The organism is Microcoleus sp. K4-B3 (assembly GCF_036704615.1).
Classification (GTDB): domain Bacteria; phylum Cyanobacteriota; class Cyanobacteriia; order Cyanobacteriales; family Microcoleaceae; genus Microcoleus.
The window spans coordinates 1-52,046 of the sequence record NZ_JAUBSF010000017.1 but is presented as its reverse complement, the minus strand read 5'-3'; the positions used below and the strand labels follow the sequence as shown (position 1 = coordinate 52,046).

Here is a 52,046-nt window from a genome sequence, read left to right as displayed (position 1 = left end):
TTTTCGGAAATTCTGCCAAAGTGTCCTGAAAGAGGTGCTCTCAGGCGGGAGATTAAATTAGTAGATGCACCCTGATTAATTAACTCCCGACCACTTTTGGTTTGGGTTTTTTTTTGTCGATCGCACGCCCTCACCACAAGTTTTCGGAAATTCTGCCAAAGTGTCCTGAAAGAGGTGCTCTCAGGCGGGAGATTAAATTAGTAGATGCACCCTGATTAATAAACCCCAGCCAATTTTGGCCGGGGTTTTTTTTGCTCGAAAGCTGGATTAGTCGATCGACCTACAACACCTCAAAAGACTGCACCTCAAGCACCGGGCCGATCATAGCAAAAGTCATCACATCCTTGCGGACTTCACCTTTAACACTGACTTTCAAACCAGCTTTTTTCAACTCAGAAGGAGCATCCTTAAGTTCGTAAGTTTCCCCATCTTGGCCAACCAAAGCCCAAGTGCCCGGGCCTAATCCTTTGCGTTCAATTTCACCTTTGACAGTAATACTCATGCCGATCGCACCTCTGTTTTAATTGCTAAACGCGCCAGTCCGAAACACAGAAAAGCATTGACAATCAAAAATGTTTGTGATACCAAACCTGTGCCCAATCCCCAGACTGCGGGAGACACAAAAGCATTCACCGCTAAACTGCTGGCAAAACCGATCGAAATTGCGATCGCGATCCACTTCCACTGTTGATGTCCCAACAGCAAAGCAATCAAAATCCCAGGAATCAAAACGCTAGCAAAAAAGGGATTCAGCATACTGCTGCCATTAATTGCACCGCCGAGTTCGGGAATAGAACTGCCCATCACCCGCATCGGCCACTGCGGCAAGTCAAATACAAACAAGTTGCGGAGGAAAAAGAACCCAGAACTCCCAGCCATCAAGCCGCCAGAAAAGCCCCAAGTCCACTGGAACGGAAAATAATTCCGCATAAAGAAAGCCAGCAGGTAAGAACCGAGCACCATTGCAATTTTAGGCAACAGGGCGACTGCACCGCCGTCAATCCAAAAGCGGGGGTTGAGATAGCCGTTATCGCGCAGCCAGCGGAAGAAATCGCGGAAGTTGATTTGTCCGCGCTGGGCTAGTTGAACTGCTGCGGCTGCGTCTAGGTGTCCCGAACCAAAATGGTTTAACGGATCTTCAGTGACAGTTCGCGAGGACTGCAAGAGTACGCTGCGAATTGCGTCTGGTTCTGTGATTCCGGAGGCCTTGACCAGGGCTGCAACGGCTGCAACGTGGGGAGAAGCCATGCTAGTGCCTTGGTAGCCTTCAAAGACTTCGGCGCCGGTTTCCGGGTCGATCGTACTTTGCAGGATCTTGCCCATTTCAGAACCGCCGGGGGCTGCAATGTCAACCCCTGCGCCAAAATTCGAGTAAGAGGCTTTTTCGTCGTCGGGGCCGAGGGCGGAAACGCCGATGACGTGGGGATAGCGGGCGGGATAGGAAGCGGAACTTTCGCCGGAGTTGCCGGCTGCTGCGACGATCACAACGCCTTTAGAGTGGGCGTAGTCGATCGCCTGTTCCATTAACTGACTTTCGCCACCGCCGCCGAGACTCATGTTGATGACATCTGCGCCGTTGTCAGCAGCAAATTTAATTGCTTCGGCGATGTCGGAAACCGTGCCGCCACCGCTGCCGCTTAACACTTTTAGCGGCATTAAAGCTGCTTCGTAAGCGATGCCTGCGACGCCGTAATTGTTGTTAGTTGATTGGGCGACAGTACCTGCGACGTGAGTGCCGTGGCCGTTGTCATCGTAGGCTTCGGCGCGATCGTTTACAAAGTCGTAGCCCGGTACAAATTTGGTTTCTTTTAAGTCAGCGACTGGAGTAATACCCGTGTCAATTATCGCTACTGTTGTGCCGCTGCCTTTGGTTTCGTTCCAGGCAGATTCTACGTTGATGCTGCGGAGATTCCACTGCTTGGTATACATGGGGTCGTTGGGAATCTCGAAAGCGCTGTAGACGTAGTTGGGTTCAATGTATTCGGTATCTTTAGCCAAATTTGATTTTCTCAGGGCCTTTAGCAACGTGCGATCGCCCTTAACTACATATACATTGTCGCCCGCTGAGAATTCGCTGTTGAGTTGCGGTGCGACTTGGTACTGTTGGGCGATCGCATTTACTTCTTTTGCAATCTCAGCAGCACCCAAATCTTCGCGAAAATCCAGCACAATCGAGTCGTAAGTGCCTTGAGTAGAAAGTCCTGGGAAATTAGAAATCGCCCAGCCGAGCCCGATTAAAAATAAGCACAGAAGGAAAAACTTTTTCATGGCCGATCGTCCGTTTAGGGAAGGCTTGTTCACCACAATAACCCAATTTTCACCGCCAGCGCCAGTTTTCCTTGCTGTGGCTTGTGGATATCTCGCACGCGGGCGTTTGGTATTTTTCGGCGGTGGCTGTTGCTCGATCAAAAATTGCTCTAATTTCTAGTTTAAATTGCAGAGCAAGTTTTAGGAGTTCAATTAATTGTATCATTAGAATATATGACAAACAGAACCTGGAGTATTTTCAACAAGGGTATTGCATGGAAAGAGGTTTAATGTGGCTGCCGCTGCTGGCAATGTTTATCGGGCTGGCTTGGGCTGGATGGAACGAGTATCAAAAGCTGGAAGCGTATCGCGTCTGGGCCGAACAATTCGCTAAAGCCAAGTACGATATTTATGCTGTACTCGGTCAGCAAGAAGACAGTTTAACTTGGGGAAAACCTACTCGCAGCGGGCCTGTGAATTTGCAAACTTTTTCTTTAAAAGACGTGCAGTCGCTGCGGTTGTTAGTCAACTCTCAGGCAGTTGATTTAGAGTCGCCGCCGAATTCTGGAAGTCCCATCGCCCTCGAATTTTTGTTGAAAGATGCTGCTGCGGTGCAGGTTCCTTTTACAGAAATTCCTCTAGCGACTAAATGGGGAAAACACTTGCAGCAAGAATTGCAGCGCTTTAGGTAAAAGCAGTCTCCGGCGGGGCAGCGTATCAGATATGAACTCGGCTAGTTGAAGTTACAAAAGTCTGTAAAACTGGTAGTAAAAATAGAACTTACGCAACAAATCCTTTGAACTGCCATCTATAGGGGTAAAGTACACACGGATCACCCGGAGGACATGAGTTCTTGCAGTAAGTAGTAGGAGTAGTGTCCCCGTGCCTAGCCCGCTCGTGTTCCGTGCGTACCTTACAGTTAAAGTTATTGACCAGCGCGTCCTAAAACAGCTAAATTGCCAGCCCCCCAATCTGCGGAATGCAAACACAAGAATTTTTACAGCGCTATCAACAGGGAGAGCGCAACTTTGGTCACATAGACCTCAGCGGCGCTAGTTTAAGCGGTGTTAACCTGCGAGAAATAGACCTCACTGGTGCTAACTTGACCGGTGCTAATTTGAGCTGGTCTTTTTTGAGCAATGCCAAGCTGATAGGGGCTTGTTTGCGCCGCGCGGATCTCCGCAGTGCGGGGCTAGCTGGGGCGAATCTGAGCGGGGCAAATTTGAGCGGGGCAAATCTTGCTAAAGCGGATTTGCGCCTTGCTTGTTTGGCAGCAGCAGAGCTCAATTGGGCCGCGTTCCCCGAAGCGGATTTGGGCGGTGCTAATCTTCAAGGAGTTAAATCTGACCAGATTAATTTTGCCGGGGCTAAACTCGACGGCGCGAAGTTGATGGCTGCGGAATTGATGGAGGCGAATCTCAACCGCGCCAGTCTTGTTGGTGCTAATTTAACTGGTGCTAATTTGCGGGAAGCGCATTTGGTGGAAGCGAATTTGCGATCGGCAATTTTACTCGGTGTAAATTTGATTGAAGCTGACTTGAATGGCGCTCAAATGCGATCGGCAAATCTGACTGGCGCTGACTTGCACCGAGCAGTGCTGGCGGGGGCGGATTTGACTGAGGCGGTGCTGGATAACGCTGATTTGAGTCGAGCGAATCTGGCGGGTTCTTATTTATTGAAAGCTAGTTTTAAGAAGGCGCTTTTGCTGCGAGCTAACCTGCAAGGAGTGTATTTGTTGCGGGCGGATTTGAGCGAAGCTAATTTGCGTAATGCTGATTTGCAAAAAGCTGATTTGAGCGGCGCTTATTTGATGGATGCGATGTTGGGTGAGGCGGATTTAAGAGAAGCTTGTTTGATTGAGTGCCGTTTAATTCGGACGAATTTGGAGGGGGCGCAGCTTACGGGCTGCTGCATTCAAAATTGGCAAGTTCAAGATGTCGATCTGTCGAAAGTTGACTGTCGCTATGTTTTTACTCAGTTTGATTATACTGCGAAAGTTGCGGCAAATCGCTTGCCAGTCGATCGCGATTTTGAGTCTGGGGAATTGGGGCGGCAGCATCAAGAGGAAAGTTCGATTGTGGAGGTGTGTTTTGCTGAACCTCCTAATTGGGAGGCTTTGGTTTTTACGGTGCGTCGGGTGGAGTTGGAAAGTCGCGATCTCAAGTTGAACGTTCAATTTTTTGAGTCTGCTGGAGAACAACATTTACTGCGGCTGAGCGCGAACCGTTTGGTGAATGGCAAGATTTTGGGCGATCGTATATTGGCGCTTTATCCAGATATGTTGGAAAAGGTTTTAGCCAAGGGCGCTGAAATTTTAGGTTTGCTTGGCTTGGTTGTTCCTAGTAACAGTGCAGAGTCGGCGGAGCCGGGTCAAAAGGAAGTATTGCTCAGAAGACAGGAAATCTACCAGCGAATGGTGCGCCAAATTTCGTTTATTTTGATGTCTCAGACGCCGGATAAATTCTCCGAAAGTGTGCAGCGGCTGTTGGATTATTTGAAGCAGCAAGGTATCCCGACAGAGCAGATTCAAAAGAAAGTCATCAGTCAGGCGATCGTGCAGCGGGCGAAGCAAGACCCGGGTTTTCGGGAACAGTTGCTCGTGTGGGAGAAAACGGCGTCCGATCGCGTTCGCTGTTCGATGATGGGGGAAGCGGTGCGGTATGCGATCGCCCTTTTGATCGATTATTAACAGTTAATTTTTAACACTTGAAGCCGGAGAGCGGCTAATACCCGCACTTGCTCTTCTGCGTGGGAAACTGCAAGCATCGTGCAGCGGGCAAAGCAAGAGCGGGTGGTTCGGGAACAGTTGCTCAGGTGGGAGAAAACGGCTTCGGATTGCGATCGATCGCTGTTCGGTAATGGGGGGAAGCGGTGCGGTTTGCGATCGCCCTGTTGTGGGAATGAATAGACATAGGAGTGAAAAGCCGCTCTAGGGAGGGCTGGATGCCTGTCCCACAAGAATTGTTGGAGATGTCTTAATGTATAGGATATACTAGACTGAACAGCAAAAAAAATTAAAATTAAAAAAAATGTTAGAAAACATTTCTTTAGAGAACTTCAAAGGGTTTAAAAATTTACAGGACTTGAATGTTAAACCAATCACAATTTTATGTGGAACCAATAGCTGTGGCAAAAGCTCCATCCTCCAAAGCATACTTCTGCTCAAACAAACTCTGGAAAGCCAAGATCCCAACCAAATTCTTTTACTAAATGGAAGGTTCGTAAATTTAGGCTCATTTGAAAACATAATTTTCGAGAAAAACTTGGACAATCGCCTAGTATTTGAATTTACTTTTAAACTGCATAACGAAGACGAAGAATCACCTAACTATATAAATACTATTCAACTAAGAAGGTTGCTTATAGATTTCGCACCAAAAATAGGATTACTCCAGACTGAAGATATTTTGATTTATATCAAACTTGTGGTGAAAACGCCTAAACTTAAAATTAAAAACAGAATTAAAAGTAAAAATCATATAAAAAGAATTACTGTTGAGCAGCTCCAATTTAGGATTGAGACAATAGACTCAGATAAACAAAAAATTCCAGGTTCTTCTATTGATATACAACTTGTTGTCGATAAGGATTTATATACAGTTAGCTGGCAGAATATAAAAAATAGAATCAGACGAGATGAGGAAAGTAGTCAAGACGGAAGACTGACTGCAAAAGTTGAATTTACAAATTTATTTTCATTTTTATCATTCTCAGTGAGTGAAACTGACTCTACAAGCCTAACAGGTTTATCAGATATTGCATTTTCATTTGACAGGATAAATAATTTATTTAAAAGACTTTTTTCATCCTATAGCTATATAGGTCCATTAAAAAAAGGACCTTCTAGAAGATACATAAACGAACAAGAAAAGACAGAAATTGGTGTAGAAGGTGAAAATGCTGCATATATTTATTCAACAGACAAAGATCAAACTATTTCCAATCATTATTTTTATGATACTAAAAGTAATTCTTTTAAGCAAAAAAAGGAAATGACCTTATCTAATGCTGTCGAAGAATGGCTAGATTTGATGAATATAAAAGGATTCAAGTCTGAGCTTAGTAATGAAATTGTTTATCTAAACCTTAACTCAAACTCTGCATCCAAAACTCGTGTTAGCATCGCTGATGTAGGTTTTGGAGTAAGTCAAATTTTTCCGATTCTTTTAGAAGGATTAAGGATGCCACAACGGCATACGCTCTTACTTGAGCAACCAGAGATCCATCTACACCCCAATCTTCAAATGCAATTATCTGATTATTTTATTGCACTAGCTCTTTCTGGGAAGAAAGTCATGGTTGAAACTCACAGCGATCACATTATCAATAGGTTAGTTAGAAGAATTGTTGAAGATGACACAGGTGCGTTAAAAGATTTAATTGGAATCTATTTTATTAGTGCAACCGATTCTGGATCTGTCTACGAAGAAGTTTGCATTGATGAAAATTTTGGAGTTACTAATTGGCCTGTAGACTTTTTTGATCAAACGGCATTGGAACAAGAAAAGATTTTAAAGGCCGGCCTAAAAAAAAGACAACTTGCCAGAAGCAGTGCTAGTAAGAATCAACAGGAGAAGCAATGAAAGCTGTTTTCGAGCCTGAAATTCTTTTTATCTCTGAATCTGATTGGCAAGATTCTGAAAAAAGAGATACTTTTTTAAACCATTTGTTAGATAATTTGGAAAATATTAATAACTATCAGATTACAAGGGTATATTGGACAGATGACCTAGAGTCATTACTTTGGGATCATCCTCAATTGCCACCTTGGCGTCAAGATAGGGATTTGTATTTACCACTTGTTCAGATTTTATATAAAAAGTTTTTAAATTTTGAAAGAAGAGAATTTATAAAAAGCCAGGAAAATTTATCTTCATGTCAAATGCAGCCAGTTCTGAATTGTAGCTGCTTTGAAGGTTTAGCTTTGTGTGCTTTTTTGGAGTTGATGCACATAGTTATAGAGCGAGAAGAAAATGTGTATTTGTGTTTGGGCTTTAATAGGATAAGGGAAGAATTTACCTTTCTTTGTGACTGCCATTCTTTTCAAGTTAATCCTGTGGTGATTGCTAAACCAATTGAATGGCTTGACCATATTGACTTAACAGAAAGCTACTGGCCTAGTAATATTGATGAGGAGGGAAAATTTAATACAGCTTTAGAGATTGCATTTAAGAAGCTGGATAAAAAACCGATCTATGAGTACGAATTTTCAAAATCTTTCTTAAAGGATATTATTAAAGTTCAAAATCACAGAACTTCTATTATTGAGTGGACTGCAAAAAGACTAACATTAACTAAGCAAGAAGCAGCTAGAGACCCACATTTACAAGATGAGTATCTGACGAAGAAAAAAGAGTATCGTTTTAGGATTACCCAACGACCATCCTCAACCAGGATTCATTACAAGTATGTTAATAACAAAATGAAATTTTTAAGGTACTACGATGAAGGTGAACACGATGACGGCTTGTAGAACTTTATTACACAATACCCGCCGCAGCTACCAAAAAACGGGCAGATATCGCCAATTTTTACTCCTATGTCTAATAGATTGTTTCTGTTTACCAGTTTTGGCTGCGTAGCCGGCGACCCGCTAAGGCCCGGATTTGCTCGTCGGCGTCGGAAACTGCAAGCGATCGCAACAAAGGCACAACTCCCGGATTTTCGGGATAATGTTCGATAATCGCTTCGAGCGCTGTAAATCGCGGATTGTAAGGAAAAGAACCGTTTTGATTATCAACATCGCTCAAAGCTCGATCGCGCAAAAACTCAAACATTCCCGGCTCGTCTTTCCATCCCCGCATTAACTCTACCAGGGCGATCGCCCGCACCTGCGAATCTTCATCCTTTTGAGCTCTAATTTTGAGCCACTCAAAAATTGGCGACTGATTTGTTCGCCCCCGGGCTAACTTTTGCAAAGCGATTTGCCTGACAGCGGGACTCTCATCGCCCTCTGCTTTAGCCTCCAGCAGCATCCAAGTTTCAGGATTGTCCGGCCAGTTGTAAGCTAGTTCAAGCACCGTCGCTTGCCGCACCAGCGCTTCCCCAGAATAGATCTCAATTTTCAGCCAAGGCAAGGTTTCCGGGTCGTCTGGCCACCCCCGCACGATCGATCGCACCAGCACGCTCAGCAGGTGAGAATCATGCTCCAACTCGACCCGGCTTTTGAGGAAAGGCAGCGTCTCGCCCCGGTGAGACCAGCGTTTTGCGATCTCTTCCACCGCAGTTTCTCGGACGTTCAGGTGTCTGTCTGACTCGGCGAGATTTTGCAACCAGCCAAAGACTTCGAGACTGCCTGACGCCAGTGCGGCGACAGCCTCCACTACTACTTGCCGCACAGTCCAGTAATCCTCGGAATCAGCTATTTTTTGCAGCAGGGGCAGGGTTTCTGGGTGGTCGGGCCAACCTGCGGCTATCTGTTGTAGGGCTATTTCTCGCAGGTCGGCGTCGCGATCGCCCAATGCTATATTTTTCAAAAAAGTCAGAGTTTCGGGGTTCCCGGGCCAGCCAGAGGCAATTGCTTGCACTGCTGCCCGCCGGACGCTCGAACTCGCGTCGGACTCGGCTTTAGTTTTCAGCAGCGGGTAAATGTCGGGCTCGCCTGGCCAGTGCGAAGCCAATTCTTCTAAGGCTGCTGTCCGCACTTCTTTGCTGCTGTCGGATTCGGCTAGGGTTTTCAGCAGCAGGCAAACGTCGGCTGCGGCAGGCCAGCCCGCTGCCAACTCCCGCACCGCTACGGTTCGCAGGATAGAACTTCCTGTCTGGGCAAGGTTTTTGAGCAGGGAGGCCGTGCCTAAAAGGCTGTGCCAACCTCTGGCTATTTCTTGCCACGCTGCGACTCGCACTCCCAAATTTTCGTCTGATTCGGCGGCGTTTCTCAGCAGCAGCAAGGTATCTGTGCGATCGGGCCAATTAGAGGCCAATTGTTCGAGTGCTGCGGTGCGAACTGCGGGACTTTGATCGAACTGAGCCAAAGCAGTCAGCAGCGGCAAGGTATCGCTGGTGTCTGGCCAACCACAAGCCATTTCTCGGAGACAGGTCGATCGCACTGCCCAGCTTCCATCGGATTGGGCGAGGTTTTTGAGCATCAGGTAAATTTCTGGCTGGTCTGGCCAACCACGGGCTATTGCTGTGACTGCTGTGGCCCGGACTTCGCCGCAGTCACTGGAGTGAGCGAGTATTTTCAGCCAGGGTAGGGTTTGCGGGTCGTTTTTCCAAGTTTGGGCGATCGCGGCGATCGATCGATCGCGAATTTGATAAGTTTCCTGCAATTCTTGAGCGCTTTGATAAAGAATCAGGAAACCCGTGCCGTATTGCGATAACTTTTTTAAGGCCTTTAACAGTTTTTTTTCTGTTGTTTTTTTAACGCCATTTTTAACTTTTAACAGGCATTGCGCTGCTAAAAACAAATTAATAAATTTTTCTTCTTGACCGTTTTGAGCTGTCAAATATTCTATAATTTCGCTGGCTGTTTCTTTGTCGAGCTTGGCTGCAATTTCTCTCAGAACTTCGTGCAAAGATTCGTCCCGCCAGTGCTGGCAGAAAACTTGTGTGTTGAGTTCGCTCCAAGTCAGTAGACCGATTTTGAGTTGTGCGTGGATTAACTCTGCCACTGTCTGGGGATTATTTTCGGAAACAAGTTTTTTTAAGAACATACCGATATCCTGCCCATCGAGTTTGTTTGCATTAAAAATCCGAAACCCGATCCAGTATTAGTTTAGAGTTTTTTGAGTTTTTCTGGAGTAGGTCGCCGATCGACTCCATTTTATACCAAAACTACTTCCTCGGTCGCATCCTAATGCAAAATCCGCCCTTACCCACAGGAATGTTAGGTATTGGCGGATGGCGATCGAACAATTGAGCAGCGCAATCTAGCTAACAGCTACTTGGACGCGATCGGCTGCCACCCGAACCGTAAAAGTCGGAATTTTTACCGTTTCATCGTCCAAACACTGACCCGTAGCCAAGCTAAAATTCTGCTTGTAAATCGGAGAAGCAACTTTCAAAGTGCCGCTGCGATCCCCCACAAGTCCCCGCGACAACACAAAAGCTTTGCTAAACGGGTCGTAATTGCTAAGCGCATAAACTTCATCCCCGTTTCCCACTCGGAAAACTGCCACTTGTTCCCCTGCAACTAAAGCGCAAACTCCCGTATTCGGGGCGATCGCATCCAGATAACACACATCTACCCAAGTAGTCACAGTATCCGAAACTTGTAATGATTGAACCATCTTCTTTTCCTGTTAATTTACTTTAATCTCGTTCCCAGCCGGAGACTGGGAACGTAGGTTTAGAGGCTTTGCCTGACGGATCGAGGCTCTGCCTCCGGGAATTGATTCCCAGGCTTTGCCTGGGAACGAGATTCTTGCTCCCTCCCCTTAGCAAGGGGAGGACTGGCGAGGGGTTATCTTACTCCCTCTCCTTAGCAAAGGGAGGGCTGGCGAGGGGTTATTCCGAAACTCCAGCCAGAGCCTTTTCATATTCGTAAGGAGGCCGCGTTTGTCCCCGTTCCGCAACACGAACAATACTCGGATCGGGCAAATCGGAATTCACAAAATGCTGGAACCGCTGCACCTTGTGTGGGTCTTCAATCGTCGTTTTCCACTCGCATTGATAAGTATTCACTAAATGTTCCATCTGCGCTTCCAGCTCAGCACAAATGCCCAGAGAATCCTCAATAATCACCTGTTTTAAGTATTCAATTCCGCCCTCAAGCTTGTTAAACCAAGTAGCAGTGCGTTCCAATCTGTCGGCCGTGCGGATGTAGAAAACCAAGAAGCGATCGATATACTTAATCAAAGTTTCCTTATCGATATCCGTCGCCAGCAAAACCGCGTGCTGCGGCTTAATGCCGCCGTTGCCGCACACGTACAAATTCCAGCCGTTTTCCGTAGCAATGATCCCAAAATCTTTGCTTTGAGCTTCCGCGCATTCGCGAGTGCAGCCAGAGACAGCAGATTTGAGCTTGTGGGGCGATCGCAAACCGCGATACCGCAATTCAACTTCGATCGCCAAACTCGTAGAATCCTGCACCCCAAAGCGGCACCAAGTGCTACCAACACAAGATTTTACAGTACGCAAAGCCTTACCGTAAGCGTGTCCAGACTCAAATCCCGCATCAATCAAGCGGCGCCAAATATGCGGCAACTGATCCACCCGAGCTCCAAACAAATCGATCCGCTGCGCCCCAGTAATCTTAGTATAAAGCCCAAAATCCTTGGCAACTTCCCCCAAAACAATCAACTTATCCGGCGTGATTTCTCCCCCCGGTATGCGCGGCACCACCGAATAAGTACCGTCGCGCTGAATGTTTGCCAAAAAGTAATCGTTCGTATCTTGCAAACCGACGTGAGACTTCTCTAAAATATGGTCATTCCAAGTAGAAGCCAGCATCGAACCAACAGCAGGCTTGCAAATTTCGCAACCCTTACCTTTGCCGTGTCTTTCAATCAACTCCTCAAATGTTTTAATCTCTTGAGAACGCACTAAATGGTACAATTCTTGACGGGAATATTCAAAATGTTCGCAGAGATAATTTTTGACGGCAAACCCAGCTTTCTTCATCTCCGACTTGAAGATATCCGTCACCAAAGGCACGCAGCCGCCGCAGCCCGTACCAGCTTGGGTGCATTTCTTGACGCTGGCAACATCGGTTAAATTGCGATCGCGAATCGCTGCACAAATCTGCCCTTTGGTAACATTATTGCAAGAACAAATTTGAGCCGAATCCGGCAAACTGTCTACTCCAAAACCCGCAGGTGATCCCCCTTCTCGCGGTGGCATTAACAAATCTTCTGGATGCGGCGGCAGAGCAATTTCATTTTGCATGAATTGCAGCAAAGTGCCGTAAGCCGAAGCATCTCCCACGAGAATTCCGCCTAAAATCCGGCTACCGTCTTGATTTAAAACTAATTTTTTGTAAATACCTTGGAAGGTGTCAGCGACAACAATTTCTTTAGCATCGCCCGACTTGGGAAAAGGATTTCCAAAACTAGCGACATCCACCCCCAATAATTTGAGTTTAGTGGACATATCCGCACCTGTAAAAGTGCTAGTGGGACGGGCATCTTGCCCGTCATCCGCTGCACTGCTCAAAATATCTGCCGCTACGCTTGCCATTGTATACCCAGGCGCAACTAACCCGTAGATGCGACTTTGATAAAGCGCGCATTCTCCGATCGCATAAATGTCTGGATCGGAGGTTTGGCAGCTATCATTTATGATTATGCCACCGCGTTCTCCTACTTCTATACCGCAACTTCTGGCAATTTCGTCGCGGGGGCGAATGCCAGCAGAAAACACTATCAGATCTGTTGCCAATTCCGAACCGTCAGCAAACAGCATTTTAGTAACTTTGCCATCTTCGCTAACAATTTCTGTTGTAGATTTGCTGGTGTGAACCGAAACCCCCAACTCTTCTATTTTGCTGCGGAGAATTGCACCGCCAATTTCGTCAACTTGCACGGGCATCAGCCGCGATGCAAACTCAACAACGTGAGTTTTTAAGCCCATATTTTGCAGAGCGTTAGCACATTCTAGACCTAACAAACCGCCACCAATTACTACGCCAATTTTGCAATTTTTAGCGTAATCTGACATCGCCTCCAGGTCGTCAATTGTCCGGTAAACAAAAGTCCCTGTAGCGTCTTTGCCTTTAATTGATGGCACAAATGGATAGGAACCGGTTGCAAGAACAATTTTGTCGTAGGGAACTTCTAAACCGTTGGCTGAAGAGACTATTTTTTGTTCGCGATTGATGGCGACTGCTTTGTCGCCGATGTAAATTTGGATGCCGTTTTCGTGATAAAATCCAGGTGCAACTAGAGATAAATCTCCCGCTGTTTTGCCAGAGAAAAATCCGCTGAGGTTTACGCGATCGTAAGCAACGCGCGGTTCTTCACAAAAAGTAATTAAATTCCAGTTTTTGGCAGCATCCGAGCTGACCATTAACTCTAGGAACTTGTGACCTACCATGCCATTGCCGATTACAATGAGGTTTTTTTTGGCTGTCATTAGAATCTCTTTTATCCCGTTTATCAGTCGTTGGGTTTATTAATATAAGACTTTATGGTAAACTTTTGTACTTATAGATACAAAAAATCGATGTTTATGCAATTGTCGAATACTCCCGATTGCATTTTTGCATGATGTCTGCGATCGACTTAAGTAGGTGCGTCAGTGGATTTTAGATTTTAGATTTTAGATTTTAGATTTTTTTCACAGTTAAGAATGGTGCGTCAGCTAAGTATTTTTGACAAAAAGATTAACATTTTTACTGTGACGCACCTTACAGTTTTCTAATTTTTAATTATTATTTAAGCTCCCATGCTCGAATACTGCTTCAAGCCCTGTCGCCAAAGCCAGCGATTCCACACAAAAAACACCATACTCCAACCCAACATTACCAACAAACTGCGGCCTACATCTACGGGCAATCCGATCAAGATTGAAGCGGGAAAATGAATCAAATAAGGAAAAGGGGTCCACAAAACTACTTCGCGCACGGGTGCGGGAAATACTTCTAGCGGCGCAGTAATTCCCGATAAAAACAGGTAAATTAAAGACCAGAATTGCTCGATCGCACTTGCCCTTTCCAGCCAAAAAGCAAACAGCGCAAAAGTATACTGTATCAGAAACCGCAAACAAAAAGTCAAGACGATAACCAACAAAAATAGTAAAAACCTGCCCAAACTCGGCAGCCAAAAAGACTGCGGGTAAAGTGCAAAAAATAGCAGCACTAATCCGAATACAAAGGGCAGCCTTGCAAACCTTTCGGAAACATGAGATACGAAATGGTGCCATACGGGATCGAGAGGCTGCAACAATCTATTAGATAGCTTGCCTTGCACTACTTCCTTTTCAAACTCCCAAATTACCCAAACTACATTTACTTGTCTGACAATGAAAGTTGCTAAAAAATAACGGGCAAAGTCGAGGGAATTCAGCCCAAATTGACCAGTCTCGGCCGCCTGCATCCAAACACCCATCAAGATAAATGGCAAAGCTCCCGACAGGGCCCACAAAAACAATTCTGCCCGGTATTCGAGCATATAAGCGTAGTAGGTAAATAACAAAGTTTTAGCAATTCTGATTGATTTTGTCATATCATTGTTAGATTTAATTTTTCAGTGTTAGCAACGGGCAAGATGCCCGTTCCACACAACATTGAAACTCTAGTGGAACAGGCATCTTGCCTGTTCAAGTTTTCGGTGTTAGCAACGGGCAAGATGCCCGTTCCACACAACATTGAAACTTTACTAAAACAGATATCTTGCCTTTTATGCAGAATGAACCCAGCCCAAAACATTACACTTTTCCCGTGCGGAAAACGCGACCGATTACCTCTTCAATGGGCGGGTCAGTAACTGTCAAATCTATCACTTCCAACTCCGCCAAAATCTTCGCCACGCTCACCGTCAGTTCTTCCCTTTTCACTAAAAAACGCACCGATTGTCCCTCAATAGATTCTACCTCCCCGTAAGCAAAAGCACTATCTTTTGCCAGCGGCTTAGCTAATTTTACCTGGACTTCCCGATAAGGTGCAAACCTATCGAGCAATCCGTCTAAACGGCCATCATAAACTAATTGCCCTTCATGGATTAACAAAACGCGCTTGCACAAAGCAGTAATGTCAGCCATGTAATGGCTGGTCAACAGCACCGTTGCTTGATAGCGCTCGTTATATTCTCGTAGAAATTGCCTGACGCTAAACTGTGCGTTTATATCCAAACCTAAAGTCGGTTCATCTAAAAATAATACCTCCGGCTGGTGCAGCAGCGCCGCCATTAATTCAGCTTTCATGCGTTCGCCTAAAGAAAGCTTTCGTACTGCCTGATTTAACTTGCCTTCTAAGGACAGCATTTCTGTCAATTCTCCGACTCGCCGCCGATAATCTTTATCGGGAATGCCGTAGACAGCGGCATTGATTCGCAGAGAGTCAAGCACGGGTAAATCCCAAATTAACTGCTGTTTCTGCCCCATCACTAACGTAATTCTTTGCAGAAAATCTGCTTCGCGACGGGAAGGAGTACGATCGCACACTCTCACAGTACCAGCCGATGGATAAATCAAACCAGTCAGCATTTTCAGCGTCGTAGTTTTGCCCGCACCGTTGGCACCGAGAAACCCCACCACTTCCCCCGGTTCAATACTGAAAGACACGCCCTCAACTGCTTTGATATTGCGGTAAGTGCGACTAAAAAAGTGCCGCACTGTTCCTTTAAGTCCCGGTTCTTTAATCGCTACCGGATAAACTTTGCTCAAGTCTTCAACTAAGATAATTGGCATCAGCTCAAATTTTAACTTTTATTTTAATCTAGGGTATTTCCATCAGGCTTGTGCCAAGATGAATCCATAGAGCTGTCTAGTAGGGTGCGCCAGCGATTGCTCGATCGCTCAGATAAAGTAACTGTGTTCTGGCGCACCCTACTAAGCTCTAGAATATTGCAAAATATCCACGCTCGCATCGCATAAACTTTACAACTATACAACTATGGTACTCACCCCAGATAATTCAGACATCTCTCGTTTGGTAGGAGACAATTCTTCGGAAAATATTACACTTGCACCAGGACAACTTGCTAGTTTTCCTGGGGGAGTTTGGATGCTGGGCGGCAATGATACTGTCAGGGGATCGTCAGATGCAGAACGGATTTTCGGCAACGATGGTAAAGACAGTCTGTTAGGCGGTGTCGGCAGTGATTCTATTTATGGTGGCAAAGATGATGACGATGTGTTAGGAGAAACGGGCGAAGATTTCTTGACAGGAGATAGAAATAGCGATTTTCTTGATGGGGGTGCGGGAAATGATTTGCTGCGCGGAGGACAAGGTGTTGATTTCTTAGTTGGCGGTGACGGTAATGATACTTTAATTGGCGACAGAGAGGTGGATATTTACCAAGGTGGTGGGGGGAGCGATGTCTTTGTTTTTCGAGTCGATCTAGCGGGAAGCAGAGTAGCTGGAATTGAAGTTCCTGACGCGGTAATTGTGGATTTTGATAAGTCTAGCGATTCGATTGGAATTAGCGTGGCATTTACCAGCAGCAATATCTCCTTAGAACAGGTAAGTTATAGCTTGAACGATCCGAGACTGCTGCTAATAGATCCTGCAAATATATCGGGAGGAACGAGTTTGTTAGCCAAGGGCGGGATCTCGCAGCGAAGTCTCGATCCCGATGGCAACGGCCGTGTGGAAGCTACTAATATTAGATTCGGTTTTACGAATGCTTTGTTGGGTACTGTTTTGAATGTGACCCCAGCCGATTTAAACGGCCGTTTTATTAATGCTAATTCTTTGCTTTAATTCGTTGCTTATATATCTCTAGTAGGGTGCGACCGGGCGCACCTTACCCATTACCCATTATCTAACTCACCGTCAAAACTGCGCGATAGCGCACTTTATTGTCGCGGACTTTCTGAATTGCTTCATTCGCTTGTGCGATCGCAAAAACTTCTACAATCGGCTCAATCCCAAACTTCTCTGCAATTGCCAGCATTTCATTAATCATAGCGCGACCGCCGATGAGAGAACTCACAATTCGGCGTTGCTTCACCAGCAGCGAAAATAACGGAATGCTCAAAGGTTCGTCGGGAACTCCCACAAAAGCAAGCGCACCGTCAGAATCGAGAAAATTAATGTACTGAACCCAATCTAAAGCAGCAGGAACAGTGCTCAACAAAATATCTAATTTGCTGCTAGGGGCTTGAGGAATTTCGCCTTTTCCTACTACAATAGCTTCGTCCGCCCCCATTTTATGTGCAAATTCTGCCTTATCTTGGGAAGTAGTAAAAACTGTAACGCGGTTGCCTAATTTTTTCGCAAATTGCACCGCCATATGTCCCAAACCGCCGATGCCGAGAATTCCAATTTCTTGACCGGAACTCATCCCCGCATTCCGCAAACCGGCGTAAACCGTAATTCCGCCGCACAACAGCGGCCCCGCTATTGTGGAATCGATGCCTTTGGGAATAGGAAAAGCAAAGCGGGAATCTACCATCAAATAATCGGCAAAACCGCCGGGGCCTGTAACAATTAATCCCTGGTTTTCATCGCAGAGATTTTCGTTACCGCGCAAGCAGTCGCGGCACTGCAAACAAGACGACCTTTGCCAGCCGACACCCACGCGATCGCCCACTTTTAAATGAGTCACTTGCGGCCCTACTTCTGCCACTTCTCCGATAACTTCGTGGCCCGGAACGAGGGGATATTTTGATTGACCCCAGTCGTTGTCAATCATGTGCAAGTCAGAGTGACAAATGCCGCAGGTTAACACTTTGATAATACATTCATGTACTTTTGGAGGTTCGACATCGAATTTGTATTCTTCAAGCAATCCGCCTGTTTTTTTTACTGCCAGTGCTTTGATTTGCATGGTGGTGTTTCCTGGTTTGTTTGCCATTATAGTGTTCGGGCGGCTTTCACAGTCTCTTTCTGTAGTTGTATATATTCAGGTGAACCGACCCCTAGGACTGATGCGCGTTACTAATAATTTGTCTGGTGCTTATGGCGCACCTTACCAATTACCAATTACCCATTAGCAATTACCAATAAGTCTCACAACTTGCCCTTTTCCATTGCCCACTGCATCAAACCGGGGAACAAACGATAAGCTTCCGATGCCAAAAAAGCAGGGCCGACGGTAACTTCTCCACGCTGATTTTTCACAGCATCCCAGATAGCTTGAGCAATATCTTCCGGCTGATTTGCCCAGTCAGATTTTAGCATTTGGCTCATTTGCTGGCGGCGCAATTCGACTGCGGGTTCGTCTCGATCGCGAAATTGAGCTCTTTCTAAAAAATCACTGTTAATCAGGCCCGGATGGACGGCGCAAACGTGAATGCCTTTAGGGGCTAATTCCAATCGCAAAGTTTCTGTTAAACCGGTTACTGCATATTTGCTGGCGCAATAAGCAGTCATTTGAGGCAAAGGTATTTTGCCGCCAATGGAACCAACATTGACTATTGTGCCAGTTTTTCGTTGCAAAAAATGTGGCAATATTTCTTGAATTGTGTTAACGCATCCCCAAAAATTGGTATTCATTAATTGCTGCCAGTCTTCGGAGGTAGTGTGCTCGATCGCCCCCGCGAGACAAATGCCAGCATTGTTAACTAAAACATCGATGTTGCCGCAGGCATCTAGGGCTTTTTGGACGATCGCCCGCACTTGTTGAATGTCGGCAACATCCCCCGCAATAGCGACAGCGGAAGTGCCTTCTCGCTGCACTTGAGCCGCTGCTGCTGCCAATCTCTCTGGCTGGCGGGCCACCATCACTACATCGTAACCTTTACTTGCAAATAAAATTGCTGTGGCTTTGCCACTTCCTTGAGAAGCGCCTGTAATCAAAACTGTAGGAGCCATAGATAGTTATAAATTGTAAGTGGGGAAATCGTTTCCTGCGCTATTTAAACTTTAACAGAGGTAAGGTGCTTTTTGGCTGACTCTATATAGATAGTTTTTCTTAATTATACCAATTTTTAATAATTCGCGCTCGGGCTTTTTTAACGAACCGCGAAGGCGCGAAGGACGCGAAGGAAGAGAGAAGAGGAGAGGAGAAGAATAGAATATAAATTATTCATAATTTGTGCGAAAATTGCTTTGTAAATTTTCCCAATGCCCAATGCCCAATGCCCAATGCCCAATGCCCAATACCCAATACCTAAAAAATGAATCTTCCGAAACAACCGCCGAATTGGTCGATCGCCCTAGTGTTAATTATCGGCGTTTTAGCCGTCTCAACTTCCTCAATCTTAATTCGGCTGGCGAACATTTCAGCAGGCGCGGGCGGCTTCGGTTTCAGTCTGGTACTCGCCGCCTCTCGCCTGACTTTATCTGCTTTAATTCTGCTTCCGGCTTGGCGGAAAATTCCGTGGAACGCCCTGGAACCGGGAGCTCGGCGCTATGCTGCTGCTGCGGGTTTGTGTCTCGCCCTGCACTTTGCCCTTTGGATAACCTCACTTTCTTATACTTCGATCGCCGCCTCGACTGCCCTCGTCACCACTAATCCTGTCTGGGTAGCGCTTTTGTCGCGCTTCTGGTTCGGGGAAAAGCTCAGCAAAATGTCGATCGCTGGCATTACTATAGCCCTGACTGGGGGAATGGCGATCGCCGTTGGAAGCGCGGGCGCAGCCAATGCCGGCAGCAGCCAACTGCTGGGCGATTTCCTGGCTCTGGCTGGTTCCTGGGCCGTCAGCTTGTATTTGCTGCTGGGCCGGGAAGCTCAGCGGCGGGGACTGGGAATTAGTGGCTATATCGCGATCGCCTATACTGTTGCTGCGATCGTCCTGCTGCCTCTCCCCCTCGCCTTCGGCACCAGTTATACTAATTGTCCGCACAATGTATATTTTTATATTTTGTTAACGGCCGCTTTGCCTCAATTAGTCGGCCACACCATTTTGAACTGGGCCGTAGTGCAAATTTCCCCAACTCTGGTAACTCTTGCGATCTTGTTTGAACCGGTTGGGGCGAGTTGTTTGGGTTATTTGCTGTTTGGGGAAGTGCCCGGGCCGACGGTACTTGCAGGTGCTGCGGTGCTGCTGTTGGGGGTAGCAACCGCTACCGTCGGAGCCAAAAAAATCACAGTCAACAGTTAAGAGTTAACATTTTTCAACATTGCCACTACAGTTGCCGTGAGTCAGAATAAAACTGATTAGGCCTTAAAAACAAAAGTAACTCATCAATTAAATATCGCTTCCAAACTATCAAATGTCTGAGTAATGACTAATGACTAATGACTAATGATACTCGGGGGTCTTTGGGAGAATAAAATTATGCTGCCAGAACAACTACAGCGCATCATCGGCTACTTTCTCGATGAAGCCACAGAATACATCCAAATCATCGAACAAGGCTTGCAGGGCCTGCAAAACACCGTGGCAGCTCCCCAAAGGATACACCACCTGATCCGAGCCTCGCAGTCGATTAAAGAGGGAGCCGCTATGCTGGGATTTAGCAGCATTCAGCGAATTGCCCATCGCTTGGAGGATTATTTAAAACTGCTCCGAGAATGTCCGATCACCGTTGATAGCAGGCTGCAATCGCTGTTAATCGAAGTTTTTGATATTTTAGCAGCGCTCGTGTCCAAGGTTTCTAAGGGTTTTGGGATCAACCACGAAGACGCAAACCAAATGCTCTCCCTCGCGGAACCGGTTTTTGACGAACTCGACGCTTACCTGAGAGTGCTCATTCCCACTCGTGTGACTGTCAGAGCTAGTACGGACGAACACATTCACCTTTTCTCCGGTTACTGCACTTCAGTGGGCGAATTTTCCTCGGCTATTGCCTCGCGCGTGGGTTTGCTCGGAGGCATTATTACCCGCCACGAGCAGGAAGACTTGGGCATACGCCTTTATATTGACATTTACCTGCCGCTTTACAGCAGGATCGAAAACATCCGCCAAGCTGTCGAACTCTCAGGCGCTATTATCGGGACTGTTCAGACGCAGCGCGACTTTTCGCTGCTGGCGACTCGAGATTATCCGGTTTACCAAAGGGCGATCGAACCTCCCGCAATTTGCACCGGATGCCGCTATTATTACGGCAGAAGCGACGGTGGCTACCTGCTCAACTGCACGATCCATCCCCGCGGCCCGGAAACAGAAGATTGTCGCGATCGCGAACCGGAATAAGTAGTAGAAAATCTGGACTATGAGCCCAGATTTGGAACCAGGGAAAACTTTCTTCTCAAACCAATATTCTCCCTGACATCTTTCACATTACCCCCGGCCAAATTCTTTTTGAGTTCCTACATAACTAAATCCTTCTCTCCCAAATAACTAAATCCTTTTTCCTTCTGAAAGCTCCCCTAACAACTGATACCGCTAGTCGAATTAATTGCATCATGCTTGCAGGATGAGCGATCGCCCAGATATTAATAGCCAGACAAGTAATTGCCATAACTAGCAAGATATATGTCGGAGGCATTACTACCCCGATGGCGAACCAGGTAAAAACGTGAAGTATCATTGCTGTAGCCCAAAGGCTTGCCACAATCACAGACGCCCAAACTTGCATTCGAGGTCGCTTTAGCCCTGTGAAAATCGCTGTCTGCAAAGTAGTCAGCAAGTTTGCCGGAACTAAAAAGGCACAGATAGCTATGCAGTAGGTATGAGAAAACTCAGTAACTGTATTGAAGTCGAGCATTAGTCTAATTGTCGGGCCTGTTGGATATACTTAAAGAGCTTAACGTGACTTGACTTTCAGATCGTGTCACCCTTACTTTAACTTAATTTTTTCGTCAGTAGGCCGCTCTGGAGACTCATTTCTCTCCCCCTTTTCCTGCTGGCAAAATTTTACGACAAATATTAACTTTGTGAAAAATCATTAAAACTTCTTGAAGAATGGCAACAATTGCTGCGATAATTAACATCGGGGATCGATAGTATAGAAGAGCCAACTCCCTAAAATATATAGAAGACCCGCACCGATAGAACACTAATACAACGGTAGACTGATTTTCGACTCAATCATTTTCGACTCGCTGATTCTCGGATGATTGATTGCTAGCCTCCCTCCAGGTTTCGAGCCGTTATGCGATCGAACAATATGAGATTATTATGGAAAAGCCAATTTGCTCTCAAATCTCTAATCAATAGAACCATCTCAAAATTTTACAGCGGAAAATAAAGAAAATGGATCGACAAATTACAATTCCCGCACTCGAAGAAGTTGACTTGACAAATTGCGACAGAGAACCCATTCACCTATCGGGACACATTCAGCCGCACGGGGTGCTACTTGTTGTACGAGAACCTCAACTAGAAATACTCCAAGCCAGCGAAAATACGCAAGATTTGTTAGGAGTAGATGCAGAAAGTGCGATCGGTCGAAATTTGAGCTTATTATTCAATCGAGTTCAACTAAAAAAACTCAAGCTTTGTTTGTGTAATGAAAACTTAAAAACCGTTAATCCCATTAAACTTTCTGTCACAAACAAAGGTAAATATTTAGAATTTGACTGCATCCTCCACCGAGTAGAAGAAGTATTGATGGTCGAGTTGGAATTAGCCACCAGCCCAGAAAATCTTTCTGTTTTTAGGTTTTATCATTCAGTGAGAGCCACTGTAAGCAAAATTCAAAGCGCCAAAAATCTCAACGATTTATGTCAACTGACTGTCGAAGAAGTCAGAAAAATATCCGGGTTTGATAGAGTAATGGTCTATCAATTTGATCGTGAAGGTAACGGCGCTGTGATCGCTGAAGATAAAGCAGAAAAACTAAGTCCTTTCTTAGGATTAAACTACCCCAGCTCTGATATTCCCAAACAAGCCAGACAACTGTATACGTTAAATTGGCTGAGGTTAATCCCAGATATTAATTATCAACCCGTCCCCCTTGTTTCAGGAAACAATGCTGTTACCACCGAGCCCCGAAACCTCAGTTTCAGCGTGTTGAGAAGCGTTTCTCCCATTCACATAGAATACCTGCAAAATATGGGCGTTGCAGCTTCGATGTCAATCTCGTTAATCAAAGACAAAAAACTGTGGGGATTGATTGCTTGCCACAACTATACACCAAAATACCTCAACTATGAATTGCGCGCAGCCTGCGAATTTATCGGGCAAGTAATGTCCTTAGAACTGCAATCAAAAGAAGGAAACGAAGACTACGACTACAAACTACACTTGAAATCCATTCAAACCAAGATTTTTGAAGACATATCCACCTCCGAAAACTTGTCAGAAGTGTTAGTTAAATGTCAGCATAATTTGCTGGAAGCAGTCAACGCCCAGGGAGCAGCAATAATATTTGGAGACAATTGCTATCCAGTCGGGAAAACACCTCAGGAAGAATCGCTCAAATACTTAACTAAGTGGGTGCAAGAGCATTTAAAGAAAGAAATATTTTATACAGACTCGCTGACCAAATGCTATCCAGAAGCTGAGGAATTTAAAGACACGGCCAGCGGGTGTTTGGCTATAGCAATATCGCCGACTCAGAAAATATATGTTTTGTGGTTTCGCCCGGAAGTAATTAAGACAGTAAATTGGGCGGGCAACCCCAACAAACCAGTTCAAATAGAGGAAGATGGCAGCCATCGACTGTCTCCTCGGAAATCCTTCGATCTGTGGAAAGAAAACGTGAGGTACAAATCCTTGCCTTGGAAACAATGCGAAATAGACGCTGCATTGGAACTGAAAAAAGCAATGATTAATATAGTGCTACGCCAAGTAGCCAAACTCGAAAAATTAAATAGAGCATTAGAAGAATCAGTCGCCAGAGAACGCGAAAAAACTGCTCATTTAAAAACAGCGATGTCCGAGCTTAAGCGGGCGCAAACTCAATTGGTGCAAAGCGAAAGAATGTCAAGTTTGGGACAGTTGGTGTCGGCGGTAGCTTATGAAGTCACTAACCCGATTAACTTCATCTACGGAAATCTTAGCTATGCCAACGAATACAGTCAAAAAATGATCTATTTATTGGAGCTTTACGACCAGCACTATCCCTCGCCTTCGCCAGAAATTAAAGCACAAATAGAAATAGTTGAATTAGAGTTCATAGTTGAAGACTTACCGAAGTTGCTGGGTTCAATGAAAGTAGGAGCTAACCGCATCCGCGAGATAGTTCAGTCGCTGCGAAACTTCTCTAGAATTGACGAAGCAGAGATTAAACCCGTTGACATTCACGACGGATTGGACAGCGCTTTGCTGATTTTGAGCAATCGACTCAAACCGAAGCCCGATCGACCCTCAATTCATCTCATCAAAGAATACGGCTGTCTGCCTTTGGTTGAGTGTTACGCAGTTCAGATCAACCAAGTATTTATGAATATACTGGCAAATGCAATTGATGCTCTAGAAGATGCCTTTGTCAACAAGAATTTATCGCCGCACTACGGGGGCGAACAAGAGCCCGTCAAGTGGGGACAAATTCGGATCGTAACTGAAATTTCTCCGGGAGAAAAAGCCGTAGCAGTTCGGATCGAGGACAACGGTTGGGGCATGACTCAAACAGTTCGCCAGAAAATTTTTGAGCCGTTTTTTACCACAAAACCTGTGGGCAAAGGTGCTGGGATAGGTTTGGCGATTAGCCGCGAAATTGTGGTAGAACAACACGGCGGCAAATTGACTTGCATTTCAGCCCCCGGAGAGGGAACGAAGTTGATTATTGAGATTCCATTGAACCAAACTCATCCAAAACCCATTGTGAAGTGAAAAAAAGTCCGCGCTAGCGAAGCTATCCCGAATGGTAGGGAATCGACCAAATTCAAAAATCGAAAATTCGATTAAAATACAAAAGCAGCTAAGTAGATTTGAGCCAATTCTGAGGAAGCGACTATGACTGAAAAAAAAACCGCCCAATGGGATGCCGGCAGGTTTGTCAAAACCTTGGCTTATTTCGGCGTCATTCCCTTCATTGGCAGCATTAGCTGGCTGCAACAACTGTTTGGAAGCAGCAGCAACAGTAAAAAAGACCAACCCAAACTGATACTGGTAGCGGGTGCCACCGGCGGCGTTGGGAAGCGAGTTGTCAAGCGGCTGCAACAGCGGGGATATAAAGTACGCTGCCTCGTCAGAGATGCTAAAAGAGCAACAGAAATTCTCGGCAAAAATGTCGAATTAGTCGAAGGAGATATCACTCTGCCAGAGACGCTAACACCGCTAGTAACCGAGGGCGTAGAAGCAGTTATCTGCTGTACCGGCACCAAAGTTCAACCGATAGAAGGAGACACCCCAACTCGGGAAAAATACTATCAAGGCATCAAATTTTATATGCCGGAAGTTGTGGATGTTCCCGAAATCGTGGAATACAAAGGCCTCAATAATTTAGTGCAAGCTGTTCGCCGACAGCTAATTCAAGCAGGCGAAAAAACTGTTTTTGACTTCACAAAACCCAGCCAAGATTTAAAAGAAACTTGGGGTGCCCTCGACGACATCGTGATGGGCGGCACTAGCGAAAGTTCGATCGTACTTACAGACAATACAGCTATCTTCACAGGCAATGTTTCGACTGCCAACTCGGGCGGCTTTGCTTCGGTGCGTACCCGCAACTTCGATCCTCCGCTTAATCTCGCAGGATTTAGCGGCCTCCAACTGCGCGTCAAAGGGGACGGCAAGCGCTACAAATTGATTGTTCGCAGCGAAGCTAAATGGGATGGAATTGGGTATTGCTATTCGTTTGATACTGTTTACAATATCTGGATTACTGTCACCGTTCCTTTTGATGAGTTAATTCCAGTATTCCGCGCCAAAACTGTCAAAGATGGCTCTAAATTTGATGCCAGCAGTATTTTTTCTTTTCAGTTAATGTTGAGCAAGTTTGAATATGACGGCGCGCTCAACCCGAAATTTACACCTGGTATTTTTCAACTGGAGTTAGAATCTATTAAAGCTGATGGGGGACAGACTTTGCCGCGATTTGTGATGGTGAGTTCGGCAGGAGTTACCCGCCCGGGCCGCCCGGGAATTAACTTGGAAGAAGAACCGCCTGCCGTCAGGATGAATGATATGTTGGGGGGGATTTTGACTTGGAAGTTGAAAGGGGAAGAGTGTGTGCGATCGAGCGGCATACCTTATACTGTTGTCAGACCTTGCGCTTTGACGGAAGAACCGGGAGGCAAAGCTTTAATCTTCGAGCAAGGAGACAATATTAGGGGCAAAGTCAGTCGGGAAGATATTGCAGAATTGTGCGTGGAGGCTTTGGAACAACCTCAAGCTTGCAACGTTACTTTTGAGGTGAAAGAGGGGGAAAATGGCAGTCCTCCCGGAGATTGGCAGGGTTTGTTTTCGGGAGTTAAATAACAATTGTTTGTAGGGGCTGATTAGTTTGTTACCCCTTATTACTCGGCGGTTGAAACCGCGTCTACACAAACGAAGTCTGCCTCCGCAGACTAAGAAATTACTGGTTCCCAGGCTGAGCCTGGGAATCAATGTCCAGAGGCTCTGCCTCGCTTGTTAGTAGGAAAATTGGAGGCAGAGCCTCCGGATCTGCGTTACCAGGCAGAGCCTGTTAACGAGTAATAACTAATAACCAATAACTAATAACTAATAACTAATTTATGTCTGTGACTTTTTCCCGACGCTACTTGACGCCTTATTTGTTTTTGCTACCTGCTTTATTTATTTTGAGCTTGACTGTTTTGTGGCCGGCGGTGCAAGCTTTTTATTTGAGTTTTACCAACTACGAATATGATTTGACTCAAATGCCGCAGTGGGTGGGGTTGAAGAATTTTTACAGGTTGTGGGGCGATCGCACATTCTGGCAAACTTTGACGAATACGCTGCTGTATCTCACCTTCGTTGTGCCTGTATTGGTTGTTGTGCCGTTGGGAATGGCGATTTTGTGCAACCAAAAACTTAAGGGGATGAACTGGTTTCGAGCAGCATACTACACGCCGGCGGTGATTTCAATGGTTGTCGCCGGGATTGCTTGGAAGTGGCTGTTTGCTGAGACTGGACTGCTGAATCAGTTGGGGGAATTGTTGGGTTTGCCTCCTGTTTCTTGGCTGGCTAATCCGAAGCTAGCAATCTTTAGCGTGATGGCCGTTACTATCTGGAAAGGATTGGGCTATTACATGGTGATTTATTTGGCAGGGCTGCAAGCTATTCCGGCAGAACTTTATGAGGCGGCTGCTATTGATGGTTCTGATGGTTTGGAAAAGCACTGGGATATTACTGTGCCGCTGATGAAGCCTTATTTAGTTTTAGTTGCGGTAATTTCGGCGATTTCTGCTACTAAGGTTTTTGAAGAAGTTTATATTATGACTCAGGGCGGGCCTCGCAATAGTTCTAAGACTGTTGTTTATTATCTGTACGAACGGGCTTTTAAGGATTTGGAAATTGGGTATGCTTGTACTATCGGGCTGGTTTTGTTTTTGCTAATTTTGGGTTTGTCGATTTTGCAAGTTAGCCTTCAGGGTTTGACTCGCAATGATTAAGATTTATGAGTGATTAGGACTGACGCACTCCGGGCCTCATAAACTCGGTTTCTTGTTCTCACTCCTGTTGCTCCCAGGACTTCATTACATTCAGAAACCGGGTTTATTGGTCTAATTTCTACTAATTTTAGACTTGAATCTCGAAGTAATGCGATCGCTCACGGCTTTGGGCAGGTCTTATTGGCGAAATCACAGCTATAAATATAGGGTTTCTGCCAGTTCAGAGGAATTTGTAATAAATCCCTGGTTCCGGTCATTCCCTGTCCCAGAAAGAGCAGCACAGCGATCGAGTTCAAGATCACATGGATAGTGCGCCAGCGATTTGAGCGGTCTTTGTAAATGTCTTGAATGATGGCAAGGGAGAAAACCATAATTAGCGCAGCGGTGATGCCAATGTAGTAGTGAGACCAATACCATTCATTGGTTAGCCGATAAACGCCATCTTGAGTGCCAAGAATCACCAGACCAGTACCTGTTAGGGTCGCAAATATGCCGCGCCATAAAGCGGGTGTCGCTCGATATAGCATGACCAAAGAGGCGATAGTTGCAACAAACATCAGCACAATGAAAATGACCTGAAAGGAGTTTTTGCTCCAAACATCCTTGCTCAAAATATGCTCAAAAATCGGGTAGGCTAGACCCAACAACGTCACTCCTACCACAGAACCTGACAGAATTCGACCTGCTTTGACGTGTTCTTGACCGACTACAGGTGGAATTTTGCTCTTGGTGTCGATCGCAATTTGCTTCCGACGCTGCATAGTTTGCCACGCCATATTGAGAACAACACCAAGCATAGGAAAAACAATCGCTACAGCGAAAATAGGATGCAGCAAAGCCAGAAAATCTTTAAATTCCATACAGCACCTTTTCGTTTTTAAAGTTGATAAAACTAAACTTTTGAGACCTTCAGGAAATCGATCGCCCGATCGCGATCGAACAAAATCCGAGGCTTCAACAAAATCCCAAATAGTAGGAACAGAGACTTTAACTCACCAGGAGCGCAAGGACGTTTCCATTGACCTGGACGGCAAAACAACATCTCCACCAGACACCGATGTTGAGCAAGATCCAATTTGTCAAAGTGGATCTGTACAGAGGGAAATTCACCACTCAAGTCAATCTGAGCGATTTGCCCTTGTAAGCTCAAATTATCTTCCAGAATTTTTAGTGTCACCGGGAGTGTTTCTCCTGTAATAATAACAGGCAATTGGGCTTGAGTCATCTCTACGTGAACCCCCACTTCAGAAATGAAAGTAGTCACGCCCCAAAAAATCTGTCCATTCACCGCAAGCCGTACCAATCGACGCAGATCGAACCATTCATAGCGATCTGATTTAGGAGCGTCTAACAAAATTAACAGCGTGATGCTCATAATTAAAAGGTTGTAGGCGCTCCAAATCCAACCAATCCCCAACCCTTTGAAATGCTGGATGATTTCCGGCTCTGATGCGTGCATTTGAACTTGAATCAAACAGGTTCCCAGAACGTGCCACAGGCCGATCGCATTGGGAATAAATAATAGCAGCAACGGTAGCGCTAACTTCCAGTTGAAGGAAAAGCGATCGCTCACAGTGCCTTTGGCTGTGACGTTAAATCCTTTGGAGAAGGGAGACAGCATCACCTGAACGATGGTCAGAACCAGCGGGAACGCTAGTACCAGTGAGTAAATATCAGACAGTAATGCCGATCGCGATCGGTGATTCAACCAAGAAAAAACCGTTAACTGCACTAAATAATAGGGCAGAAAAAAGTACAGCATTTCCAGAAAAGTGGCTCGGATTGGAATCACGCCCAAGAAGGAATAAGCTAAAGGCATCAACAGAAAACCCACGCGGGGAATGGAGGTAAACCAATGCAAAAGTCCTTCAAAATGAGCCAGTCGCTGAATCGGTTTAAGTCCGCGAATAGTCAGAGGATTGGAATCAATAAAAAACGCCTGTAAAGTTCCTCGGGCCCAGCGCAGGCGTTGAGTTGCATAAGCTGCAATATTTTCCGCCGCCAAGCCAGCGCTGAGTTTTTCATTGAGATATACCAAGCGATAGCCTTTAGCAGAGAGTTTAATGCCTGTGAAATAATCCTCACTAAGAGATTCGGTGACAAATCCTCCGGCGTGTTCTAAGGCGCTGCGTCTCACCACAAAGGAAGTTCCAGAACAAACTACACTGCCGGCACCATCTTTGATCGGTTCAATTTGGCGATAAAAAACCTCTTCTTCAGGTGTGATAACGTTATCTAAGCCTAGATTACGGGCGATCGGGTCAGCATTGTAATAACTTTGAGGCGTTTGAACCAGGGCCACTGTGGGATCTTGGCAGAAACCAACGGTGCGAATCAGAAAGTTTTTGGTAGGGATAAAGTCGGCATCAAATACAACGATGAACTCTCCTTGAGTATAAGCTAAGGCATGATTCAAATTCCCTGCTTTCGCATGAAAATTATTAGGTCTAGTGATGTATTCACACCCTAATTCCTCTGCAAGTTGCCGGATTTCTTCACGCCGCGTGTCATCTAGCAGATATATCTTTTTATGGGCATAGTCGAGGGCTTGACAACCAATTACCGTGCGTTTGAGAATATAGGCAGGCTCATTATAAGTGGGAATCAAAACGTCAACCGATGGCGTGAATCGACCCTCAACCACATCAATTGCCAACCGATTCGCTTCTGGACGGCGATCCTTTACCCACAACATCAAAAATAACTGAAGGATATTGGTAAGCAAGAGGAAAATTTCTAGAAGAAACAACCCAATGCTAAAGACTCCATCTAATGGATCGGATACATTTAAGGTTGTGAGCGATCGCCACAGCAGATAACGCATCACCAACATCAACAAAATTCCCACAACTACCGCCCGCGACCAGGTTCGGGGTATGGGCGAAACCCGCATAATCACCCAAGAAATCGCCAGCAGAGCGACCGTAGGTGTTAGCAAATACTCCCCCATTACCATCGGCACTTGCAGCCACATGGGAGGATGATTCTGCATTGCTTGGAGTTGAGCAAATAGACGATCGAGAGTGCCGTTACCGGAAAACCAAGCAGCGACCAGTCCACCCGCTAAAATAACCGAACCTAACATGACGAGGGTGGCGATCGGTATCCGGTTTCTGGGGGTACTATCTCGACGATGAAAGCCCAAATAATTCAGCCATGAAGTCATTATTTTGTTTAAGAAAATTATATGAATTGGCGATCGTATCAATTACTCCCTTCCCACTCAATACTTCTTTAACAAACCGCGTTAGCGAAGTGGCGGGAAGCCATAGAAAGAAGAAAATCGGTAATGCTAGTAGTCGGAAGGGAGTAATTGCCTGCATCAATTTGAGCTTAGCGGAACAGTTCTTTGTTATTCAGAATAGCAGGCCAATTTTTGTTTGCTGAAGCAATGTGACCAGGGATATCCCCCATCCACTGTGCTTGTACTTTCTTGTCGTAGTTGAGATAAAGCTTCCCATTAACGATTTTCCAGGCGTCAGGCTGAGTGACAACAAGATTCCCTTCACTGGTAGCCTGGGCGCAATATCCACCGTATTGAGGAGCATACTTTTCAGGATTTTTAGCAAACATATCACGGTTTGCTGCACTAGCAAACATCCAAGTTGTTCCACCCCAATTATGTTTAAATTGGCTAACTCCCATAACTAATTTGCTTTGGGTGAAATAGGCTACGACATCTTGACCATCAAGAGCCACACCTTTTTCGGTGTAGAACTGAGGATGAAGGGTTGTTGTGCTGCTTTTACCAGCGCAAGGATTGGCTTTACCAGCACAAGGATTGGCTTTACCCGCGCAAGGATTGGCTTTACCCGCGCAAGGATTGGCTTTACCCGCGCAAGGATTTTCTTTACCAGCACAAGGATTGGCTTTACCAGCACAAGGATTGGCTTTACCCGCACAAGGATTGGCTTTACCCGCACAAGGATTGGCTTTACCCGCACAAGGATTGGCTTTACCCGCACAAGGATTGGATTGTGCAACCTTGGATGAAACGGTTGTAGAGTTTAAGCTTGTGGCAGCCTTGAAGTTGGCGTAGCTAACATTAGCTGTTGCCAAACCGAGAATGGTGGCAATGGCGATCGTGGTAATGTATTTTACTTTCATGTGTCTAATTCCCAGATAAATTGTTAATAGTTCCATCCCAGATATTTGCTTGAGACTTCTTGCTCTCTGGCAATTTTTCTGGCTTTTTGTTGTCCTCAAGACTTGAGGTTGTTTACATTAACACTCAATAAAATGAGTGCTAGATGAGGAAGAGATGGATGGGAGATAAAACTCTGAATACTTTATACGCCACTTTCTTCAGCAAAAATTCATCTGGGAATTAGGAACGCATCATCTAGTTGCCAGGAATGTCTTATAGAGTGGAGATTAACCCTGATTATCTTTTAGTAGTGCAGTAATTTAACCGCGAGTTGAGAAATTATGACAGGAAAAGACTGGTTAGTGACTGATGATGGACAGTGTAATATTTTTGAGGCTACAAGTCAAATTGAAGATTTGACCCATCCCTACCGACTTTACCGCTTTTTAACTGACTTGGAAGATGTATTAGACCAAATTAGTGATGATTATTTACGACTCCAGGCAATTTGTCCCCTTGTCCGCAGGTTGTTAGATAGTTCTTCCTGGTTTCAAATTGCTCTCCTTGAGCCTGACTCTGAGACAGGGTGGGCCGTACAAACACTTTATGATGAACCATTTTTTCCTCTGACGGTGCAGTTGGTGGCTTGGGCACCGGGTGCTGTTTCTCCGATTCACAATCATGCCAGTTGGGGATTGGTGGCGCTACTTGATGGACAGGAGAAAAATACTTTTTGGCAGCGATCGCCAACTCGCAAGTTTCCCGATAAAATCACAACAGTGGGCGATATTTTGCTTGCCCCTGGTGACGTTTTGTGCTTAATGCCAGATGCGATTCATCATGTGGAAGCACTCGGAGATAAACCAACCATTAGTTTTAATCTTTATGGTGTAACAGATTACGATCGACGATTTGAGTTTAACCAGATTAAAGGCACTGCGGAAAACTTTTAAGATAGCAGTCTGATGAAAGCAAATATCAACAAACCTCAAATATAACGGGCGATTATCGCGGCTGCACCAACTTTCGTCGGTTCCACGCGATACTAATTTTATCTAGTTGAATTTTGACTCATTTTAATGCTTAATTCTCCTCACTCCCTGACGATAAAATGAAGCTAATTCGCCAAGTCATAGCCGCTATCAACCCTCTCACGGGCAAGCGAATTTCCACCTCTTCGCTTCAGTTTCGCCTGACGCTGGAATTGCTGGTACTCTCGATTTTAGGACTTAGCAGTGTGGCATTTTGGGCCGGCTGGCAAAGGTCGCAAAATCTAGTGGGTGCTCATAAACAAACCCTGGAATACATTGGAATACGCTTTCCAGAACAAGTTGAGCTTTATAGTGAAATGGGTTCACTAGAAATTGGCTTAACCCGAAGCGTGCATAAAGCTTCCACAGGAGGAATCATGGTGTGGGTGAAGCGAAATGATGGGATGCTTTTGGTAAATTCACCTGATATGGATCTGCAATCTTCTAAGATTACGAAGATGATCTCGTTGACGGAAGTACCTGCAGAGCCGACTTTTGTTCAGGTGGGCGATCGCTACTTGGTGATCTGTAGCAGAACTCTGAGGATTAAAAATGAGTTACTGGGTACGGTATATTTCTCTCAAGATATCACTGATGAGCAACGTCAATTAAATGATGGGATTCGCAGTCTAATTGTTGTCAGTATTGTGGTAATCTTAGTGTTAATGTTGGCGATCGCCAGTCGCATTCGTCATGCTCTCCATCCTTTGGAACATATGAGTCAGGTAGCTAGCACTTTGTCTGCTGATAATTTGCAGGCGGCAAAACTCCAACTGCATCAGGCTCCTGATGAGATTTTAGGACTAGCACAAACCTTTAATGAGATGTTGTTTCGATTATCGGGTTCCTGGGAGCAACAACGCCAATTTGTCGGTAATGTTTCCCACGAATTACGCACTCCTCTGACGGTTGTAGTTGGTTATTTACAAAGTTTGCTGCGACGCAGCACTAACTTAAGTGACTATCAGCAACAAGCACTGGAAACAGCGGTTGGCGAAACTGAACGCACGATTCGGATGTTAGAAGATTTGCTCGATTTAGCACGAGCAGATAGTGGTAACTTGCACTTTCGTTTGAATCCGGTGATCCTGAATACTCTGGTGGCTGAGGTGGCCGAAATGAGTCAAAAAGTTAGCAATCGGAAAATTATTTTGGTGTCAACTGATGAGGATGTTGTAGCCTGTGCGGATCAGGATCGTTTACAACAGGTGTTAATTAACTTAGTCGATAATGCAATCAAGTATTCTGCTCCCGAACAACCAGTTGAGTTAGTCTTAGAAAAGAGGGAACAGCAGGTGATGATTCATGTGGGCGATCGCGGAATTGGTATTTCTCTGCCCCATCAAAACCGGATTTTTGAGCGATTTTACCGGGTGGATGAGTCAATGACGCGCTCTAGAGACGGTACGGGGTTGGGATTGGCGATCGCCAAAAGCCTGATCGAAGGCATGGAAGGACGTATTACGCTCCGATCTAAACCGGGAGAAGGTAGTATTTTTACTATCACCTTACCTGTCTGGAATCCGCAGCTATGAGCGATCGCATTCTCCTTGTTGAAGATGACCCTAAACTGGCAAAGTTCATCGAATCTGAACTTAGTCTTGAAGGATATCACGTCACTGTCGCCCCCAATGGATTGGATGGATTAATGATGGCTCGTGATGCTCAACCGGATTTATTAATTTTAGATTGGATGCTTCCCGGCATCTCTGGATTAGACATCTGTTTAAGGTTGCGATCGACTGGTGTTCAAGTACCAATAATTATGTTGACAGCAAAAGATGAAGTACCCGATCGCGTGACGGGATTAAATGCTGGAGCCGATGATTATGTTACTAAGCCTTTCAGTATGGAAGAACTCCTGGCGAGAGTCAAAGCCCGTCTGCGCCGAACTCAACAAACTGACGCCGATAACTTACAATTTGAAGACCTAATCTTGAACGGTTTAACCCGTGAAGTTTATCGAGGCAGTCAACTAATTGAACTCACTGCCAAAGAGTTTGATTTGTTAGAATTGATGCTACGAAATCCCCGCCAAGTGATTACCCGCGACCGAATTTTAGAAAAAGTCTGGGGTTACGATTTTATGGGCGAGTCAAACATTATTGAAGTCTATATTCGTGCGTTACGGATTAAATTAGAAGCAAGTAACTCAAAACGCCTGCTGCATACGGTTAGGGGAGTCGGATACGTGTTGCGAGAGCAAAAGTGAGGATGGGCGGATTTACAAATACTTGGAAGCTGAAGTATGGATACTGGTGAACCCGCTCCTATTATAGTACCTATTTTTTTGTAAAAAATAGACCTAGAAATCCGGTCGTTCCTGATAATCTTCCGCAGAACTCGGGTCTAATTCCCACCGACTTTCATCTCGACGTTCAAGCATATCTGTTGTGTGCAAAATAGCCCCATCGGCTATTTCTATGCCCGCAGCGGCTCCGAGTTCGTCAACCATATCCATGTCGGGAGTAGGCGCACTTCCGCCCACCGATTGCTCGCCAGTGGCACTTTCTTGTTCCGCAGCCGGATCGCCATCCTCGCCGCCGATTTGGGAACTGGAAGAGTATTCCGAACTGCTGTCCTGCAAGGTGGTTATGTCGTCTTGGCTCAATCCCGGTCGATCGATGACGCCGGTACCGTAAGATTCGGTAATTTCTTGAGGCAATTCGCCCAAATTATCGCGTTCTGTTGTTGTTTTTGCGTTGCCTTTTTTTTGCTGTGCCACGATACGTGCTCCTGTTTGTTTTTGAACTCAATTAAATTAAAAATGTCCGAATTTGGCTTTAACTGAATTGTTTTTAGTAATTGCCATTGGCTATAATTAAGTGGTATAATAATTGCTATTTAAGCTTTTAGCTTCTATCCCAGGAAATATATTGATTCGGCTCAGCTATTTCATTAGGAATACAAAAAGCGATCGCCCTTTTGAAACGGGCGATCGCTTTTTAATGAAGAGGCTAATTCTATTCGGGAAAATCAGGAATTACCCATTTGGGGGGTTCCATCCGTTTCCTTCTCACCGCTTCCTCTGCTATTTCTAGCATTTTATCCAGAGAAGTATTTTCAATAAAGTTGGACGTTGCTTCTGCGTATTCCCGCTTCGGGCACTTGTCGCCCAGAACGCAGCCATTGACGCAAGCTACAGCACAATCGACAGTGTTCTCCACCATAACTTTTTTCCTTTCACGGTTCCAACAACTAATAGGCAGATACTCTGGGTTAATTTGTCAAGAGACTGCTCTATATCTTTATTTTACTTCACAAATTGTCATCAAAGGTCGATCGCCAGCGCAAAACTGTTATAAAATCAAAGCAACCTACCTAATCTGCCGATCGTGAGTAATTTTCTGCGGCGCTTAAAACTTTTACCTTGGCGAGAAATGCTGCAAATTGCCGCCCTCGTCAACTCAATCGTGATTGGACTAGAGCTATTTTTAGCCTGGGGTTTCACGCAATCGCGGGCAATCCGCAACGGGGTGACGCTTCTCTACGGTTCCTCCCTCGGGATATTGATACCTTTTGCAGCAGCAGTGGGAATGGGAGCTTTAGCCGTCTACTTTTTAGAGTATTGGCAACAACAATTTTTGCTCAACCGAATTAATTTGTGGGTTTTAGTTTTGTGCGTGCTCTTGGGTTTGGTTTTAAAATCATTCCTACCCATACCTGCTTCTTTAGCAAGTTTATCAGAAACTGCACTAATAGGAATTTCGGTGGGAGTTTTTTGGAAGGGCCGGCCTTATTGGCGATAATTATGCCATATTAGATTTGAGATTTTAGATTTGCCACGACTTATGAAGCTCGTGGTTTTGAGATTGTCTACAGTTGCATTCTTTTTTGAAGATAGTATCATTACTAATTGGTCATTGGTTATTAGTCTATATGTAGGGTGCGCGTTGCGCACCTTACCGCTTAAAACAAGAAATTCCCTCTTCTTTTTCCTTCTTCCTTACATCCGTTAAATCCGTTACAGAATCCGTTGCCGAACTTCTTCCTTCTTATGGCAGCCAAAAATCTGGAAGGAAAGTTTTAGTCAAACTGCGAGTAAACTGATTAATCTTTCTCCCAATTTGAATGTGCGGTTCGTCAGCTTCCACGGGAATAATGACAGCTTTGTTTCCGATTCCGAAACGCGAAATTACCAAATTTGCCGCCTCCAAACCAGTAACATAAGCCTTTTCTTGCGACCAAGAACCGTGGCGGGTCACAACCCAATCACCGCTCATCAATACATTATCATAACTTGTTACTGCCGGCAACAAATACTGATAGCTGCCAGGGGCAAAATGCGTCACCGCCCGCGACAGCCTAATCGCGCTGCTGTCAATTACTTTTGCCTCCCCAAAAGCCGGAATGCAAGTCGCTAAATCCCGCTGAACCAAGGAAACAATTTCCTCATCTTTCAGGGGAATTAATTGATTTGCGTGATAAAAGTCAGCTTCGACAACTGTTCCCGGTTCGTCTCGAAATTCGTCGTGCAAAGCATTCAAATCAAAAAACGTCCAACCTGTAGTTGAACTAAATCCAAAACAGGCATTAGAAGGCAGCGGAATGTCAATTTTTCGTTCAAACCACAGGCGAACAGCTAATACGTCCACTGCACCCAAATTCATCGCGTCCCGAAACTCTTGGCGGCTTTGCAAAGCTGGACTGCTGCTGATAATTTTTTGCATTCCTGTAACGCCAACTGCAAAAATAACTGCATCTGCCTCAAAGTTTTTTTCGCCGCAAACAACGGCTGTTGCTCGGTTGTTACTGTCAACTATTAAATCAGTAACTCGCTGCTTTGTCAATACTTTGGCACCGAGTTTTTCAATGCGATCGACCCAGGGACGAAAGATTTTTTCTCCGACTGTGCCGCGACACCAAACTACATCAAAATCCGGTTGATGTGCTAAGATAAAATAATACAGCATCCCCAAAGCTGCGGCAGCAGAACACTGTTCTCCTGGTGCAAATAAACCTACTAATAACATCGGTTCAAAAGCATCGCGGTACAGTCTTGCAGAAACGCCAAACTGTTTGAATAGTTCGCGGGCTGTGACGCGATCGTACCGGCGCCAAGCTTCGTCGGAATTGTCGAAATCTAGGACTGCGTAGAGTAAGGGCAACGCTGAAAGCCGATCGACTAATGGCAGCCTTTTAAATCTGGTGTAAAGAAAGGTTCCTAACGGTGTGGGAAGTCGCGGTTCGTCCTGAAAAATTGGCGATTCTACTTCCAATCCGGCGGGTGAATACTGACAAGAACGAGTCCAAGGCGTGAAGGGATCTAGTTCTAATTCCTTGACTAAGGAAAAGATGTTTTTGTAGGGATACCAGAAGCCATGAATCCCAGCTTCTACGGAACGCCCGCCGGCGGTTTTCCACCCTGCAACTAAGCCTCCCGGATAAGGGCCTGCTTCTAGCAGGGTGACATCATAGCCTTGCTGGGCTAGGTGATAGGTAGCGCCTAAACCGGCCCATCCTGCACCGACGACGACTATTTTTGGGGTTGATGATTCTGCTGACATTGCGTACCTCTTGATAATTTATTAATGATGACATAATTCATAAAATGCGGATTTGATATAAAATGTGTTGAATTATGTGCTAAATTTCGCTTGAGTGAATAATGAGTGTCAAAAACCGCCAGCAGACTAACTTGTTGCTGCTATTATTTCCCGCCACCGTATGGCTGATGGTTTTCTTCATTTTGCCAGTGCTAATTGTACTGTTGTACAGTTTCTTAGAACGCGGTACTTACGGCGGTGTTACTTGGATATTTACTCTCAGCAACTACCAGCGTTTGTTCAGCGGACTGTTTTTAGGAGTAATTGGGCGATCGCTCTGGCTGGCTTTTTTGACAACTGCCGCTTGCTTGTTAGTTGGCTATCCCCTAGCATTCTTCATCGCCACCCGTTCTCCCCGCTGGCGAAATGCTTTGCTTTTGCTGGTAATTATTCCATTTTGGACTAATTTTTTAGTGAGAACCTACGCCTGGATTATACTGCTGCGTAGCGAAGGAGTAATTAACACAGCCCTGCAAAGCCTGCAAATTATTAGCGAACCGTTAAACTTGCTTTTTACGCCTTTCGCGGTGGCGATCGGTCTTATTTACGGCTATTTACCTTTCATGGTTCTGCCTTTATATTCTAGCATAGAACGCTTCAATTTTTCATTGGTAGAAGCCGCTCAAGATTTAGGTGCAAATGATGTTCGCACTTTTTGGCGCGTGTTTTTACCATTAACAAGTCGCGGCATTGTTGCAGGCTCTATTTTAGTTTTTGTTCCCGCAGTCGGCGCTTTCATCACACCGGATATATTGGGGGGTTCTAAAACCGTTATGGTGGGAAATTTAATTCAAAATCAGTTTATGAAAGCCCGCGACTGGCCTTTTGGATCGGCGCTTTCTATGCTGTTGACAGTAATCATATTGATTCCTGTGTTAATTTACTTCCGCGTGTCTGACGAAACTCAATAAGGTAAGGTATACACGAATCGTTGCACCCTGCGTTTAGGTTAAGATGCGCTAATGACTAATGACTAATGACTACTGACTACTGACTAATGACTACTGACTACTGACTACTGACTACTGACTACTGACTACTGACTACTGACTACTGACTAATGACTAAAACAAAACTAGATTTACTCGTGCGGGCGATCGGCAAAAAGTGGCTTTTGGTACAAGCTGCACTAGCATTTGCCTTTCTTTACTTGCCAATTCTCATCTTAATTATTTACTCCTTTAACGCCTCCAGATTCAATGCCGTTTGGCGCGGCTTTACCCTCGATTGGTACCGCAGTTTGTTTAGCAATGCAGGCGCGACGATTGCTACGAGCAGCAGCGCCGGGATCTGGACAGCCCTCAACAACAGCTTGCTAATTGCAGCTATTTCGACTTTGCTGGCAACCGTTTTTGGTACAACGATCGCGCTAGCATTGGAACGATTTCATTTCCCCGGGCGCAAAGCAGTAGAAGCTTTACTGTTTTTGCCGATTATTATGCCCGAAATTACGATCGGCATTTCGCTGCTAGTTTTCTTTACCCTAGTATTTCGGATCGTAGAAAATCTCACGGGAATTCGCATCAATCTCGGCTTACCTACCGTAATAATCGGTCACATTGTCTTTAATATTTCCTTTGTGACTATTACTGTCAGGGCGCGTTTGGCGGAACTAGATCCGATATTAGAACAAGCAGCTTTTGACTTAGGCGCTAACGAATGGCGGACTTTTTGGCGCATAACTCTGCCTCTAATTGGGCCCGCTATTTTCAGCGCGGCACTGCTGGCTTTTACTCTGTCGCTAGACGATTTTGTCGTCACATTCTTTACCACCGGCGTCGGTTCGGTGACGCTGCCACTATTTGTTTACGGCATGATAAAATTTGCAGTAACGCCAGCGATTAATGCCATTTCAACTTTGATGTTGTTCGCTTCCTTATTGCTGGTTTTATCATCGTTAAAAGTTCAGAAAAGTTAAAAAAATTGTTTTTTGTGTCATAATTATTGTCGTCTGCAACTAACACAACCTATGAAACGCCTGCTGACTTTCCTAATTTTGTTTGCGATGAGTGCAACCGTGGCTTTCGGCTGTAGCCCCACAGGTGGCAACCAGCAGCAAGTGCTCAGCATTTACAATTATGCAAGTTATATCGCCCCAGAAGCGATCGCCCAATTCGAGAAAGAGAACAATGTTAAAATTCAATACGACACTTTCGAGAACAGCGACGCACTCTATGCCAAACTCAAACAGGGAAACCCCGGTTACGACTTAATATTTCCCGCCGATTACATGGTGAAAATCATGATCGCAGAAAATATAATTGAGCCGCTGAATTTAAACAATATTCCCAACCAAAAAAACCTAGAACCTAAATTTATCAATCAAGCTTTTGACCCGGGAAATAAATATTCCCTGCCCTACCAGTGGGGAACGATGGGAATTGGCTACAACGTGAAAACCACCAAGGGCGATATCAACAGTTGGGCGGCGATGTTCGACCCGAAATATACCGGAAAAGTGGCGTGGCAAGATGATGCCAGATACACATTTGCAGGAGTTTTAATGTATTTAGGATTTGACCCCAATACAACCAATCCCGAAGAGATTAACAAAGCCCGCGATTTGCTGATTAAAAGTAAAAATATCATTGCCGCTTTTGTCCCCGACACTGGTCAAAATCTCCTGGATCAAGGAGAAGTAAATCTGACAATGGAATGGAGCGGCGATATTTTCCAAGTGATGACAGAAAATCCTAATATCCGCTACGCTATTCCCAAAGAAGGAACAATTATCTTTTCTGACAACATGGCAATTCCCAAAGGTGCGCCCCAAAAGGAGTTAGCAGAGAAATTTATTAACTTTATTTTGCAGCCAGAAGTAGGCGCCCAAATTTCCAATTTTACCCACTTCGGATCGCCCAACAAAGCAGCAATTGATAAAGGTTTAATCGACCCGAAAGATTTGAAAAATCCTCAAATTTACCCGCCGGCTGAGGTGTTTGGCAAAATGAAATTATTGCAGGATGTCGGGAAAGCAACTGCATTGTACGATCGAGCTTGGACGGAAGTTAAAGCAGGGGCTGGAAAGTAAGCTATTCCACATTTAACTTGCATATTTGGGGTGTTGCTCAAAGCCCACCCCACGGGTTTACTTAAATTTTTAGTTTGTATTGGAGTTGCACCATCGTCAAGAACGGGCAAGATGCCCGTGAAGCGAGAAAATTAAGTTTTGTGGAACGGGCCGAAGAGCCCGTTCCTAAACAAGTAATTGAGAATGGTGCAAGATATCAGTTTAACCGGACTCGAACTCAGATTTTTATTACTCACACATACTAAGACAATGCACGCTGTAGAAGTTTTAGAAGTTTCCAAAATATTTAAAAGTGTCCGCAGTCAAGATTTCTTAGCTGTAGACAACATCAACCTGCAAATTTACGATCGAGAATTCTTTTCTTTACTCGGCCCTTCCGGCTGCGGCAAAACTACTACTTTGCGAATGATAGCGGGTTTTGAAATTCCCACAGCGGGCGAAATTTACATTCACGGTCAACCGATGCAAAATCGCCCGCCATTTCACCGCCCAGTGAATACGGTATTTCAAAACTATGCTTTATTTCCGCACATGACAGTAGCACAAAATGCCGCTTTTGGGTTGGAAATGGAGAATTTGCCTCAGAAAACAATTCGCGATCGCGTTGCTGAAGCCTTAGCATTAGTACAGTTAACCGATGTAGAAAAACGCTATCCCCGCCAACTGTCAGGGGGACAGCAGCAGCGAGTAGCGCTAGCAAGAGCATTAGTCAAACAGCCGTCTGTTTTGCTGTTGGATGAACCCCTAGGAGCGCTGGATTTAAAATTGCGCAAAGAGATGCAGTTAGAATTAAAAAAAATGCAGCGAAAATTGGGAATTACGTTTATTTATGTGACTCACGATCAGGAAGAAGCGCTAACAATGTCGGACAGAATTGCAGTGATGGAGGGAGGAAAACTGCAACAAGTCGGGACGCCTGTTGATATTTATGAATATCCTAAAACGCGGTTTGTTGCTGATTTTATTGGCGATAGCAATTTTTTAAGCGGGCAAGTAGTAGAAAAGCAACACGGTCAAATAATCGTGTTGGTTGACCAGCAGTTGCCCGTGTTAGTTGCAACTGCAGAAGATATTCCCGCTGGAAAAGTTGTTACCCTGGTGTTGCGGCCAGAAAAAGCTGCTATTTATCCGGCTAATTATGATGCTGAAAATAGCTGGCCGGGAATAGTAGAAGAGGCTATTTATATTGGCACTGACACGCGCTATACGGTGCGGTTGACTGCTAAAAGTTCGATCGCCCTTCGCCGACAAAACTTGCACAGAGATGACTTGCAGCGATACCAAGTCGGCGACAGCGTTCGAGTTGCCGTGCCGCCGGAAAGTATCTGCATTTTATAAAAAATTCTGCTTAATTCAATCTCGCTTACTCCGGTGATGGCGAAGGAGTTTCCGCCTCGGGCAAGGGAATTTCCGCAGGAGTCGATTCTGGCGACGGCGAAAGACTCTCAGCCCCGGGCGAGGGAATTTCCGCAGGAGTCGATTCTGGCGACGGCGAGGGACTCTCGGCCCCGGGCGAGGGAATCTCCGAAGGACTCGGGGCGGGAGTTTCCGGCGGTGGCGGAAGTTGTGCGGGCTCTGGCTGGGGGCTTTGGAGGCTTTGCACCCACAAACCTAAAGCGCCGCAGGCTAACATCAGCCCCAACAGCCCCAGCAGGGGCAGCCAAAGCTTGAACTTCGGTTTTTGAACGGGTTCCGGGGCGGGGGAAGTTTCGGGATACAGCAACTGTTTGGACGATTCAGAAAGCTGAGATTCTGGAATCCTCCCCGACTTCTGGAGGGACCGCGGCAGGGACATCGGCAGCGACACCGAGGCTGACACCGGCGCTGATGCCGGCGCTGATGCCGGCGCTGACGCCACGGCCGGATCGAACAGTACCAATCTCTCCGGCGACATCCGACAGTGAGTCGCCACCACAGAGGTGTTGTCATAACCGTTTTTCTCGTTGGCGAGGCGAATCCAAGACTGAACTGCGGCTTCCAAAGACATTTTGCCCTCAAGCACCTCTGGGCCGTAATTCTCCCAATAGTGCTCTACCAAGTCGTTGTCGCTCAAACCGTCGGAACACAGCAGCAGTAAGCCTTCCTCTTCGACAATAAATCGCTGAATCGTCGGGCGCAGGAAATCGCCGTCCCGCGTGCCCAAAGCTTGAGTCAAGGCTCCTGCATCCGATCGCAGTTGAGTTTCCCAGTATAAACTGTGTCCTAGCTGGACTTCCCTTGAGGCTACGTCGTCGTCCACAGTCAGGCGGTGACAGTAATTTTTGCCAATCCAATAAGCGCGGCTGTCTCCAACATTGACTAAATAAAGTTCGTGACTGTTATTCGAGGGCAAATCCTCGGAAATTTTCAGTTTTTGAGGTAACTGGAGGGCCATCACCAAAGTCGTCCCCATCCGCTGCCGCAACTCTTTTCCCTGCTCGTTATTTTGAGCGGAAATCACATTATTCACAACTCTCACTATTTCTTCGAGTTGCTTAATTACCATTGGTGGCGTCATCAACTCTTCTTGTTGAGCGATTTCTGCGAGCAAATTTTGGATTAAAGCTTTCAAGGACTGCACGGCTAATTGACTGGCAACTTCTCCTCCTTCGTGGCCTCCAACCCCGTCGCAAACCATTGTCAAGTAAGGAATTAATTTGTCATTCCCTGAAGTTTTGCTCGATTGAAAATCCGCAGCAGTCGGATAGCAACTGTCTTCATTTTGGGAGCGCTGCGGCCCGGTATCGGTCATCCCGACTACTTCTAAGTGCAGAGGCAATTTAGCGGCTTGTTCTAACAGTAAATCGTTGAGTTCCAGGGCCAGCGCCTCGAAATTCATGCTGCTGCGGCGCATAAACTGACAAATCTCTCCGAGTCTAGACTGCACCTCGGGTTGCGCTGATTCCACCAAACCTGACCACACATCTCCCAAATCCCGCAGCGTCGGTACAAAATTGCCGGGGTGCAGTTCCAGCAGGCGTACTCGCCAACCTTCCACCCGCAAATTTTCCGGTACCAGCAAACTCGAAGCGACTCCCTGTTCCGATAGCGGCGCCCACAGTTGGAGCATTTGCCACAGCCAGTAAACTTGGCGCGCGGCGCTTGTCCCAGACCAAGATTCTAAAATAGAAGGATACAGGCGACCGAAATTATTGATGGGCACATTTTCCAACAACAGCACCTCTGCCGCTTCCGGTGCTTCCCCTAGCGAACAAAAACCGTATACTTCCGGCGTATGCAGCCGTTGGGGATACAAATGCAGGTAAGGCATAATCGTATCCGGCAGTTGTTCCGGGACGCTCGGAGGCAGAGCTGGACGGCTGTCGAGCCAGATTTGGGGTGCAATGACAAAGTATCGATCGGCTATTACCTTACCCGCCGGCACTTCCTCGGCTGCTTGCCCTACCGCCCACACGTAGCGATAAATTAAATCGGTTTCGCAAGCTGCACAGTGCTGGCGGCCAAAGGTATTGCGGGGCTCGGCACAGCTAAGATTCGGGCAATAAATGGGTTCGGAGAAACTGCTGATCATATCGAAATAGTTTGTGTAAAAAGATTCTGAAGATATATGATTCGCCAGCCCAAATTCATGAGCTTGAGAATAAACTGATTTTAGCCCCTATCAATTTCTTAACTGCCTTTGGGCCCCTAGAAATTGTAGTTTCTGCCAGTCTGCACCGACTAAAATTGTAATTTAAGTTACTAAACTCTGACTTGGAGTAGGATGGAAGCCTCAACCTAGTACGGCTGCGCGACAAATCGCTCTGAGGGCCCGCAAGTGGCAAACCCTTGCATAGTCAGTTGTTTGCAATTCTTAAATTTTAAATTTCCAATCTAAGATCTAAATAGTATCACCTATTCTTTTTATGATCTGGACTCCCACGCTCCTTTGGCTGCTAGCTGGGTCTTTGCTCTGTTTGGCAGAGCTATTTCTCCCGACTGCTTTTGTCGCTTTTATGATGGGACTGAGCGCCTTCGCCGTAGCTGGATGCTCTCTAGTTCTACCTTACGTTAATTTACAAATATTTCTGTGGATGGTATTTTCGACAGTTTTTGTGCTGCTGTCCCGGCGGTTGATACCAAAAGGCAAGGCAAGGGCGATCGCAGATTCTCAGGAAGCAAAAACTTTAACAGAAATTCCCCCCGGAGAAGCCGGCCGAGTCATTTATGAGGGGAATTCTTGGCAAGCTCGCTGCGAAGACACTAACGCCGCCATCCCCCCCAACCAAAACGTAATTGTCGTGGGACGAAAAGGCACTACTCTGATAGTTTTGCCAGAACATTTATTGCATTCTTAAACAAAATGCGTAATTAATCGCAGACAATTAGTAGTTAGTTATTAGTCATTAGTCATTAGTCATTAGTCATTAGTCATTAGTCATTAGTCCACAAACAGTCAAAAGTCAAAAGTCAACATTTATAGGAGGCGACCGTGGAACAAATTTTTTTACTTGTATTTTTAGCTTTAGGCGGCTCAGCCCTCGCAGGTTCGGTCAAGATTATCAATCAGGGAAATGAAGCGTTGGTGGAAACTTTAGGTAAATACAACGGCAAGAAACTGGAACCAGGTTTGAATTTTGTCACGCCGTTTCTGGATCGTGTAGTTTACGAGCAAACAATTCGGGAAAAAGTCTTAGATATTCCTCCGCAAGCTTGTATTACCCGCGACAACGTTTCTTTCACCGTTGATGCTGTGGTTTACTGGCGCATTGTAGACTTGGAAAAAGCCTGTTACAAAGTAGAAAATCTCCAGTCAGCAATGGTAAATATGGTGCTGACTCAAATTCGCGCCGAAATGGGTCAACTGGATCTCGAACAAACCTTTACTGCTCGTTCTCAAATTAATGAAATCTTGCTCAGAGATTTAGACATTGTTACCGATCCTTGGGGAGTGAAAGTGACGCGGGTAGAATTGCGCGATATTATCCCTTCTAAAACTGTACAGGAATCGATGGAATTGCAGATGGCAGCCGATCGGCGGAAGCGGGCGGCAATTCTGACATCCGAGGGCGAACGCGAGTCAGCAGTTAACAGCGCCAAAGGTAAAGCTGAAGCGCAAGTTTTAGATGCGGAAGCGCGCCAAAAAGCGACTATTTTGGAGGCGGAAGCTCAACAAAAGGCGATCGTCCTGAAAGCTCAAGCAGAACGCCAAAGTCAGGTTTTGAAAGCTCAAGCTACTTCCGAGGCTTTGCAAATAATCGGCAAAACTCTGCAAAATGACCCCAATGCTCGGGAAGCTTTACAATTTTTGTTAGCTCAAAACTATCTGGATATGGGCTTGAAAATTGGCAGCAGCGACAGCAGCAAGGTGATGTTTATGGACCCGCGCAGCATTCCCGCTGCGCTGGAAGGAATGCGATCGATTGTTGGGGAAAGTAATAAGGCTGATTAGGCAGTTGGCAGTTGGCAGTTAGCAGTTAACTGTTGACTGTTAACTGTTGACTGTTGGTTATTTGTTATTTGTTATTTGTGAGTGCCAATGCCCAATGCCCAATGCCCAATGCCCAATGCCCAATGCCCAATGCTCAATGCCCAATTACCTATTACCAAATTTAAGATTCTTGAGCCAAAGTACACCGATCGCACAATCCGAAAAACTCCAAAGTGTGATAATAAATCTTGAAAGAATGAGATTGTTGCAGTTGGCTTTCTAAGTGGTGAACCGGGCATTCGTCGATCGTAATTGACGCGCCGCATTCGAGACAAGTTAGGTGGTGTTGATCTTGGTGGGCGGCACCGTAGAGAGACTCGCCACTAGCGAGGGTTCTGACGTGAACGAACCCCTCTCGCTTTAAACCGTCGAGGGAGCGGTAAACGGTTGCTAAGCCCATGCTTTGGTCGCTGTTACGCAGTTCTAAGTAGATATCTTGCGCTGAGAGCGATCGATTCAGGACTTTGAGCAAGTTTAAAATACGCTCCTGACTGCGGGTGTGGTTGGTTCTCATAATTTTTTTCTCGAATCTGCTGGAATCAAATTTGTCCCTATTTCTAGGCTATCTCACTTGGGGGAGTTAAATGGCGATCGGCGCGCTGCTCGGTTGTAGAATAAAATGGCGCTAACTTTCACATCACCTACCGCAACATTCCCGTGACTCAGAAATATCTTGCCCAAATCTATGTTACCCTCCGCCCTTCGGTTTTAGACCCCGCAGGCACTGCCGTACAGTCTGGTTTGCAACACATGGGATACGACAATGTTGAGCGCGTGCGTATCGGGAAATACGTTGAATTGACGCTGACTGCTGCTGGTGAGTCGGAGGCCCGCGAACAACTCGATCGCGTTTGCGACCAACTTTTGGCGAATCCAGTTATTGAAAATTATCGCTTTGATTTGACTGAAATTCCTGTTGCTGTGGAGACAGCGACGGCATAAATGCGATCGTCCCTAGGGTGTTTTTAAACCCGGAGATCCCCCCTAACCCCCCTTAATAAGGGGGGGACAAGAGGGTTCTCAAAGTCTTTGTTAAAAAGCGGGGACAAGAGCATTCAAAGTCTCTGTTAAAAACGCGGGAACTCGGAGCACTCAAAGTCCCCCTTCTTAAGGGGAATTTAGGGGGATCTAGACTTTGATACAAGCGAGAGAAACATAAGATTTTAGTCTTAAGTTGACACCTCTTCCTTCTTCCTTCTTCCTTCTTTCTTCTTCCCTCTTCCTTCTTCCCTCTTCCTTCTTTCTTCTTCCTTCAGCTTATGAAATTTGGAGTTATTGTTTTTCCGGGTTCAAATTGCGATCGCGATGTGGTGTGGGTGACTCAAGGGTTACTCCACCAACCGACGCGGATGATTTGGCACGAAGATACCGATATTTCGGATATTGATATCATTGTAATTCCCGGCGGTTTCAGTTACGGAGATTATTTGCGGTGCGGCGCGATCGCCCGTTTTTCTCCGGCGATGCGGGCTACTGCGGAACACGCGAAACAGGGCAAACTTGTACTGGGTATTTGCAACGGTTTTCAGGTGTTGACTGAAGCTGGTTTGTTGCCCGGTGCTCTGGTGCGGAATGCGGGATTGAATTTTATTTGCGATCGCGCTTCTTTGAAAGTTGTACGGGGTAATACTCGTTGGACTGCGGCTTATACTACGGGTGAAATCATCGATTTGCCGATCGCCCACGGTGAAGGCAATTATTATGCTGATGCGGATACATTAGCAGAGTTAGAAGACCACCAGCAAGTGCTGTTTCGCTACTGCACAGAGGCGGGCAAAATTAGCGATGCTGGGAATCCCAACGGTTCGTTAAATAATATTGCCGGCATTTGCAATCGGGCGGGCAATGTGTTAGGAATGATGCCGCATCCAGAACGGGCATCCGATCCGATGTTGGGCGAAACAGATGGGGTGAAATTGTTTCAAGGGTTGTTGATGGCAACTGTTGCTGCTGTTTTGTAGTTGATATTTACGACATTGTTGTAGATACCGTAGGGTGCGTCGCTTTTGTAGGGACACGGCATTGCCGTGTCCCTACTTTTCAGGGACACTCGAAAATCTCGCAGCGACGCACCCTACAAAATTAAAAATGCTAAAATGATTTGAAAGTCAATACATCGGAAAACAGTCCTATGCCTTCACCCTTTCCTGGAATGGACCCCTACTTAGAACACCCCGATTTCTGGCAGGAAACTCATCATTGGTTAATTTCTGCGATCGCGGCATCCTTAGTCCCTCAAATTCGTCCTAAATATGAGGTTGCAATTGACAAACGCATCTATGAAATTACCGATCCAAATGACAGTAACAGCGACTCCCTTTTAGTAGGTATCCCCGATGTCGCGATTAAGCGTCAATCTAATAACCCGAATATTCCTACAGGTTCAGTTGCCACTTTAACTGTAACACTTCCGACTACCGTCAAAGTGCCTGCTCCTCAAAAAATTAAACAGACTTACCTGGAAGTGCGAGAAATGGCAACGAAACAAGTTGTCACCGCCATTGAAATTCTTTCTCCTGTCAACAAACGTAGTGGAGAAGGAAGAATTACTTATCTCAAAAAACGCCAGAGTATTTTAGGTAGCTTAACCAACTTAGTCGAAATTGATTTACTACGAAAATGGGAATCTATGCCCATCCTTAACAATTCTATTCAAAGCGATTATCGGATTTTAGTCAGTCCCAGCGATCGCCGTCCGTTTGCCGAACTTTATGCTTTTAATCTCCGCGATTCTCTACCTATATTTCCGCTTCCCTTGCGCGAGGAAGATGTAGAACCTATTGTTAATTTACCAGAATTATTTGCAGGTATTTACGATCGCGCTGGCTATGATTATCGGATCGATTACAATCGAGAACCCGTACCGTCTCTATCGGAAGAAGATCGGGTTTGGGCAACCCAACTTTTGCAAGAAAAAGAACTTCCAGATAATTAATTATATTTTACTTTATATCCTAGGGTTAGTCGCGATCGACAATCTCTAAATTAACTAGAAAATCTCCCAGCGACGCACCATACAAATATCTCGCATCTTAGCTATGATAATTCACGCAATATTGTTTCTATCGTCACATCTGGCAGACCAAGCAACTGAGCGATTTTGCAGGGTTCGATACCTTGACTGTGCAATTTGCAAACGACATCAGCTACATCAATTTCGAGCCGTTCGATCTGAGTTGTGAATCTGGATTCAGTGGCGTATTTGTTGTCAGATTTGCTAGGCCCAGAAAGACAGGGGTTGAGGTTGAGGGTGTGGACGTATTCGACGTATTGATGAATATAATCTCTGCCGAAGTTTGAAGTATTGCTAATATTTCTGCGATCGCAAGCAGCTTTGAGATTGCCTTTTTGCATATCTTCATCCATAACTACCGAGAGAGTTTTGAGCAACTTGTAGCCGACTTCTCGGACATATTTGGTGGTGTAGCGGGTGTCACGAGCGATCGTTTCGTAGGTTTTACCATCATACATTCCCTGAAACAGTAGTCGTTGCAGCGTGTTGAGATGTTTGCCAGTTTTCTCAAAGATCAGGGAATCAACTAATGTCAGCAGTTCGTTTTCGTCAGGGACGGCTTGCAACGGGCGATCGTCGTTGGGCTGCATGGGCTGAGTGAATGCCAAATAAATTGTGTGAAACTTCGGGCTTTTTCAGTCTTTTTCGGGCTTTTTTGGTCAAGACATAAGTGAGACAGATGAGGTAGATTCTGAATCAGTTTATTTGCACCAACACGAAGTGAGCGACACAATGCCTGACAATTTAGCTCTGCTGGACAAAAGCGATGAAATACTGAACAGTAATAGCGGGGAGAGTCAAGAGGATTGCGGCTGTCCCTTCAAAAAAGCCGCGACTCAAGAGGCGGTATCGAATGCTCAGAATGTTCAGGGTATCCTCAACCGGGCGGGCAACGATACGCTAGAAGGCTCTGTCACGCAAGACTTTTTGAATGGTAACACAGGAAACGACTTTCTCTCCAGTAGTGCTGATGGCGATATCGGGCGATCGGCTTCTCAAGTCAGCAGTGGCTCACTTTCGAGCGATGGTAGTGCTTACATTTTAACTGAGGGAAGCGACACATTTACGATCGCGATCGGCTTGCTCGATACTCTCTTGGGCGGTTTGCGGGGTTTAGGCGGTGCGGATTCGATTACTGGCTCAGAATCTGGAGATGTCGTTTATGGCGACGAAGGAAATGACCGAATTGAGGGCCTCGGTGGTGCTGATTTGCTCTACGGCGGCTTGGGAAACGATTTTCTGAGTGGCGGTGCGGGCCAAAATGGTCTGCTTGGCGGTGATGGTGCAGACACCTTGCAGGGTGGTGAAAGTGCTGATGGTGTCAACGGAAATGCAGGTGATGACGTAATCTTCGGTGCAGGCGGAGACGACTTTTTGCGGGGTGGTCGCGGTAACGATATTGTCAATGGGGAAGATGGCGATGACTTCCTGATTGGCGATTTTGGCAATGATACTTTGACTGGTGGTGCGGGTCAAGATGTGTTTTTTCTGCGTTATGAACAGTCTTTAGGATCTCCTACTTTTGACTTAATCACCGACTTTCAAAGAACAATTGATTTTATCGGACTTAGTACAAATCTTCGGGAATCCGATATTGTTTTGGAGTCGAAAGTGCAGCCGTCTGGTGGTTCTGCTGTGGATATTAAGGTGGCTGCAACAGGGTCATTGTTAGGTACTGTTTTGGAAGTGACTCCGGACGATTTAAAAGGTCGTTTTAGACCTTATGATGTCGAACCAGAACGTCCTGAAGATAGAGTCACAATTGATTTACCGGAAGTTAAAAAACTATCTGACACAAGATTCCAGATGGAGTTTCCGGCGAGTGATGGTAGCAAATATACAGTAGTTTTTCAAGATGATGCTGACGGACGTTTCGTAGAATCAGTTATATTTGTACCCAATCCTACAACAGGTGTTCGTGGTAGTACAACGCGCTTGAGTCGAGATGGTACAAGCGCGGATGTCACTCTTGAAGGCTCTAATGAAACTGTACGAGTTGAGTCTCGCCAGAAGGCTGAAAATGGAAACCAAGAGGAAGGTGTAATATCGCGGATCAAAGATGGTCAGATTTTTGACACTGTAACTGTTCCTCTGCCAATTGAGCCGACCGTACCTACTAATCCTGAGCCACCAGTTACTCCTCCGACCGTTGGCGAGCCAGATTTTGCGAAAGATTGTGAGTCAGTTAAAGAATTTTGTGAAGGAACTAGCAAAGTGGCTAAAGTGGTTGATTTTGCTGCTGATGCTTTAGTGCTTGGTGGTTTATTGTTTGCTGCACCTTCTCTGGGAACTAGCGCCTCACTTGACGTTATTGGACTAGGATTGAAAGGAGTATCAACGGCGTTGAAAGTCGTTGACTACAGTTGCAAACTTCTTACAGGTAGCGATAAAGACCTTGGTGATGCGATCATTGATGAAGTGAGTGGAATAGGAGTTGAGAAAATTCTCAAATCAGCAGGACTTGCAGAAGACTTAGAAAAAGCTGTAGGAGGTACTTTAGATTTATCTTCATCTACTAAGGATCTCACTGATTCATTTTTTGGGGAAGAGGAGCCGACAGAACCTTCTAAAACCAACTTTTTGCCTCAGATCCGAAAGTTTCTTGCTGATAAGACGGGTATTCCATTTGACTTTTGCGATCGACCTTCTACTACTCCTGAACCAGCACCAACTTGTTTGCCTGGAGGAGGTTCATCCATTAAAGTAGAACTCATCCCTGACTCCATCCCCTATGGGAGCGTGTCACTTTTGCGATGAGTATAAATACTCGTGAACCCAGAATGACTTTTTTATCGATCATCAGTATAAT

The 52,046-nt window shown here is 45.6% G+C and carries 44 protein-coding genes; 25 read left to right on the top strand and 19 right to left on the bottom strand.

Features of this window, described 5'->3' with window-relative positions:
* Positions 1-280 precede the first annotated feature (280 nt).
* Positions 281-502, bottom strand: a complete 222-nt coding sequence (locus QUA78_RS10650) for a hypothetical protein (protein WP_333331106.1) — start codon at positions 500-502, stop codon at positions 281-283.
* Entirely contained in the window at positions 499-2,268 is a 1,770-nt protein-coding gene (locus tag QUA78_RS10645) for a S8 family peptidase (protein ID WP_333398784.1), read from the bottom strand. Before QUA78_RS10645 ends, QUA78_RS10650 begins: the two co-directional genes overlap by 4 nt.
* A gap of 254 nt (positions 2,269-2,522) precedes the next feature.
* On the opposite strand from QUA78_RS10645, the gene QUA78_RS10640 reads away from it, so the two are divergent.
* The 5 genes from QUA78_RS10640 to QUA78_RS10620 all read left to right on the top strand — a co-directional run bounded on the left by QUA78_RS10640 (position 2,523) and on the right by QUA78_RS10620 (position 7,720).
* Positions 2,523-2,939: a hypothetical protein gene (locus QUA78_RS10640; protein ID WP_333302629.1), complete on the top strand. Its 417-nt coding sequence runs from the start codon at positions 2,523-2,525 to the stop codon at positions 2,937-2,939.
* Positions 2,940-3,226: 287 nt separating this feature from the next.
* Positions 3,227-4,936 (top strand): pentapeptide repeat-containing protein, encoded by a 1,710-nt coding sequence (locus QUA78_RS10635; RefSeq protein ID WP_333302630.1) that lies wholly within the window; start codon positions 3,227-3,229, stop codon positions 4,934-4,936.
* Between the two features lie 78 nt (positions 4,937-5,014).
* Entirely contained in the window at positions 5,015-5,155 is a 141-nt protein-coding gene (locus QUA78_RS10630; protein ID WP_333302632.1) for a hypothetical protein, read from the top strand.
* A 121-nt stretch (positions 5,156-5,276) separates the two neighbouring features.
* Positions 5,277-6,830 carry a DUF3696 domain-containing protein gene (locus tag QUA78_RS10625; protein WP_333302634.1) on the top strand — a complete coding sequence of 518 codons (1,554 nt, stop codon included), beginning with the start codon at positions 5,277-5,279 and terminating at the stop codon, positions 6,828-6,830.
* Complete coding sequence (locus QUA78_RS10620; RefSeq protein WP_333302636.1) at positions 6,827-7,720, top strand: hypothetical protein; 894 nt, start codon at positions 6,827-6,829, stop codon at positions 7,718-7,720. Before QUA78_RS10625 ends, QUA78_RS10620 begins: the two co-directional genes overlap by 4 nt.
* 88 nt (positions 7,721-7,808) lie before the next feature.
* On the opposite strand, the gene QUA78_RS10615 is transcribed toward QUA78_RS10620, so the two are convergent.
* The 5 genes from QUA78_RS10615 to QUA78_RS10595 all read right to left on the bottom strand — a co-directional run bounded on the left by QUA78_RS10615 (position 7,809) and on the right by QUA78_RS10595 (position 15,534).
* Positions 7,809-9,902, bottom strand: coding sequence for a HEAT repeat domain-containing protein (locus QUA78_RS10615; RefSeq protein ID WP_333302637.1), 2,094 nt, complete (start codon positions 9,900-9,902; stop codon positions 7,809-7,811).
* 216 nt (positions 9,903-10,118) lie between these two features.
* Positions 10,119-10,478 (bottom strand): nitrite reductase small subunit NirD, encoded by a 360-nt coding sequence (gene nirD / locus QUA78_RS10610; protein WP_333302639.1) that lies wholly within the window; start codon positions 10,476-10,478, stop codon positions 10,119-10,121.
* Positions 10,479-10,695: 217 nt separating this feature from the next.
* Positions 10,696-13,260 (bottom strand): nitrite reductase large subunit NirB, encoded by a 2,565-nt coding sequence (nirB, locus tag QUA78_RS10605; protein WP_333302640.1) that lies wholly within the window; start codon positions 13,258-13,260, stop codon positions 10,696-10,698.
* Positions 13,261-13,562: 302 nt separating this feature from the next.
* Positions 13,563-14,351, bottom strand: coding sequence for an ABC-2 family transporter protein (locus tag QUA78_RS10600; RefSeq protein WP_333302642.1), 789 nt, complete (start codon positions 14,349-14,351; stop codon positions 13,563-13,565).
* Between the two features lie 202 nt (positions 14,352-14,553).
* Positions 14,554-15,534: an ATP-binding cassette domain-containing protein gene (locus tag QUA78_RS10595; RefSeq protein WP_333302643.1), complete on the bottom strand. Its 981-nt coding sequence runs from the start codon at positions 15,532-15,534 to the stop codon at positions 14,554-14,556.
* Positions 15,535-15,739: 205 nt separating this feature from the next.
* Between QUA78_RS10595 and QUA78_RS10590 the strand changes: the two genes are divergently transcribed.
* Positions 15,740-16,549, top strand: coding sequence for a calcium-binding protein (locus tag QUA78_RS10590; RefSeq protein ID WP_333302645.1), 810 nt, complete (start codon positions 15,740-15,742; stop codon positions 16,547-16,549).
* Between the two features lie 61 nt (positions 16,550-16,610).
* Here QUA78_RS10590 and QUA78_RS10585 read toward each other — a convergent pair whose 3' ends face one another.
* Both QUA78_RS10585 and QUA78_RS10580 read right to left on the bottom strand, forming a co-directional pair.
* Positions 16,611-17,645 (bottom strand): NAD(P)-dependent alcohol dehydrogenase, encoded by a 1,035-nt coding sequence (locus QUA78_RS10585; RefSeq protein ID WP_333398780.1) that lies wholly within the window; start codon positions 17,643-17,645, stop codon positions 16,611-16,613.
* Positions 17,646-17,800: 155 nt separating this feature from the next.
* A complete protein-coding gene (locus tag QUA78_RS10580; protein WP_333302648.1) occupies positions 17,801-18,604 on the bottom strand; it encodes an SDR family oxidoreductase in 804 nt (267 codons plus the stop codon).
* A gap of 305 nt (positions 18,605-18,909) precedes the next feature.
* On the opposite strand from QUA78_RS10580, the gene QUA78_RS10575 reads away from it, so the two are divergent.
* Together QUA78_RS10575 and QUA78_RS10570 are read left to right on the top strand one after the other, a co-directional pair.
* A complete protein-coding gene (locus QUA78_RS10575) occupies positions 18,910-19,836 on the top strand; it encodes a DMT family transporter (RefSeq protein ID WP_333302649.1) in 927 nt (308 codons plus the stop codon).
* A 177-nt stretch (positions 19,837-20,013) separates the two neighbouring features.
* Positions 20,014-20,871 carry an Hpt domain-containing protein gene (locus QUA78_RS10570; protein ID WP_333302650.1) on the top strand — a complete coding sequence of 286 codons (858 nt, stop codon included), beginning with the start codon at positions 20,014-20,016 and terminating at the stop codon, positions 20,869-20,871.
* A 124-nt stretch (positions 20,872-20,995) separates the two neighbouring features.
* Here QUA78_RS10570 and QUA78_RS10565 read toward each other — a convergent pair whose 3' ends face one another.
* Entirely contained in the window at positions 20,996-21,385 is a 390-nt protein-coding gene (locus tag QUA78_RS10565; protein ID WP_333302652.1) for a hypothetical protein, read from the bottom strand.
* Between the two features lie 488 nt (positions 21,386-21,873).
* On the opposite strand from QUA78_RS10565, the gene QUA78_RS10560 reads away from it, so the two are divergent.
* The 3 genes from QUA78_RS10560 (at position 21,874) to QUA78_RS10550 (ending at position 27,119) form a co-directional block, all read left to right on the top strand.
* Positions 21,874-24,396: an ATP-binding protein gene (locus tag QUA78_RS10560; RefSeq protein WP_333302653.1), complete on the top strand. Its 2,523-nt coding sequence runs from the start codon at positions 21,874-21,876 to the stop codon at positions 24,394-24,396.
* A 123-nt stretch (positions 24,397-24,519) separates the two neighbouring features.
* Positions 24,520-25,983, top strand: coding sequence for a CIA30 family protein (locus tag QUA78_RS10555; RefSeq protein ID WP_333302655.1), 1,464 nt, complete (start codon positions 24,520-24,522; stop codon positions 25,981-25,983).
* Positions 25,984-26,240: 257 nt separating this feature from the next.
* A complete protein-coding gene (locus QUA78_RS10550; protein WP_333302657.1) occupies positions 26,241-27,119 on the top strand; it encodes a sugar ABC transporter permease in 879 nt (292 codons plus the stop codon).
* 158 nt (positions 27,120-27,277) lie between these two features.
* On the opposite strand, the gene QUA78_RS10545 is transcribed toward QUA78_RS10550, so the two are convergent.
* From QUA78_RS10545 to QUA78_RS10535, 3 genes are all read right to left on the bottom strand, one after another.
* Complete coding sequence (locus QUA78_RS10545; protein ID WP_333302658.1) at positions 27,278-27,979, bottom strand: DUF4079 domain-containing protein; 702 nt, start codon at positions 27,977-27,979, stop codon at positions 27,278-27,280.
* A 32-nt stretch (positions 27,980-28,011) separates the two neighbouring features.
* Positions 28,012-30,285, bottom strand: a complete 2,274-nt coding sequence (locus tag QUA78_RS10540) for a glycosyltransferase (protein WP_333302659.1) — start codon at positions 30,283-30,285, stop codon at positions 28,012-28,014.
* A gap of 167 nt (positions 30,286-30,452) precedes the next feature.
* On the bottom strand, positions 30,453-31,262 hold the full coding sequence (locus tag QUA78_RS10535) for a YHS domain-containing (seleno)protein (RefSeq protein WP_333302661.1): 810 nt from the start codon (positions 31,260-31,262) through the stop codon (positions 30,453-30,455).
* A 285-nt stretch (positions 31,263-31,547) separates the two neighbouring features.
* On the opposite strand from QUA78_RS10535, the gene QUA78_RS10530 reads away from it, so the two are divergent.
* The 3 genes from QUA78_RS10530 (at position 31,548) to QUA78_RS10520 (ending at position 34,449) form a co-directional block, all read left to right on the top strand.
* Positions 31,548-32,159 carry a cupin gene (locus QUA78_RS10530; protein ID WP_333302664.1) on the top strand — a complete coding sequence of 204 codons (612 nt, stop codon included), beginning with the start codon at positions 31,548-31,550 and terminating at the stop codon, positions 32,157-32,159.
* Between the two features lie 158 nt (positions 32,160-32,317).
* Positions 32,318-33,772 (top strand): HAMP domain-containing sensor histidine kinase, encoded by a 1,455-nt coding sequence (locus tag QUA78_RS10525; RefSeq protein WP_333398779.1) that lies wholly within the window; start codon positions 32,318-32,320, stop codon positions 33,770-33,772.
* Entirely contained in the window at positions 33,769-34,449 is a 681-nt protein-coding gene (locus tag QUA78_RS10520) for a response regulator transcription factor (protein ID WP_333398778.1), read from the top strand. Before QUA78_RS10525 ends, QUA78_RS10520 begins: the two co-directional genes overlap by 4 nt.
* Before the next feature lie 93 nt (positions 34,450-34,542).
* Here QUA78_RS10520 and QUA78_RS10515 read toward each other — a convergent pair whose 3' ends face one another.
* Entirely contained in the window at positions 34,543-34,962 is a 420-nt protein-coding gene (locus QUA78_RS10515; protein WP_333304381.1) for a DUF6335 family protein, read from the bottom strand.
* 238 nt (positions 34,963-35,200) lie between these two features.
* On the bottom strand, positions 35,201-35,407 hold the full coding sequence (locus QUA78_RS10510; RefSeq protein ID WP_190734170.1) for a hypothetical protein: 207 nt from the start codon (positions 35,405-35,407) through the stop codon (positions 35,201-35,203).
* A 165-nt stretch (positions 35,408-35,572) separates the two neighbouring features.
* On the opposite strand from QUA78_RS10510, the gene QUA78_RS10505 reads away from it, so the two are divergent.
* On the top strand, positions 35,573-35,986 hold the full coding sequence (locus QUA78_RS10505; protein ID WP_333304382.1) for a peptide chain release factor 1: 414 nt from the start codon (positions 35,573-35,575) through the stop codon (positions 35,984-35,986).
* Positions 35,987-36,232: 246 nt separating this feature from the next.
* On the opposite strand, the gene QUA78_RS10500 is transcribed toward QUA78_RS10505, so the two are convergent.
* On the bottom strand, positions 36,233-37,744 hold the full coding sequence (locus tag QUA78_RS10500; RefSeq protein WP_333304383.1) for an FAD-dependent oxidoreductase: 1,512 nt from the start codon (positions 37,742-37,744) through the stop codon (positions 36,233-36,235).
* A gap of 101 nt (positions 37,745-37,845) precedes the next feature.
* Between QUA78_RS10500 and QUA78_RS10495 the strand changes: the two genes are divergently transcribed.
* The 4 genes from QUA78_RS10495 to QUA78_RS10480 all read left to right on the top strand — a co-directional run bounded on the left by QUA78_RS10495 (position 37,846) and on the right by QUA78_RS10480 (position 42,152).
* Complete coding sequence (locus QUA78_RS10495) at positions 37,846-38,694, top strand: ABC transporter permease (RefSeq protein ID WP_333304384.1); 849 nt, start codon at positions 37,846-37,848, stop codon at positions 38,692-38,694.
* A 149-nt stretch (positions 38,695-38,843) separates the two neighbouring features.
* Positions 38,844-39,701, top strand: a complete 858-nt coding sequence (locus QUA78_RS10490; protein WP_333304385.1) for an ABC transporter permease — start codon at positions 38,844-38,846, stop codon at positions 39,699-39,701.
* Between the two features lie 51 nt (positions 39,702-39,752).
* Positions 39,753-40,814, top strand: a complete 1,062-nt coding sequence (locus QUA78_RS10485; RefSeq protein ID WP_333304386.1) for a spermidine/putrescine ABC transporter substrate-binding protein — start codon at positions 39,753-39,755, stop codon at positions 40,812-40,814.
* A gap of 249 nt (positions 40,815-41,063) precedes the next feature.
* Positions 41,064-42,152 (top strand): ABC transporter ATP-binding protein, encoded by a 1,089-nt coding sequence (locus QUA78_RS10480; protein ID WP_333304394.1) that lies wholly within the window; start codon positions 41,064-41,066, stop codon positions 42,150-42,152.
* A 25-nt stretch (positions 42,153-42,177) separates the two neighbouring features.
* Here QUA78_RS10480 and QUA78_RS10475 read toward each other — a convergent pair whose 3' ends face one another.
* Positions 42,178-44,325, bottom strand: a complete 2,148-nt coding sequence (locus QUA78_RS10475; protein ID WP_333304387.1) for a protein phosphatase 2C domain-containing protein — start codon at positions 44,323-44,325, stop codon at positions 42,178-42,180.
* A 334-nt stretch (positions 44,326-44,659) separates the two neighbouring features.
* Here QUA78_RS10475 and QUA78_RS10470 point away from each other — a divergent pair, with 334 nt between their 5' ends.
* Both QUA78_RS10470 and QUA78_RS10465 read left to right on the top strand, forming a co-directional pair.
* Positions 44,660-45,091, top strand: coding sequence for an NfeD family protein (locus tag QUA78_RS10470; RefSeq protein ID WP_333304388.1), 432 nt, complete (start codon positions 44,660-44,662; stop codon positions 45,089-45,091).
* Positions 45,092-45,225: 134 nt separating this feature from the next.
* On the top strand, positions 45,226-46,185 hold the full coding sequence (locus QUA78_RS10465) for an SPFH domain-containing protein (RefSeq protein WP_333304389.1): 960 nt from the start codon (positions 45,226-45,228) through the stop codon (positions 46,183-46,185).
* A gap of 160 nt (positions 46,186-46,345) precedes the next feature.
* Here QUA78_RS10465 and QUA78_RS10460 read toward each other — a convergent pair whose 3' ends face one another.
* Complete coding sequence (locus QUA78_RS10460) at positions 46,346-46,738, bottom strand: Fur family transcriptional regulator (RefSeq protein WP_172184862.1); 393 nt, start codon at positions 46,736-46,738, stop codon at positions 46,346-46,348.
* 143 nt (positions 46,739-46,881) lie between these two features.
* On the opposite strand from QUA78_RS10460, the gene purS reads away from it, so the two are divergent.
* The 3 genes from purS (at position 46,882) to QUA78_RS10445 (ending at position 49,159) form a co-directional block, all read left to right on the top strand.
* Entirely contained in the window at positions 46,882-47,166 is a 285-nt protein-coding gene (gene purS / locus QUA78_RS10455) for a phosphoribosylformylglycinamidine synthase subunit PurS (protein WP_190655998.1), read from the top strand.
* 317 nt (positions 47,167-47,483) lie between these two features.
* Complete coding sequence (purQ, locus tag QUA78_RS10450) at positions 47,484-48,185, top strand: phosphoribosylformylglycinamidine synthase subunit PurQ (RefSeq protein WP_333304390.1); 702 nt, start codon at positions 47,484-47,486, stop codon at positions 48,183-48,185.
* A 170-nt stretch (positions 48,186-48,355) separates the two neighbouring features.
* Entirely contained in the window at positions 48,356-49,159 is an 804-nt protein-coding gene (locus tag QUA78_RS10445) for a DUF4058 family protein (RefSeq protein ID WP_333304391.1), read from the top strand.
* 101 nt (positions 49,160-49,260) lie between these two features.
* Here QUA78_RS10445 and QUA78_RS10440 read toward each other — a convergent pair whose 3' ends face one another.
* Positions 49,261-49,845, bottom strand: coding sequence for a hypothetical protein (locus tag QUA78_RS10440; protein WP_333304392.1), 585 nt, complete (start codon positions 49,843-49,845; stop codon positions 49,261-49,263).
* A 124-nt stretch (positions 49,846-49,969) separates the two neighbouring features.
* Here QUA78_RS10440 and QUA78_RS10435 point away from each other — a divergent pair, with 124 nt between their 5' ends.
* Positions 49,970-51,994 carry a calcium-binding protein gene (locus tag QUA78_RS10435; RefSeq protein WP_333398777.1) on the top strand — a complete coding sequence of 675 codons (2,025 nt, stop codon included), beginning with the start codon at positions 49,970-49,972 and terminating at the stop codon, positions 51,992-51,994.
* Positions 51,995-52,046 lie beyond the last annotated feature (52 nt).

Coding starts and splice junctions, on each gene's coding strand:
- QUA78_RS10460 (WP_172184862.1), bottom strand. CDS start 46,738: ATGAGAACCAACCACACCCGCAGTCAGGAGCGTATTTTAAACTTGCTC.
- QUA78_RS10635 (WP_333302630.1), top strand. CDS start 3,227: ATGCAAACACAAGAATTTTTACAGCGCTATCAACAGGGAGAGCGCAAC.
- QUA78_RS10620 (WP_333302636.1), top strand. CDS start 6,827: ATGAAAGCTGTTTTCGAGCCTGAAATTCTTTTTATCTCTGAATCTGAT.
- QUA78_RS10615 (WP_333302637.1), bottom strand. CDS start 9,902: ATGTTCTTAAAAAAACTTGTTTCCGAAAATAATCCCCAGACAGTGGCA.
- QUA78_RS10525 (WP_333398779.1), top strand. CDS start 32,318: ATGAAGCTAATTCGCCAAGTCATAGCCGCTATCAACCCTCTCACGGGC.
- QUA78_RS10550 (WP_333302657.1), top strand. CDS start 26,241: ATGTCTGTGACTTTTTCCCGACGCTACTTGACGCCTTATTTGTTTTTG.
- QUA78_RS10625 (WP_333302634.1), top strand. CDS start 5,277: ATGTTAGAAAACATTTCTTTAGAGAACTTCAAAGGGTTTAAAAATTTA.
- QUA78_RS10490 (WP_333304385.1), top strand. CDS start 38,844: ATGACTAAAACAAAACTAGATTTACTCGTGCGGGCGATCGGCAAAAAG.
- QUA78_RS10510 (WP_190734170.1), bottom strand. CDS start 35,407: ATGGTGGAGAACACTGTCGATTGTGCTGTAGCTTGCGTCAATGGCTGC.
- QUA78_RS10650 (WP_333331106.1), bottom strand. CDS start 502: ATGAGTATTACTGTCAAAGGTGAAATTGAACGCAAAGGATTAGGCCCG.
- QUA78_RS10480 (WP_333304394.1), top strand. CDS start 41,064: ATGCACGCTGTAGAAGTTTTAGAAGTTTCCAAAATATTTAAAAGTGTC.
- QUA78_RS10485 (WP_333304386.1), top strand. CDS start 39,753: ATGAAACGCCTGCTGACTTTCCTAATTTTGTTTGCGATGAGTGCAACC.
- QUA78_RS10585 (WP_333398780.1), bottom strand. CDS start 17,645: ATGGCAAACAAACCAGGAAACACCACCATGCAAATCAAAGCACTGGCA.
- QUA78_RS10580 (WP_333302648.1), bottom strand. CDS start 18,604: ATGGCTCCTACAGTTTTGATTACAGGCGCTTCTCAAGGAAGTGGCAAA.
- nirD (WP_333302639.1), bottom strand. CDS start 10,478: ATGGTTCAATCATTACAAGTTTCGGATACTGTGACTACTTGGGTAGAT.
- QUA78_RS10565 (WP_333302652.1), bottom strand. CDS start 21,385: ATGCTCGACTTCAATACAGTTACTGAGTTTTCTCATACCTACTGCATA.
- QUA78_RS10555 (WP_333302655.1), top strand. CDS start 24,520: ATGACTGAAAAAAAAACCGCCCAATGGGATGCCGGCAGGTTTGTCAAA.
- QUA78_RS10495 (WP_333304384.1), top strand. CDS start 37,846: ATGAGTGTCAAAAACCGCCAGCAGACTAACTTGTTGCTGCTATTATTT.
- QUA78_RS10500 (WP_333304383.1), bottom strand. CDS start 37,744: ATGTCAGCAGAATCATCAACCCCAAAAATAGTCGTCGTCGGTGCAGGA.
- QUA78_RS10435 (WP_333398777.1), top strand. CDS start 49,970: ATGCCTGACAATTTAGCTCTGCTGGACAAAAGCGATGAAATACTGAAC.
- QUA78_RS10640 (WP_333302629.1), top strand. CDS start 2,523: ATGGAAAGAGGTTTAATGTGGCTGCCGCTGCTGGCAATGTTTATCGGG.
- QUA78_RS10470 (WP_333304388.1), top strand. CDS start 44,660: ATGATCTGGACTCCCACGCTCCTTTGGCTGCTAGCTGGGTCTTTGCTC.
- nirB (WP_333302640.1), bottom strand. CDS start 13,260: ATGACAGCCAAAAAAAACCTCATTGTAATCGGCAATGGCATGGTAGGT.
- QUA78_RS10595 (WP_333302643.1), bottom strand. CDS start 15,534: ATGCCAATTATCTTAGTTGAAGACTTGAGCAAAGTTTATCCGGTAGCG.
- QUA78_RS10475 (WP_333304387.1), bottom strand. CDS start 44,325: ATGATCAGCAGTTTCTCCGAACCCATTTATTGCCCGAATCTTAGCTGT.
- QUA78_RS10590 (WP_333302645.1), top strand. CDS start 15,740: ATGGTACTCACCCCAGATAATTCAGACATCTCTCGTTTGGTAGGAGAC.
- QUA78_RS10570 (WP_333302650.1), top strand. CDS start 20,014: ATGCTGCCAGAACAACTACAGCGCATCATCGGCTACTTTCTCGATGAA.
- QUA78_RS10645 (WP_333398784.1), bottom strand. CDS start 2,268: ATGAAAAAGTTTTTCCTTCTGTGCTTATTTTTAATCGGGCTCGGCTGG.
- QUA78_RS10535 (WP_333302661.1), bottom strand. CDS start 31,262: ATGGAACTATTAACAATTTATCTGGGAATTAGACACATGAAAGTAAAA.
- QUA78_RS10545 (WP_333302658.1), bottom strand. CDS start 27,979: ATGGAATTTAAAGATTTTCTGGCTTTGCTGCATCCTATTTTCGCTGTA.
- purQ (WP_333304390.1), top strand. CDS start 47,484: ATGAAATTTGGAGTTATTGTTTTTCCGGGTTCAAATTGCGATCGCGAT.
- QUA78_RS10520 (WP_333398778.1), top strand. CDS start 33,769: ATGAGCGATCGCATTCTCCTTGTTGAAGATGACCCTAAACTGGCAAAG.
- QUA78_RS10445 (WP_333304391.1), top strand. CDS start 48,356: ATGCCTTCACCCTTTCCTGGAATGGACCCCTACTTAGAACACCCCGAT.
- QUA78_RS10600 (WP_333302642.1), bottom strand. CDS start 14,351: ATGACAAAATCAATCAGAATTGCTAAAACTTTGTTATTTACCTACTAC.
- QUA78_RS10540 (WP_333302659.1), bottom strand. CDS start 30,285: ATGACTTCATGGCTGAATTATTTGGGCTTTCATCGTCGAGATAGTACC.
- QUA78_RS10560 (WP_333302653.1), top strand. CDS start 21,874: ATGGATCGACAAATTACAATTCCCGCACTCGAAGAAGTTGACTTGACA.
- QUA78_RS10530 (WP_333302664.1), top strand. CDS start 31,548: ATGACAGGAAAAGACTGGTTAGTGACTGATGATGGACAGTGTAATATT.
- QUA78_RS10575 (WP_333302649.1), top strand. CDS start 18,910: ATGAATCTTCCGAAACAACCGCCGAATTGGTCGATCGCCCTAGTGTTA.